General features: G+C 46.5%; 58 protein-coding genes and 1 tRNA gene. 48 read left to right on the top strand and 11 right to left on the bottom strand.

Annotated elements, in window-relative coordinates; genetic code table 11:
- Window positions 1-111 precede the first annotated feature (111 nt).
- Complete coding sequence (gene trpC / locus AB1552_11040) at window positions 112-909, top strand: indole-3-glycerol phosphate synthase TrpC (protein MEW6054304.1); 798 nt, start codon at window positions 112-114, stop codon at window positions 907-909.
- 12 nt (window positions 910-921) lie between these two features.
- Window positions 922-1,539 carry a phosphoribosylanthranilate isomerase gene (locus tag AB1552_11035; protein ID MEW6054303.1) on the top strand — a complete coding sequence of 206 codons (618 nt, stop codon included), beginning with the start codon at window positions 922-924 and terminating at the stop codon, window positions 1,537-1,539.
- Window positions 1,540-1,548: 9 nt separating this feature from the next.
- On the opposite strand, the gene queF is transcribed toward AB1552_11035, so the two are convergent.
- Window positions 1,549-1,932, bottom strand: a complete 384-nt coding sequence (queF, locus tag AB1552_11030; protein ID MEW6054302.1) for a preQ(1) synthase — start codon at window positions 1,930-1,932, stop codon at window positions 1,549-1,551.
- A 117-nt stretch (window positions 1,933-2,049) separates the two neighbouring features.
- On the opposite strand from queF, the gene rpmH reads away from it, so the two are divergent.
- From rpmH to AB1552_10835, 39 genes are all read left to right on the top strand, one after another.
- Window positions 2,050-2,190: a 50S ribosomal protein L34 gene (rpmH, locus tag AB1552_11025; protein MEW6054301.1), complete on the top strand. Its 141-nt coding sequence runs from the start codon at window positions 2,050-2,052 to the stop codon at window positions 2,188-2,190.
- Window positions 2,190-2,558: a ribonuclease P protein component gene (rnpA, locus tag AB1552_11020; protein MEW6054300.1), complete on the top strand. Its 369-nt coding sequence runs from the start codon at window positions 2,190-2,192 to the stop codon at window positions 2,556-2,558. The genes rpmH and rnpA overlap by 1 nt, the downstream gene beginning before the upstream one ends.
- Window positions 2,521-2,730, top strand: a complete 210-nt coding sequence (yidD, locus tag AB1552_11015; GenBank protein MEW6054299.1) for a membrane protein insertion efficiency factor YidD — start codon at window positions 2,521-2,523, stop codon at window positions 2,728-2,730. The genes rnpA and yidD overlap by 38 nt, the downstream gene beginning before the upstream one ends.
- 2 nt (window positions 2,731-2,732) lie before the next feature.
- A complete protein-coding gene (yidC, locus tag AB1552_11010; GenBank protein MEW6054298.1) occupies window positions 2,733-4,325 on the top strand; it encodes a membrane protein insertase YidC in 1,593 nt (530 codons plus the stop codon).
- A gap of 44 nt (window positions 4,326-4,369) precedes the next feature.
- Window positions 4,370-5,764 (top strand): tRNA uridine-5-carboxymethylaminomethyl(34) synthesis GTPase MnmE, encoded by a 1,395-nt coding sequence (gene mnmE, locus AB1552_11005; GenBank protein MEW6054297.1) that lies wholly within the window; start codon window positions 4,370-4,372, stop codon window positions 5,762-5,764.
- A 47-nt stretch (window positions 5,765-5,811) separates the two neighbouring features.
- Window positions 5,812-6,006 carry a DUF6485 family protein gene (locus AB1552_11000; GenBank protein MEW6054296.1) on the top strand — a complete coding sequence of 65 codons (195 nt, stop codon included), beginning with the start codon at window positions 5,812-5,814 and terminating at the stop codon, window positions 6,004-6,006.
- Window positions 6,007-6,411: 405 nt separating this feature from the next.
- On the top strand, window positions 6,412-7,746 hold the full coding sequence (locus tag AB1552_10995) for a DNA methyltransferase (GenBank protein MEW6054295.1): 1,335 nt from the start codon (window positions 6,412-6,414) through the stop codon (window positions 7,744-7,746).
- 8 nt (window positions 7,747-7,754) lie between these two features.
- Window positions 7,755-8,549, top strand: a complete 795-nt coding sequence (locus tag AB1552_10990) for an endonuclease (protein ID MEW6054294.1) — start codon at window positions 7,755-7,757, stop codon at window positions 8,547-8,549.
- A 22-nt stretch (window positions 8,550-8,571) separates the two neighbouring features.
- On the top strand, window positions 8,572-9,378 hold the full coding sequence (locus AB1552_10985) for a restriction endonuclease (GenBank protein MEW6054293.1): 807 nt from the start codon (window positions 8,572-8,574) through the stop codon (window positions 9,376-9,378).
- A 54-nt stretch (window positions 9,379-9,432) separates the two neighbouring features.
- Complete coding sequence (locus AB1552_10980; protein ID MEW6054292.1) at window positions 9,433-9,972, top strand: hypothetical protein; 540 nt, start codon at window positions 9,433-9,435, stop codon at window positions 9,970-9,972.
- A 28-nt stretch (window positions 9,973-10,000) separates the two neighbouring features.
- Window positions 10,001-10,993 (top strand): hypothetical protein, encoded by a 993-nt coding sequence (locus tag AB1552_10975; protein ID MEW6054291.1) that lies wholly within the window; start codon window positions 10,001-10,003, stop codon window positions 10,991-10,993.
- A 261-nt stretch (window positions 10,994-11,254) separates the two neighbouring features.
- The gene (locus tag AB1552_10970) at window positions 11,255-12,397 is read left to right on the top strand and encodes a penicillin-binding protein activator (protein MEW6054290.1); all 1,143 of its coding nucleotides are present in this window, start codon (window positions 11,255-11,257) and stop codon (window positions 12,395-12,397) included.
- Between the two features lie 12 nt (window positions 12,398-12,409).
- The gene (locus AB1552_10965) at window positions 12,410-14,017 is read left to right on the top strand and encodes a hypothetical protein (GenBank protein MEW6054289.1); all 1,608 of its coding nucleotides are present in this window, start codon (window positions 12,410-12,412) and stop codon (window positions 14,015-14,017) included.
- Complete coding sequence (locus AB1552_10960) at window positions 14,014-14,802, top strand: class I SAM-dependent methyltransferase (protein ID MEW6054288.1); 789 nt, start codon at window positions 14,014-14,016, stop codon at window positions 14,800-14,802. Before AB1552_10965 ends, AB1552_10960 begins: the two co-directional genes overlap by 4 nt.
- A 48-nt stretch (window positions 14,803-14,850) precedes the next feature.
- Window positions 14,851-16,011, top strand: a complete 1,161-nt coding sequence (locus tag AB1552_10955) for a radical SAM protein (GenBank protein ID MEW6054287.1) — start codon at window positions 14,851-14,853, stop codon at window positions 16,009-16,011.
- 4 nt (window positions 16,012-16,015) lie between these two features.
- The gene (locus AB1552_10950; GenBank protein ID MEW6054286.1) at window positions 16,016-16,240 is read left to right on the top strand and encodes a hypothetical protein; all 225 of its coding nucleotides are present in this window, start codon (window positions 16,016-16,018) and stop codon (window positions 16,238-16,240) included.
- Entirely contained in the window at window positions 16,237-16,893 is a 657-nt protein-coding gene (locus AB1552_10945) for a branched-chain amino acid ABC transporter permease (GenBank protein ID MEW6054285.1), read from the top strand. Before AB1552_10950 ends, AB1552_10945 begins: the two co-directional genes overlap by 4 nt.
- Window positions 16,894-17,763, top strand: coding sequence for a branched-chain amino acid ABC transporter permease (locus AB1552_10940; GenBank protein MEW6054284.1), 870 nt, complete (start codon window positions 16,894-16,896; stop codon window positions 17,761-17,763).
- Window positions 17,764-18,534 carry an ABC transporter ATP-binding protein gene (locus AB1552_10935; GenBank protein ID MEW6054283.1) on the top strand — a complete coding sequence of 257 codons (771 nt, stop codon included), beginning with the start codon at window positions 17,764-17,766 and terminating at the stop codon, window positions 18,532-18,534.
- Window positions 18,527-19,228, top strand: coding sequence for an ABC transporter ATP-binding protein (locus tag AB1552_10930; GenBank protein ID MEW6054282.1), 702 nt, complete (start codon window positions 18,527-18,529; stop codon window positions 19,226-19,228). The genes AB1552_10935 and AB1552_10930 overlap by 8 nt, the downstream gene beginning before the upstream one ends.
- A gap of 2 nt (window positions 19,229-19,230) precedes the next feature.
- Window positions 19,231-20,244, top strand: a complete 1,014-nt coding sequence (locus tag AB1552_10925; GenBank protein MEW6054281.1) for a DUF3883 domain-containing protein — start codon at window positions 19,231-19,233, stop codon at window positions 20,242-20,244.
- 885 nt (window positions 20,245-21,129) lie between these two features.
- Window positions 21,130-22,233 (top strand): hypothetical protein, encoded by a 1,104-nt coding sequence (locus tag AB1552_10920; protein ID MEW6054280.1) that lies wholly within the window; start codon window positions 21,130-21,132, stop codon window positions 22,231-22,233.
- On the top strand, window positions 22,223-22,636 hold the full coding sequence (locus AB1552_10915) for a hypothetical protein (GenBank protein ID MEW6054279.1): 414 nt from the start codon (window positions 22,223-22,225) through the stop codon (window positions 22,634-22,636). The genes AB1552_10920 and AB1552_10915 overlap by 11 nt, the downstream gene beginning before the upstream one ends.
- A complete protein-coding gene (locus AB1552_10910) occupies window positions 22,620-23,153 on the top strand; it encodes a hypothetical protein (protein MEW6054278.1) in 534 nt (177 codons plus the stop codon). The genes AB1552_10915 and AB1552_10910 overlap by 17 nt, the downstream gene beginning before the upstream one ends.
- A gap of 188 nt (window positions 23,154-23,341) precedes the next feature.
- Window positions 23,342-24,895: a type IV secretion system DNA-binding domain-containing protein gene (locus tag AB1552_10905; protein MEW6054277.1), complete on the top strand. Its 1,554-nt coding sequence runs from the start codon at window positions 23,342-23,344 to the stop codon at window positions 24,893-24,895.
- Window positions 24,879-25,061: a hypothetical protein gene (locus tag AB1552_10900; GenBank protein ID MEW6054276.1), complete on the top strand. Its 183-nt coding sequence runs from the start codon at window positions 24,879-24,881 to the stop codon at window positions 25,059-25,061. Before AB1552_10905 ends, AB1552_10900 begins: the two co-directional genes overlap by 17 nt.
- A 136-nt stretch (window positions 25,062-25,197) precedes the next feature.
- Window positions 25,198-26,112, top strand: a complete 915-nt coding sequence (locus tag AB1552_10895) for a hypothetical protein (GenBank protein MEW6054275.1) — start codon at window positions 25,198-25,200, stop codon at window positions 26,110-26,112.
- The gene (locus AB1552_10890; protein ID MEW6054274.1) at window positions 26,109-26,381 is read left to right on the top strand and encodes a helix-turn-helix domain-containing protein; all 273 of its coding nucleotides are present in this window, start codon (window positions 26,109-26,111) and stop codon (window positions 26,379-26,381) included. Before AB1552_10895 ends, AB1552_10890 begins: the two co-directional genes overlap by 4 nt.
- 5 nt (window positions 26,382-26,386) lie before the next feature.
- A complete protein-coding gene (locus AB1552_10885) occupies window positions 26,387-27,397 on the top strand; it encodes a tyrosine-type recombinase/integrase (protein ID MEW6054273.1) in 1,011 nt (336 codons plus the stop codon).
- A gap of 34 nt (window positions 27,398-27,431) precedes the next feature.
- Window positions 27,432-27,518 (top strand) — tRNA-Leu (locus AB1552_10880).
- 166 nt (window positions 27,519-27,684) lie between these two features.
- Window positions 27,685-28,962 (top strand): ATP-binding protein, encoded by a 1,278-nt coding sequence (locus AB1552_10875; GenBank protein MEW6054272.1) that lies wholly within the window; start codon window positions 27,685-27,687, stop codon window positions 28,960-28,962.
- Window positions 28,963-28,983: 21 nt separating this feature from the next.
- On the top strand, window positions 28,984-29,232 hold the full coding sequence (locus tag AB1552_10870) for a DUF2007 domain-containing protein (protein ID MEW6054271.1): 249 nt from the start codon (window positions 28,984-28,986) through the stop codon (window positions 29,230-29,232).
- A gap of 218 nt (window positions 29,233-29,450) precedes the next feature.
- Window positions 29,451-30,518 (top strand): 4Fe-4S dicluster domain-containing protein, encoded by a 1,068-nt coding sequence (locus AB1552_10865; protein MEW6054270.1) that lies wholly within the window; start codon window positions 29,451-29,453, stop codon window positions 30,516-30,518.
- The gene (locus tag AB1552_10860) at window positions 30,500-31,336 is read left to right on the top strand and encodes an FAD/NAD(P)-binding protein (GenBank protein ID MEW6054269.1); all 837 of its coding nucleotides are present in this window, start codon (window positions 30,500-30,502) and stop codon (window positions 31,334-31,336) included. The genes AB1552_10865 and AB1552_10860 overlap by 19 nt, the downstream gene beginning before the upstream one ends.
- A gap of 1 nt (window position 31,337) precedes the next feature.
- Window positions 31,338-32,078, top strand: a complete 741-nt coding sequence (locus AB1552_10855; GenBank protein ID MEW6054268.1) for a cytochrome B — start codon at window positions 31,338-31,340, stop codon at window positions 32,076-32,078.
- Between the two features lies 1 nt (window position 32,079).
- Complete coding sequence (locus AB1552_10850; protein ID MEW6054267.1) at window positions 32,080-33,405, top strand: Ni/Fe hydrogenase subunit alpha; 1,326 nt, start codon at window positions 32,080-32,082, stop codon at window positions 33,403-33,405.
- A 195-nt stretch (window positions 33,406-33,600) separates the two neighbouring features.
- Complete coding sequence (locus tag AB1552_10845) at window positions 33,601-34,278, top strand: hypothetical protein (GenBank protein ID MEW6054266.1); 678 nt, start codon at window positions 33,601-33,603, stop codon at window positions 34,276-34,278.
- Entirely contained in the window at window positions 34,275-34,631 is a 357-nt protein-coding gene (locus AB1552_10840; protein ID MEW6054265.1) for a cupin domain-containing protein, read from the top strand. Before AB1552_10845 ends, AB1552_10840 begins: the two co-directional genes overlap by 4 nt.
- 41 nt (window positions 34,632-34,672) lie before the next feature.
- Window positions 34,673-35,164, top strand: a complete 492-nt coding sequence (locus AB1552_10835; GenBank protein MEW6054264.1) for a hypothetical protein — start codon at window positions 34,673-34,675, stop codon at window positions 35,162-35,164.
- Between the two features lie 81 nt (window positions 35,165-35,245).
- On the opposite strand, the gene AB1552_10830 is transcribed toward AB1552_10835, so the two are convergent.
- The 8 genes from AB1552_10830 to AB1552_10795 all read right to left on the bottom strand — a co-directional run bounded on the left by AB1552_10830 (window position 35,246) and on the right by AB1552_10795 (window position 45,587).
- Complete coding sequence (locus tag AB1552_10830) at window positions 35,246-36,397, bottom strand: PQQ-dependent sugar dehydrogenase (GenBank protein ID MEW6054263.1); 1,152 nt, start codon at window positions 36,395-36,397, stop codon at window positions 35,246-35,248.
- A 166-nt stretch (window positions 36,398-36,563) separates the two neighbouring features.
- A complete protein-coding gene (locus AB1552_10825) occupies window positions 36,564-39,794 on the bottom strand; it encodes a CusA/CzcA family heavy metal efflux RND transporter (GenBank protein MEW6054262.1) in 3,231 nt (1,076 codons plus the stop codon).
- Window positions 39,791-41,008 carry an efflux RND transporter periplasmic adaptor subunit gene (locus AB1552_10820; protein ID MEW6054261.1) on the bottom strand — a complete coding sequence of 406 codons (1,218 nt, stop codon included), beginning with the start codon at window positions 41,006-41,008 and terminating at the stop codon, window positions 39,791-39,793. Before AB1552_10820 ends, AB1552_10825 begins: the two co-directional genes overlap by 4 nt.
- 57 nt (window positions 41,009-41,065) lie before the next feature.
- Complete coding sequence (locus AB1552_10815) at window positions 41,066-42,394, bottom strand: TolC family protein (protein MEW6054260.1); 1,329 nt, start codon at window positions 42,392-42,394, stop codon at window positions 41,066-41,068.
- Between the two features lie 13 nt (window positions 42,395-42,407).
- On the bottom strand, window positions 42,408-42,797 hold the full coding sequence (locus AB1552_10810) for a FixH family protein (GenBank protein ID MEW6054259.1): 390 nt from the start codon (window positions 42,795-42,797) through the stop codon (window positions 42,408-42,410).
- Between the two features lie 313 nt (window positions 42,798-43,110).
- Window positions 43,111-43,377, bottom strand: a complete 267-nt coding sequence (locus AB1552_10805) for a PilZ domain-containing protein (protein MEW6054258.1) — start codon at window positions 43,375-43,377, stop codon at window positions 43,111-43,113.
- A 171-nt stretch (window positions 43,378-43,548) separates the two neighbouring features.
- On the bottom strand, window positions 43,549-44,892 hold the full coding sequence (locus AB1552_10800) for a HAMP domain-containing sensor histidine kinase (GenBank protein MEW6054257.1): 1,344 nt from the start codon (window positions 44,890-44,892) through the stop codon (window positions 43,549-43,551).
- The gene (locus AB1552_10795; protein ID MEW6054256.1) at window positions 44,889-45,587 is read right to left on the bottom strand and encodes a response regulator transcription factor; all 699 of its coding nucleotides are present in this window, start codon (window positions 45,585-45,587) and stop codon (window positions 44,889-44,891) included. Before AB1552_10795 ends, AB1552_10800 begins: the two co-directional genes overlap by 4 nt.
- Before the next feature lie 220 nt (window positions 45,588-45,807).
- Between AB1552_10795 and AB1552_10790 the strand changes: the two genes are divergently transcribed.
- Complete coding sequence (locus AB1552_10790; protein MEW6054255.1) at window positions 45,808-46,488, top strand: pentapeptide repeat-containing protein; 681 nt, start codon at window positions 45,808-45,810, stop codon at window positions 46,486-46,488.
- Between the two features lie 73 nt (window positions 46,489-46,561).
- On the opposite strand, the gene AB1552_10785 is transcribed toward AB1552_10790, so the two are convergent.
- Window positions 46,562-47,395 carry a PilZ domain-containing protein gene (locus tag AB1552_10785; protein ID MEW6054254.1) on the bottom strand — a complete coding sequence of 278 codons (834 nt, stop codon included), beginning with the start codon at window positions 47,393-47,395 and terminating at the stop codon, window positions 46,562-46,564.
- A 301-nt stretch (window positions 47,396-47,696) separates the two neighbouring features.
- Between AB1552_10785 and AB1552_10780 the strand changes: the two genes are divergently transcribed.
- The 6 genes from AB1552_10780 (at window position 47,697) to AB1552_10755 (ending at window position 56,760) form a co-directional block, all read left to right on the top strand.
- The gene (locus AB1552_10780; protein ID MEW6054253.1) at window positions 47,697-48,281 is read left to right on the top strand and encodes a protoglobin domain-containing protein; all 585 of its coding nucleotides are present in this window, start codon (window positions 47,697-47,699) and stop codon (window positions 48,279-48,281) included.
- Between the two features lie 55 nt (window positions 48,282-48,336).
- Window positions 48,337-48,852 carry an ATP-binding protein gene (locus tag AB1552_10775; GenBank protein ID MEW6054252.1) on the top strand — a complete coding sequence of 172 codons (516 nt, stop codon included), beginning with the start codon at window positions 48,337-48,339 and terminating at the stop codon, window positions 48,850-48,852.
- Window positions 48,853-49,616: 764 nt separating this feature from the next.
- A complete protein-coding gene (locus AB1552_10770; GenBank protein MEW6054251.1) occupies window positions 49,617-52,217 on the top strand; it encodes a site-specific DNA-methyltransferase in 2,601 nt (866 codons plus the stop codon).
- Window positions 52,214-55,006: a BPTD_3080 family restriction endonuclease gene (locus tag AB1552_10765; protein ID MEW6054250.1), complete on the top strand. Its 2,793-nt coding sequence runs from the start codon at window positions 52,214-52,216 to the stop codon at window positions 55,004-55,006. The genes AB1552_10770 and AB1552_10765 overlap by 4 nt, the downstream gene beginning before the upstream one ends.
- Before the next feature lie 22 nt (window positions 55,007-55,028).
- Complete coding sequence (locus AB1552_10760) at window positions 55,029-55,631, top strand: DUF4433 domain-containing protein (GenBank protein ID MEW6054249.1); 603 nt, start codon at window positions 55,029-55,031, stop codon at window positions 55,629-55,631.
- A 4-nt stretch (window positions 55,632-55,635) separates the two neighbouring features.
- Window positions 55,636-56,760, top strand: coding sequence for a macro domain-containing protein (locus AB1552_10755; protein MEW6054248.1), 1,125 nt, complete (start codon window positions 55,636-55,638; stop codon window positions 56,758-56,760).
- A 145-nt stretch (window positions 56,761-56,905) separates the two neighbouring features.
- On the opposite strand, the gene AB1552_10750 is transcribed toward AB1552_10755, so the two are convergent.
- A complete protein-coding gene (locus AB1552_10750; protein ID MEW6054247.1) occupies window positions 56,906-57,334 on the bottom strand; it encodes a hypothetical protein in 429 nt (142 codons plus the stop codon).
- Window positions 57,335-57,671: the final 337 nt, after the last annotated feature.

Raw genomic sequence — 57,671 nt, 5'->3', positions numbered from 1 at the left:
GAACGGACGCTGCAGGGAGTGGCGCCATTCGATCCCGTATCGTTGTGAGGATTATAGCAAAAATGAAGCGGAGAATTTACAAAATATGCAGCAGTTGGATAAAATGCCTGCATGGGAATTCTTGATGACATTGTCTTCAGAAAAAAGGAAGCACTGAACAAAGTGAGATCCCGCCAGCCCGTTTCCGAGCTGAAACACAGGATCCGTGAGAATGAAAAACCGAGGGATTTCATGTCAGCGGTAATGCGTTCCCCCGGGGGGCCGGTAAAACTCATCGCGGAGATCAAGAAGGCTTCTCCGTCGAAAGGGGTCATACGAAGGGATTTCGACCATCTTTCAATAGCCGGGATATATGAAAAAAAGGCGGTAGATGCGGTTTCTGTGCTTACTGAGGAGCACTTCTTTCAGGGAAACCTTTCTTTCCTTTCTGATACCAGGAAAGTCTACTCCGGACCTGTCCTGAGAAAGGATTTCCTTTTTAATGAATACCAGATCTATGAGTCAAGGGCTCACGGTGCGGATGCAATATTGCTGATCGCGGCAATTCTCGATAAGAACCAGGCGAAGGAATACCTTCATCTTGCGGCAGAACTCGGGCTTTCAGTCCTTTTCGAGATTCATGATTACCGGGAACTCGAAACCGCGCTTTCCACAGACTGCAAAATCATCGGCATCAATAACAGAAACCTGAAAACACTGGCGATTGACATCAACACCACCTTCATGCTGAAAAAAGAAATCCCTTCCCATAAGATTGTGGTGGCGGAGAGCGGGATAAAAACAAGGGAGGATGTCAGAACACTCGGGGAAGCAGGAATTGATGCGATGCTTGTCGGCACGTCTTTCATGGAATCCCGTGACATAGCGGGCATGATTGACTTGCTGACAGGGAAAACAGCGCAGATATGATACAATGATGCTATGCAGGTCAGAATTAAAATCTGCGGCATCACGAATCTCGACGATGCCATGGCAGCAGTCGATCTCGGAGCTGATGCCGTCGGATTCGTTTTTTTCCGGGGCAGCCCGCGATATATCAGACCTGACGATGCAGCGGAAATCATCAGAAGACTCCCCTCATTCGTTACCACAATCGGGGTTTTTGTCGACGAACCATTTGATCAGATAGAAAAAACCATATCCGCAGCAGGCATAGACGTTGTGCAGCTCCATGGCAATGAACCGCCAGAAGCATGCAATTTTTCAAGGCGGCTGATAAAAGCAATAAGGGTTAAGTCCCTTGAAAGCCTTGACCCTCTTGTGCACTTCAGGGACAGGGTTTCCGCCTTCCTTCTTGATACTTATACTCCCAACGTATATGGCGGCACGGGCCAGATCTTCAACTGGGACATTGCAATGTACGCAAAGCAGTTCGGCAGGATTATTCTTGCGGGAGGGCTCACGCCGGACAATATTCATCAGGCCATACAGCGCGTCAGGCCGTATGGTGTAGATGTCAGCAGCGGCATTGAAGCAGAAAAAGGGAAAAAGGACCACCATAAAATGCAGCTGTTTATCGAAAAGGCAAGGGGAGCCTGAAAGCAGAACCTAGCGTTTTGCCTTCGGCTGCTGATCAGAGCAGACCTTTACGAGCGTCTTTACATTCCCCCGCGGGTTAAAATCCCCTGTTACTTCAAGGAATTTCGGCTTCAGTCTCTTTTCAAGTTCTTCGTAAATCCTGTTTGTAGCTGCCTCATGCGAGATGTGTGTATCACGGAATGCATTCAGATACAGTTTCAGCGATTTCAGTTCCACAATGCGCTTTCCCGGCTTATAGCGTATGTGAATGGCGGCGAAATCAGGATATCCTGAACGCGGGCAGAGGCAGGTAAATTCCGGAAAACTGATATGTATTTCATAATCCCTCTCAGGACTCGGATTATCCCATATCTCCAGTGAGGCTTGCCTGATCTTTTTCTCCCCGTATTTCATGCAAAAATGTAACATCTGACAGAGACAATTGTAAAGCGACGGAGGGATGTTCGGTTCCGGCATCTTTCCGGACTTGACATTAGTTTTCGCGAAAAACTATAATTTAGGTTCAAAATTATGGGTACTTACACTACATATCATCCACACACAAAAAAGCGGAAAAAGACTCACGGCTTTCTCGAAAGGATGAGTTCTCCAGGCGGACAGAAGGTTATCAAGAGAAGAAGGGCCAAAGGGCGCAAAAAACTCTCTGTTTAATGCGTGAAGCCCTTTTACGCTCCTTAACGAAACGACGGGATTTTGATTTGGTATTCAGGGAAGGGAAACACCTGGCTTCACGATATCTCGTCATCTATGCCAGACCGAACGGTCTCGCTTTCAACCGCCTCGGACTGTCTGTTGGGAAAAAACTCGGCACAGCGGTTACCAGGAACAGGATAAAACGACTTCTGAGAGAGGCCATAAGAAAAGCACTCGGTGGGACTGCATGCCGCTGCGACTTTGTGATTGTTGCGAAGAGGTCCTCTGTTGAGGGAAGACTAGACGATTTCATTATTGAAATAAAAAATTATTTGTCAAGGTTCATGCATGAAAAAAGCATTGCTGTCAGTTTTAAAGCTGTATAAATATCTTCTGTCGCCGCTTTTCCCCACGAGCTGCAGGTTTTCTCCCTCATGTTCACAGTATTCGATGGATGCAATCAGCAGATATGGCTGCATAAAAGGATCATATCTTTCATTCAGGAGGTTATTGCGGTGTCATCCGTTTCACCCAGGCGGACATGACCCTGTAAAATAGACATGGAAAACAGAGCACTTATTGCAGTAGCGCTGGCATTTTTAATTCTCCTTGCATATCAGTTTTTCGTAATGCCGCCTGAACCACAGAAACCTCAGACGCCTGCAACTGGAAATGAGCAGACGGTTCCGGCAGAACGCCAGCAAACTGCTGCACAGCCTCCCTCGCTTCCCCTGACCGGTGACATACAGCTATCGCAGCATGAAAAAGAGATAAAAGTCGAAAACGATCTGTATTCAGCCGTCTATACAAGCATGGGGGGAACAATAAAATACTATGAACTGAAAAATTTCAAGGACAAGGAAGGCAAGAATGTGGTGCTGCTCGGAAAGCCCGGCACAGAACCGCCTCTCGGAATAGGCTCAAAGGACGATTTTGCATTCGCGGAAAAAAATTTCCAGGTAACCGGTCGCGACATGCTCCTTACCAGCAACAACAAGACCGGCACGCTGGTTTTCGAATATGCAGAACAGGGCATTGCAGTCAGAAGGTCGTATACGTTTTATCATGACACGTACCGGGTTGACATCAAGGACGAAGTTTCCGGAATGCCTGATTACTGGATAACCATAGGAACGGACATCGGCATACATGACAAGCATGATACCTCTACACATGTCGGACCTGTTCTTCTCAAAGAAAGCGACAGGATTGAATTCGACTCCGGGGGGTTGAGCGAAGCCAAAAGCTATCGTGAAGGTCTGAGATGGATAGCCCAGGAAGACAAGTACTTCTTTGCTTCTCTGGTTCCTCTCGCTCCCGTTGAACAGGCGAAGGTATGGAAAATGAATGACTCCCCGGTTATCGCATTGCAGGGAAAGTCCGGGACAAACAGTTTTATCCTTTATGTCGGGCCTAAAGATTATGATTACCTCAAAACACTGAATGTCGGGCTGGAACATATCATCGATTTCGGATTCTTCTCAATACTTGCCGTCCCTCTCTTTTGGGTATTGAAGTTCTTCTACCAGGTAAGCGGCAACTATGGGTGGGCGATTGTGCTCCTTACCACCGTTGTGCGGATACCTTTTATTCCGCTGATTAACAAGAGCCAGAAATCCATGAAGAAAATGCAGGAAATTCAGCCTAAAATGGCCGAACTCAGGGAAAAATACAAGAAAGACCCTCAGCGGATGCAGAAGGAAACAATGGAGCTTTATAAAACGCACAAGGTCAATCCGATAGGCGGATGCCTTCCCATCCTTCTGCAGATACCGGTATTCTTTGCCCTTTATAAAATCCTTCTGATCGCGATCGAACTCAGAGGTGCGCCTTTCATGCTCTGGATAAAAGATCTTGCCGCACCTGATTCGCTTTTCGGACATATACCGGCAGCAATTCCCCTCATCGGCGGATTTGCAGTCGGCCCGCTGCCCATACTCATGGGAGCCACGATGGTCATTCAGCAGAAAATGACCCCCACGACCCTGGATCCCACGCAAAACAAAATTATGATGCTCATGCCGGTCGTTTTCACGTTCCTGTTCCTGAATTTTGCATCAGGCCTTGTCCTCTACTGGCTCATGAACAACATATTCAGTATCGCCCAGCAGTTCTACGTGAACAGGAAAATGGCGAAAGAACAGGCGTCGTAATATCGGCTGCTTTCCTGTCTGCCCGAACAGAAGGACATGAGGATATGCGCTCACCTGAAGATACCATAGCAGCAATCTCCACACCGCTCGGCGAAGGAGGCATCGGCATCGTGAGGCTGAGCGGAAAACATTCGGTCCGGACTGCGGAGAAACTCTTCTCCTCGCCAAAAAATTGCACTCTCGGCAGTGTGAAACCGTACAGCATGGTCTACGGTCACATCAGAGACCCGTTCACCGGCGAAAAGGTGGATGAAGTACTGGTGACTGTCATGAAATCCCCGCATTCCTATACAAAAGAGGATGTGGTCGAGATAAACTGCCACGGTGGCATGATCACTGTCCGGAAAACCCTTGACCTTGTCCTGAAACAGGGGGTGCGGCTTGCAGAACCCGGGGAGTTTACGAAAAGGGCCTTCATAAACGGCAGGATAGATCTGAGCCAGGCAGAGGCAGTGCTCGATCTCATCCGGGCAAAAACAGACGAAAGCAGAAGGATCGCCGTTGAGCAGTTGCAGGGAGGCCTTTCTGAAAAGATAACCGGACTGAGGGACCGGCTGACGGAGATATGCGTCCAAGTCGAAGCCTGTATCGATTTCCCCGAGGATGAGATCGAAACCGCAGCAGCACAGGACCTGCTCAGGGAAATATGCATAATCCGCGATGAACTCGAGAAGCTGCTGAAGACATACGATGAAGCCCGCTTTTTCAGGGAAGGGCTTTCAACGGCGATTATCGGAAGGCCCAATGTCGGAAAATCTTCTCTCCTGAATGCACTGCTCAGGAAAGACCGGGCGATTGTTACAGACACCCCCGGCACAACGCGTGACATAATCGAGGAATATCTGAATATCAACGGACTTCCCCTGAGGATCATGGATACGGCAGGAATCAGGGAAGTCAGGGAGACCGCCGAACAGGAAGGAGTGAAAAGGAGCCTGCAGAGCATCGAGAACGCTGATCTTGTAATCGCTGTCTTTGACCGGAGTGAACCCCTTACTGATGAAGATATTGAGGTGATTGAAAAGATAAAGCCAAAGCGCACGATCATCGTCTTCAATAAGTGCGACCTTCCTTCATTGGCTGACATGAATTTTCTCATTTCACGACTCATCGCTACCGCTCCCCGTGCGCTGGATGTTTCTGCCACAAGGGGAGACGGTCTCGAGGAACTGAAAGACGCAATCTTCACCACCTGTCTGAGTGACTGGAAAGAGGAAAGGGAGGGTGTCGTGGTCACAAATCTCAGACATAAAACGGCGATAGAACAAGCAGTCGCATCTCTCGGCAGGGCAGCACAGACCTTGACGGAAAATCAGCCCCTTGAGATACATGCCCTTGAGCTCAGGACGGCCCTGGACAATCTCGGCACCGTCGTCGGAGCAATCACAACAGAGGATATACTGGACAGGATATTCAGCGAATTCTGTATCGGCAAATAGCCCTTTTCGTTGCAAAAAACAAAATGTAAAATGTACAATTGAAAGTCATGGAATGCATTCAGGAAAAATTCAGGAAATTCTGCACATGCACGTATGAGCCGTGCGAGAGGAAAAGCAAATGCTGTGAATGCCTTCACTATCACAGGAGGAACGGCGAACTTCCCGCGTGCTTCTTTACGAAAGAAGCTGAACGCACCTATGACCGTTCAATCGCACATTTCATTCGCACGCAGAAAAAGTAGCGGTATCGGTCGTTTTTTTTGTTCTTCTGATCACTGTAGCTGACTTCTGATCATGCCGGTGTGGTGGAATTGGCAGACGCGCCGGACTCAAAATGTGGCCAGAACAAAAAACAGCAATCGGCTACTGGCAATGGTTTCAGCGTAACACTTTGATTAGTAAGCAGAAAAAGCATTTCTATATATTCCGGCTATTGCCGTCAAATCTGCATAAAACGCATAAAACTACTACAATTTTACTACAGTAAGAAAATGTCCCTATTGTCCCCATTGTGTCCCTTTTAATTACAACTAAATTCATGTCCCCGTTGTCCCCATATGGGATTTGAAATCATAATTTCTGTTTTGTTTTTCGCTAAAAATGTAGTAGTATTAACAAAAAGTTAAACGCATAGAAAGAAGAGAGAATTGCAATTACAAATTGAAATCCCTGGAATAAAAGTACCTGACGATACTAAGCTTAAGAACGGAAAGAAGAACAAGCTTGACCCTAATGACAGCATGTTTCATGACTGGTATCGTTTTGTCCTTTCTTTCCCACCCCATTTAGTCCGGCATTACATCCGTAAATTCAATATCGATGAAAGCAAAGTTATCCTTGACCCCTTCTGCGGGACCGGCACGACCGTAGTAGAGTCGAAGCTCAACAGAATACCCGCAATCGGCATTGAAGCAAACCCGTTTGCACATTTTGCAACCTCTGTAAAGACTGACTGGAGCATTAAGGGAGAAGAACTTGAAGCAATGGCGCATGAAGTTGCATCTGAAGCAGTCGAGGAACTCAAATCCGAAGGCATTGCAGACGCTCCGACTCTTGGGGGGAATATCCCGGAACTCAATCTGAACACGCTCGACGCGCACGCCCGAAAACTGCTTATTACGAACTCAATAAGCCCCCTTCCATTGCATAAGACACTAAGACTGTTGAACACCCTAAGACGATACAAAGATCATCCATGCTTTAACCATGCCTTGTTAGCTCTGGCAAACGCGCTCGTTTTTAAAATAAGCAACCTCAAATTTGGGCCGGAGGTTGGAGTTGGAAAATCGAAATTGGATTATCCGGTTATTAGCTCCTGGTTAGGGGAAATCGATAAAATTGCGAGAGACGTTGCCTCGATCGAAGGAAACACGTACCCACCATGCAAAGCAATTCTGGGCGATTCTCGTCAAATCAGCAAAATGCTTGACCATGACAGTGTTGATTTTGTGATAACATCCCCGCCCTATCCAAATGAAAAAGACTATACCAGAACAACGAGGCTGGAATCAGTCTTATTAGGATTTATAAATAATCTGGAGGAGCTGAGAAAATTCAAAAAGACCCTGATTCGTTCAAATACCCGTGGAATCTATAAAGACGATGAAGACGATAAATGGGTTGCAAACAACGAAAATGTCCTGAACCTTGCTGAAATGATCGAAAGAAAAAGAATTCAACTGAAAAAAACTTCCGGTTTCGAGAAACTCTACAGTCGGGTTACTGTTCAGTATTTCGGGGGAATGGCTAAACATTTCGCCGATCTACGTCATGTCTTAAAGAAAGGTGCGCTTTTGGCTTACGTTGTAGGCGATCAGGCTTCTTATTTTAAGGTGATGATTCGCACTGGTGAACTGTTAGCAGAGATCGCTCAATCATTAGGATATGAGTTAGCAGAAATCGAGTTGTTCCGCACGAGATTTGCTACTGCAACTTCAGCTCAATTAAGAGAAGAGGTTGTTATCCTGCGTTGGCCCGGATAGGAGACTGCATGAAGAAGAACCGTTATGTTCAGATTATTGAAGCAATATTTTTCAAACATTACTCTGAAGGTGCGTCAAGGGTACCTTTCCAGAGATCAGATATAATCGAGGCAGCGAAAAAACTCGGAATAAAACTGCCAAAAAACATAGGCGATCTCATTTATTCTTTCCGGTATCGTTCAGACTTGCCTCAATCGATTCTGGCAAAAGCTCCGGAGAATGCATCATGGGTAATCAGACCGGCAGGAACCGCCAAGTATGTCTTTGAATTGGCGGCCATTGCCAGCATTACCCCAAATCCAAAACTTGCTGAAATTAAGATACCGGACGCTACACCTGGAGTCATAGAAAAATATGCTTTGAACGATGAACAGGCATTGTTGGCAAAGATCCGCTACAATCGATTAGTTGATATCTTCACCGGCCTGACCTGTTATTCTTTGCAGAACCACCTAAGAACAACAGCTCCCCAGATAGGCCAGGTGGAAACAGATGAAATTTATATCGGGATTGATAAGAGAGGAGCACACTACGTTCTCCCGGTTCAAGCTAAAGGCGGGACAGACAAGCTTGGAATTGTGCAATTTGAACAGGACTTGGCAGTCTGCCTCGCAAAATTTCCTAATCTGATATGTAAGTTAATTGCTGCACAATTCATGCGGGACAACATCATAGCTATTTTTGAACTGGAAGATTCCGAAGCCGGAATCGTCATAGTCTCAGAGAAGCACTATAGGCTTGTGCCACCTGAAGAGCTTTCCCCTGAAGATTTAAAGAAATACAGTCTGCGTTCTGCTGATTAAGTTCGGCAATACAGACAAATTAATGGCAAGAAAAAATGATTCAATTCTCGACCTGTTGGCTCTCTTTCCGTGGTGGGTTAGTGTTGCGTTATCCGGCATTTCATATCTTATTCTCAAATACTTCATTCCCTCAATAGAACTTCAGCAAAAGGGGCCTACAGACACGACATATATGCTTTTCAAAGGACTGGCTAACGCCGCGCCCTCACTTGCTCCGATAATTGCACTGGTTTTATTAATCCCTGCTCCCATTTCGGCAATTAATTCCTGGCGCAAGCGTAAGCTCCTGGACAGGCAGGAATCTATTGATACTGTTCGTAATTTAAACTGGAAGGAATTTGAAGAATTGGTTGGGGAAGCTTACCGGAGACAAGGATATACTGTATATGAAAATGCCATTGCTGGTCCTGATGGTGGCATCGATTTGACGTTGAAAAAGAACGGCGAATTGATCCTTGTTCAATGCAAACAATGGCGGAATATTAAAGTCGGCGTTGACAAAGTTCGAGAATTATATGGCGTTCAGACTTCACAAAATGCAAATAAGTCAATTTTAATGACTTCTGGTTTCTTTACTCAGGAAGCAAGGAATTTCGCAGCAAACAAACCCATCGATCTGGTCGAAGGTTCTCAACTATTGGAATTCATTAAAAACGTTCAGCCTGATCACAAAGCAGCGCTGCCTGTCTCAAAGGCATCTCTTGTTTGTCCACAATGCGGCAGTGAAATGGTGCTGAGAACCGCAGGAAAAGGCTCGAATATCGGTCAAAAGTTTTGGGGCTGTTCAAGATATCCCAAGTGCCGGACTACAAAACCTTATGAGGGCTAAGAAATTATTCAAGGCGAAGGGAATAACCCTATCGTATTTAAAAATGGTGACAAGATGATTGGAAGTTGGCAGATTCAACATCTTGATGCACCGTCTCTATGTCTTGAGCTTGGGTTGGCGCATCTTGACGCAAGCATAAATCTATGCAAGGACATGAAGGCGGGTGCACTCCCTGATACCTTTCATCACGCAAAGGTTATCATGTCACTTGCTTATCACGGCGTTGAACTCTTTTTGAAATTCGGGATAGGCAGAAGGAACGGCGGAATATGCCCTAAAGGTCATTCTCTAAGACCACTCCAAACTAAGTACGAAAGCCTCAACCCAGACCCTAACTTACACTTCGTTATTCCATTTATTCCAGCCTACCTTGGTTTTTCAGCAGCTGATATTGAACAAAAGATTCAAGATGAACAACCATTTGACCAGCATCTACGATACCATCTCAACTTGAAAGGGCAATCTTGGCCGGACATTCACGGATTTGACGTGGAGACATACGTTTCCGAAGTGACTTCACTTTGCGACACCTTACGGGCAATCAGCAAGAAGATTGAGGCCAGCGAGCCCGTCAGGCGACACCCCGGTGTCTGATGACTGAGGGAAGCAGGATTAACAAATAATGACGCTGATTGCAGCATACAGGCATAAAGGTATTCCAGTTCTGATAGGAGACATGGCGCTTTCAAAAGGCGGGCTTCGATCACTTAGGAAGAAAGTATATGTCATTAATAACAATTTCGCTGTTGGCTGGACAGGTTACAGTGTCGTCGCAAAAGAGGTGATTACTGCGTTAAAAAAGGCTTATTCCAACAAAAGAGTTACCAAAGAATCTGTAGAACATTTTTTCAAGATGCATGAAGTTGGTGATTTCGGAAGCCTGCATACGAATTTCATTGGATGGGTTATCGACAAAGAGCCCTATTGTTTTCTCTGGAATTGCTTATACCCAAAAGAAATCTTCTATAATGACCATTTCTTCGAAGGCTCTGGCGAAGAATACTTTGAAAGTCTACGAAAACGAGAATGGAATAGTGGCGGTTCAGCGCTTCCAGTTGAAGAGGAAGCTGTCCTTTCCGTTATAAATGAAGTCGCGCATGCGCGATTTGAAGAAAGCCTATACCGTAAGAGTTGGGATCTTAGTTTCGGTGCGTCGTATGATATATTGATTTTTTTAAAAGGGCGGTTTAGATATGTCAGGTCAATAGCTTATATTGGTTGGGATTATTTTTGGGATTCTCATAAAGGTACTGGTTGCTTAGAGCAGACACCGATTATTATTAAACACAACTGCATGGGTGAATACTCAATTATCCAAGAGGCATTGCACGGAAGGTATCATGACGGAAGAACGATAAATTATCTGTCGCGTCCAGTTTATGATGATATGCCTACAGCAAATTTTTCTGACTTTCCCCTAACTTTGCAGTCGGATTATTACGCGAATTATTTCTTATTTCGAGAAAGTGGAAAAACTATTTTCAAGATTCTACTAACCGTCCAGAAGATTACAAGTGAAGGCCCTCTGAGAGTTAAGAAACATGGTGGCGCATATCTTCTTGACTATGATACCGATGAACTAGATCAAATATACCGAAAGCATACTACGCAATGACTAATCTGTCCTCAAAGGGTTCCAACCACTCAGGAGGAATTTAGCGGTATTGCTTGGAAATTCTGTGGCTGCATAGTTGCCAGTCGGTTAGCTCTTTGTTATGCCTATAATGGTACATTTCATTTAAACTGGTGCACCTCCTAATCGCAAGTCATAAAGTTTTTGTTTATTTTCAAAACCTTCCCTTATAATTTCATTGTTGCACAACTATAGTGAAAATCTATATAATTTTGCTAACAATTCATATGTTGGAGGAAATCCATGAATAGAATTAATCATAAACCGGCCTCAGCAGTCATTGTAATAATTTCAATCATCATAACATCGGCAATGTTCTTTTCTTTCGGGTGTACAAAGAAAGAGGAGAAGGAGATAAAAATAGGGGCGATTTTACCTTTGACGGGCGATGCTGGTGTTTACGGGCAGGCCATAAAGAAGGGAATGGATTTAGCACTTGAAGAGATTATGAAGCAAGTAAGAATGACAAAATTACATGTCATTTATGAAGATGACCAAGGGAATCCAGCTACATCAGTCTCTGCCCTCAACAAGTTAACCAGTACGGATAAAGTGAGAATTATTATTGGCGGTGCTATGAGTTCTACTGCTGAACCAATTATCCCTATTACAGAAAAGGAAAAGATTATCTTACTTTCACCTACAGCAACAAAAGCGACCTTAACAAATAATACGAAGTATTTCTTTAGGCTCTGGCCTTCAGATAATTATGACGGACAAGTAATGGCAAATGTTGCCTACAAGAATCTCGGTCTTAGACGGGTAGCAATTCTATTTGTAGATGCCGCGTATGGTCAAGGAATCGCGGACGTGTTTAAGCGCGAATTTGAGAAACTTGGCGGTTCAATCGTAGGATATGAAAGTTATGCGCAAGGGGCAACCGACTTGCGCTCTCAACTTGTGAAAATAAGAGGCACTAGGCCTGAAGCTGTTTACATACCAGGTTACGTGAAGGAGGTTTCAATTCTTCTCAGACAAGCTCGCGAGTTGGGATTCAAGACTCGATTTCTCGGAGTTAATAGCCTCAACGATCCAGCCCTCTTGGAGTTGGCTGGTCAAGGGGCTGAGGGTGCGGTTTTTACATATCCAACATATGATAAAAGCAGTAGTGACCGTGTAATCCAAGAATTCGTTCAGGCTTTTAAATCTAAATATGGCACCGAACCTGATGTCTTTGCAGCCCAAGGTTATGACTCGCTGCATGTTTTAGTGAGAGCCATTGAACTCGGGGGTGGTTCATCGGTGGATCAAATTCGAAATGGTTTTTTCATGGTTAAAGATTATGAAGGACCTGGAGGGAAAGTGACTTTCGAACATAATGGCGATGTCGTTAAGCCACTTCGCCTTTTAACCGTTCATGATGGGAGATTTGTAGATTTTAAATAAGCTGGAATTTTAATGGATAGAATTAATCCGATTAGAATAGATGTTGTAATCTTTACTGTAAACAAAGCGGAAGCTTTCAGTACGCTCGTTAAGTTTGGATTAAACAAAATTGGGAAAGAAAAAGATTTCGAATATAGATGGGGAGTAGTCGAAGGAGAGAGTGATAATGAAAGAATTTACGTTGCACATGTTAGCTTTGATGATAAGTCAGGAATTCAACAAGCTATCCTAACAGCTACAAAGATTTGCGACACCCTATATCCATCATATATTCTGATCCTTGGCATAGCAGGAGGGCGGCGAGGAGATAAGGATTCCGAAGAAAGCATCAAACTTGGCGATCTAATAGTTAGTAAAATTGTAAAGCACGGGCCAATAAGTAATGATCACCTCCGTGAAAATCCTGTTCTTCAACCTGATACTGGTTTATTCCACGCTGCTTCTGAGTTGGACAAGAACGATACATGGAGGGGATTGATAGCAGAAGAAAGTCGCGGTCAGAGAATTGATTCTTGGAAGTCCCTTATCGCCAAGAATCCACCTGGCAATGCAAAATCAACAGTGTATTTTGAAGAACTCGTTTCTACTGACCAAATAATTGACGATTTAAAAAACAATCCCAAACTGGACGAAGTCTTAAAGAAATTTCCTCGAATGGTTGCAGCCGATATGGAAGCTGGCGCCGTTGCTGGTCTACTTCTTGATCGTTATTCAGCGGGTAAATGGACGCCTCGTTTTTTTGTTATAAAGGGTATATCAGACCTCATAGATGCTGAAGATAGTGAAAAACAGGAATCCACTCGGCATCTTTGGAGGGAGTATGCTGCTGATGCTGCGGCTTCGTTTGCACGCGCCTTGATTCAATCTTTTACAAAAAAAATCCCGACATGTGCGATGCGTCTATTGCCGGCTCATATGGAAAATCACAGGCCTAATACTGACTGCTCAGGTATTTTATATTCCATTCAACCTGAGCACTATTCGGCAATTGCTGAGCACATTTTGGACAAGATTGTGACTTCTAAAGATTTCGGGGGATGTTTATTCTTTACTGTTTGTGCGTATGACCCAATAATGCTCTATGAAATGACAAGAAAAAGATTTATATATGAAAAAAATAACGAGCCAAAAACTAACAAAAGACTTAAAGATTGGACACTCGATCACTTCGGACACTTTAGGACGTTTGGTAATGTGGCAAGAGAATATTATGATAAGTGTTTTAGGATTTTGCTGTTGGACGGTTCAACAGAGGAAGAAGATGAGGAGAATAATTGGGCTAAGAAGTTGGAACCTCACTATTGGGAGCTCTTTACTGAAGTCAATCGTGGTGTTCGCTGTTGGGGCATTGGTCGCCGCGATCTTGAGTCAGTCAAGAAAGAAGGCCTTTTCTTGACCGACTACGTGATTATAGGCGATAGAATTCTTCTTGACTACTATGATGAATCGCACACATTGATTATGAGCGACCTTAACGATCCAGTCATAAAAAGTCAATTATTGGGGTTGCGCGATTTGTTCTTTAGAAAGATGGGGGACGGAAATCTTGTCCCCTTTAAGGAATTGCCTTTATTAGAGTCGGAAGCGAAACGAGTTTTTGAAAAACGAGGGTATGTATGATAGGCAAGTCATTGTTATATCCAGGCTTTCGTTACGCGGGAGTTTTAGAATCAATTACATCTCAGCGAGGCCTTCAGAGTTCCATCATAAGACACGCTGTCTCTGCTTATAATCTATATGGGGCATGTCTTTCTATCGGGACAGCCTATGGTGATGAATTGGCTTTTTTTGCACGTGAAGGCGTCCTTGATCACTGGTCCCAAATAGTCGGCATCGATATTGTTGGAGAAGTTGGAATCGATGTTTTATCTCAACCTGACTTAGCAAGATTTCACGATAGATTATTTTTTAGACAACTTGACCTTCAACAACTACCACCACCTTTTGGTGAGAATTATTGGGACTGTATCCAATGCGGCTTCGTCCTTGAAGACATAGAATATGCTGATAAACAGTATGTTTACGATAAGTTGTTTCAGTCGCTGAATCACCGAGGGATGCTCATTATTTCTGAAATGTTCGTTGATAATCAGAAAAGATCAAATGGTACGGATGAGTTGCGCAGGCAACAGATATCAGAATTGTACGAATACTTTCTTGCTGAGGCCAGAGAAAGCCTAAAACGCAAAATATTAACGCAAGATCAATATGACTTGCTTTGTGGCAATGGTCAAGATCCTGGTCTTGTGTCGACTATGAAAATGGCGATTAACGGAGCAAGGGACTATTTTGAAACACTTGAGCAAACAGAAGCACATCTTCTAACCGCAGGTTTTAGTGATATTAGTTATTATCCTAATCCTGTTTTCTCACTGATAGGTGTTATTGTTGCTCGTAAGGAGTAATGAGTCATCCTTATGTTTTCAGACAGTCATAGGATTGAATGGTCTCGAATGCTGGAGGTTCTCACGAAGCCGATTTCAGAACCTTTCGGTATTACAGACGAGTGCCGCAGATATAGCGCTGAAGAAGCGGCTACCCTGTTGACACTTGATCCTTCACTCTCGGTTGGTCAATTTCAATCTATCGTGGGAAAAGCAAAATTGCTTAAAGCATCCTTATTTAGCAATGCCATTTTTGCTGTTGTTCCCCTCTATGTGACGAGCATTTGTACTGAGCAGTGCCTATATTGCAATTATAGGTTAGGAAATCATATACAAGTAGATCGTCATCGACTTAGTGACGAGGAACTTCTTAAAGAAACTCTGTTTCTTATGGAGGAGAAAGGTTTCCGAACAATTGAATTGGTCTATTCTGCAGACCACAGTTTCGGGATTGATACTATATGCAGGCATATCGAGTTAGTAAGAAAAACTTTAGAAACTTCTGGGGGTGGTCTCATTGGGCTGAATGCCGAGCCATTTACGGTTGATGAATATCGTTTGCTGAAGTCTGCGGGAATAGATTTCATAGTGCTTTGGCAAGAAACTTATGATGTCGATACTTATCGACAGATGCATCCTGGAACTTCTAAGAAAAGTAATTTTGAATTTCGAATCGATGCCTACGAACGAATGTTAACGGCTGGAGTGGAGCATATTGGCCTCGGAGTATTATCGGGTCTTGCCGATTGGCGGAAAGATTGGGCTATGTTGCTTTTCCATCAAGAATATCTCAGGAATCATTATGATATGAAATCCCCAATCATTGGCATCCCACGCTTAAAAGCATCGGAAGGTGCTGTCATACGAGAAACTTGTCATATCCCCACGGATGATGAATTTTTGTTTTGCACTGCTATTCAATGCTTATTTGACCCTCTTTCACTCCCTTTTGTTAATACGCGCGAGTCATGGGACTTATGTGTCAGACTAAGTGCAGGTGGTGGGGCTTTGTTCACATTTAATTGTTCGACGATACCTGGTGGCTATTCTCTTGGCCGAAAAGGGTATCAATTTCCTACTTTCGACTTCGATATTGGGTTGCATCGTGAGAGAGCTGAGAAAACTGGTCTACACACTAGAATGAAGTGGGCATTTGGAGACATAGATGCCAAGAAAGCTGACGCGCTGCGTCTTTGCAGAGACAATCACTTAGCTATTGGTAAGCGATAAGGGCATGATTAGGCAACTATTATTAAACGGCATTATTTCTGGAAGCATTTACGCCCTGCTTGCTCTTGGCTTTTCAATCATCTATAAGACAGTCCGTTTCTTTCACTTCGCCCACGGCGTAGTCTATACAGCCGGAGCTTATTTCGCCTACAGCTTATCGATATCTTTGGGGATTAATCCAATCCTCTCTTTTTTTTTGCCTCGACCCTTGCCGCCGTTCTCGGCATAGCCATTGACAGGCTCGTTTATTTCCCTTTAAGAAATAATAACGCTCCCGGCCTTGTCTTTCTCATAGCCTCTTTCGGTGTATTCATCTTCATTCAGAATCTCCTTCAGCTTCTCTACGGTGCACAGATACTTACCCTAAGAACCGGGCCTGTTGTTGAAGGCTATCAGATATTCTCAGCGGTTATCACGCCGACACAAATACTGATACTCGCTTCCTCAATAATCTTTTTCGGGGTACTCTGGCTTATCGTGGACAAAACGAAAATGGGAAAGGCAATCAAGGCGGTGGCGGATGATCATATTGGTGCGAGCGTATCAGGCATTTATCCCGAAAAGGTCATCCTCTATGCCTTCGGTATCGGCTCTGCCCTTGCGGGAATGGCGGGCGGCCTAATCTCTCTTGAGACGAACATTGAACCAACTATGGGCCTGAACGCAATACTCAAAGGGATTATCGCCTCAATCATAGGAGGTATCGGGAGTATCCCAGGAGCGTTGCTCGGAGGCTTCTTCCTCGGCATTATTGAGAATCTTGGAATCTGGAAGATCCAAGCGGGCTGGAAAGACACAATCGCATTTGCAGTACTCATACTTTTTCTTCTATTCAGGCCTGAAGGGATTTTGGGGAAGAAAAATAACAGGGAAAAGCTTTAGATGGAATATTTTATTCATATACTGATTATCTCAGGGATTTATATAATACTGGCCCTCAGCCTTAACCTGATTGTCGGTTATACCGGCCTTCCTGCGTTGGGGCATATTGCTTTTGCATGCGTTGGCGCATATACATCAAGCCTTCTCGCTTTAAATTACGGCGTATCTCCCTGGCTCGGCCTCGTAATCGGTGCCTGCTTTGCATCCATCATCGGACTAATCATAGGCATTCCATCAATTAGGCTTAAAGGCGATTACCTTGCCCTTGCCACATTCGGTTTTGGTGTAATCGTTTATTCAGTCTCAAAGAATTGGGTCGATCTCACGAGGGGGCCGATGGGTTTGCCGGGCATTCCAAAGTTCTCAGTGTTCGGATTCGAGCTTCAGCCACTCTGGACTTATCTTATCCTTGTAATATTTTTCGTTGGTCTAACAGGAGTCGTCATTAACCGGATCGTGCATTCTCCCTTCGGAAGGATTCTCAGAAGCATCCGGGACGATGAGATTGCAAGTCTCTCAATAGGAACAAACGTCAATAGGTATAAACTTACTGTCTTTGTGATCGGGGCTTTCCTTGCCGGAATTGCAGGGAGTCTTTACGCTCACTACATAACGTTTATCGATCCTTCAAGTTTTACAGTTATGGAGTCTATCGCGGTTCTACTCATGGTCGTTTTCGGTGGGATGGGAAGCGTAAAGGGTTCCTTTATCGGCGCTCTGGTCCTTGTGATCTTTCCGGAGATGCTGCGTTTTCTGGGCATGCCGAGTTCTGTTGCGGCTCCCCTCAGGCAGATGATATATGGCCTTCTTTTGATTGTATTAATGCTCAAGAGACCGCAGGGGATAATCGGAGAATACAAGTTCAAGTAGATGGAAATACTCCAGGTACAAAACGTATCGAAGAGCTTTGACGGAATAAAAGCTGTTGATGATCTTTCCTTCGAGGTCGAGAAGGGAACTGTCACGGCCTTGATTGGGCCGAACGGTTCCGGCAAGACGGTCACTTTCAATCTCGTCACCGGCTTCTATCGCCCGACTTCCGGCAGCATCCATTTCAAATCCAAAGAGATCACTCGTATCGCCCCTCACAAAATATTTAACCTGGGAATCGGCAGGACATTCCAGAACATCAGGCTTTTTCCGCAGATGACCGTTCTTGAAAATGTTCTCCTTGGAATCAAATATCACAGAGGGGAAACTCTTTGGGATGCTCTATTCAAAACCTCGGCCATGTTTGAATCAGATAGGGAATACACTGAGAGGGCGATGGACCTACTGAGGCTTGTTGGGTTGGAAGCAAAGAAAGATGATCTCGCTGAAGGTCTCTCCCACGGGCAAAGAAGGCTCCTGGAATTTGCACGCACCCTCGGAACAGAATCAGAATGCTATCTCTTTGATGAACCCACAGCAGGGGTATTTCCCAATACGATCCCGAAAATACGTGAAATCATCAAGGACCTCAAGAGCAAAGGCAAGACAATTCTCTTTATCGAGCACAACATGAAGGTCGTCATGGACATCTCTGATAAGGTCATAGTGCTTAATCACGGGAAGAAGATAGCCGAAGGCACACCTGCAGAGATCCAAAATAATGAGGCTGTGCTTGATGCATATATGGGAAAGAGGAGAAGAAGTGCTTGAAGCAAAGAACATAAGCGTATATTACGGATCTGTGAAAGCTATAGAAAATGTGTCTTTCGCAGTCAATGCCGGTGAGATCGTGGCAATGATCGGGCCGAATGGCGCTGGCAAATCAACAGCGCTTAAAGCTGTATTTGGAATGGTTGAATGGAAAACTGGAGAAATCTTTTTTAACGGTGAGAATATCAAGGGATTGAGACCCGATGAACATGTTGCTAAAGGAATCTCCCTTGTCCCGGAAGGCAGAAGGCTATTTCAGTCCATGACTGTAATCGAAAACCTTGAGATGGGAGCCTTTCAGCAAAATAATAGTACGACTAAAGCTGAAATAGAGAAGATCCTTGACCTATTTCCTTCGTTGAAGGACAAAAGGAATCAAAAGGCTGGAGTGCTTTCTACCGGTGAACAGCAGCTCCTTGCCCTAGGCCGTGCATTGATGCAGAAACCAAAGCTGCTTCTTGCCGATGAACCGTCGATAGGGCTTTCACCATCATATGTAGATATAATCTTCGACAAGCTGATTGAGATTAATAAATCGGGCACAAGTGTATTACTCGTCGAGCAGAACGCACGCATGGCCCTCGAAATTGCTCATAGGGGATATGTATTTAAGATCGGCAGCATATTCATGGAAGACACAGGAGAGAACCTTCTAAAGAGTGAGGAAGTGAAGAAAGCATTTCTTGGGGGATGAATATGGAAAGAATACTCATGGTCAGAATCGGATGGATGAAATATTACACTGGCTCAAAGCCAGGAGATGAACGCCCCATCGGTGGCGGAAAATATAACCTGCGAAAGATAGGCGGAGAGTTTAATAATTTCAAAATCTGCTCAGGGACAGTCTATGGATCATTTGCAATTGCAATGAACGCGGAAGAACTAACTTTGAGCCGCATAGACCCGTCAGCCTCCGGCGAGTCACTAAAGAAGGTTTTATTGATTTTCTTCGCCAGAGATCCACGCCATGATTCAAAAGGACAGGTAGTCGTGGGTTGGTACAGAAACGCGACAGTGTATTCACAGTGGGCAAAAAGACCATGGTGGCATTATGCAGAGACGCAGAGTAAAAATGCTGTCTTGCTGCCTACATATCGAAGAACATGTGTTATTCCCCGTGGGCAAAACGCGCCCGGTCAGTCAAATGTTTTTTTTGCTCTAGATACTTTTGGTGAGCCCAGACAATCGAAATGGTTGCTCAAAGTGCTCGATTTTATAAACACATATTCAGGTCCTAACTTGGTTTTAAATCCTGAAGCAGAGGCTCAGCCTGAAATCGAGGAAATCTTCGAGAAGGAAATGGCTCTTGCCTTAGCTCAGGGTGTACAATCCGACTCAAAAGCAAGGAAAATGATCGAGAATCATGCAATGCTCTCAGCGATGAATTATTTTAAGAATGAGGGTTATATCGTTACTGATGTTTCGTCAACAAAATCCTATGACCTCTATTGCTGTAAGAATAAAAGAGAACTTTTTGTGGAAGTCAAAGGCTCCCAGCTTCCAGCTTCAAGAATAATCCTTACACCGAACGAAGTTGCCTTTGCTCGCAAGAATTCGAGTAATATGGCGCTTTATCTCTTGCACTCGATAAACCTGACACGCCGAAAGAAGAACTACGTCGTACAAGGTGGCACGCGTAGAGTGATTATGCCATGGAAGATTAAAAGTAATCTTCTGAGCCCTTTGCAATTCTTTTATGACATTGAATAATCCCCCGCCGCCTGTTGCTTAATCTCTGGGATTTGCGGTCGCGGATATGCCTGGTTCCTTTGTCAACCGGCTGAAACTTTTCCGGACTGCTCTCATGATCATCCTGTCGTCTATCGAACAGATCTCCCCGGATAAGAACCTGAACTTTCCAATCAAAAATGACTCACTATGGAGTATGACAGCCCTCCCCCGCCGATCCTTCCCCCCTCTGGACACCCCCCTTCCGGGCTCCCCCTCCATTTAAGGAACTCCCAAAGGGGGGAAGAACCTCAAGGGGGAGGATGCTGCTCGTGTCCGTCCCTCCACAGCCTCACTTAACTCATGTTACTACTCGCAATTTTATATGCTGCGTTTTGCTCGTAGACATGAGTAAAGCTCGGTCATAATCTATCGTATCCCATCCTCTCCCGCACATTGTCTCCGCTCACTCCGACAAAGTGCATCCCTCTCCTTCCCCGGAAGGAAAGGGAAAAAACCTCTATAAGGAGTCTGGCAATGTCTTTTCATAATCTGCTCACTGATCTTGCTGAAATGGCAAGTTCGCGCCAGATTATCAAAAGCCACCGCCAGGTTATTCCGCTATCGCTCAAACACCCCGCCCACCACACAACATAATACTGCGCTTGCGCACAGAATTATGTTGTTCCCGTCCGCCCCTCCAGGGACTCCCTGACAAAAAAAGGTTTTTTCTACCGGTTAGGTCTATCGGTAGTATAAAGGGCAAGTTAAAGAACGTAGCGTATTTTGCTTTAAAAATATATTTAACTAACTGATTTATAATACTTTTATGGGAGTGTTAATAAAAAAATGGGTACGCTACCATTTTTTTCTTGATAATTATGTATTAAAACACTTACAATTTATTAAAAAGAAAGGCTATGTAATGTGGACAAGAAAAAAGTAATAAGTTCCAGGATTGACGAAGAGCTGTCTGCTTCAACAAACAGTATTTCAAATAGATTTCGCATTTCGGTAGCAGAGTTATTAAATCGTTCTCTAAACTTTCTCAGGCACAATCCGGAGCTTGTCATTGAATTTCAGCCTCCGACTCCTACTCAGCAGGAATATTTGCAGCTTCAAAACAGTCCGGAACGTTCCCTGGCGAAATTGAAAGAACAGGGGATATCCACAAGAGCGCATCTGCTTTTTATCCTCTATTATGTCCAGAAGGCTTATTATCTGGCCGAAGACGAAAAAGCAACGGCGCCGTGGGTGAGAAAACTCGTTCATCTTCTTGATCTGCTCTTGGAGCTTGACATTAAAAATAGAGACGAATTGACAACTCTCCTTGTTTCGAACTTCCCGGTCAGGGACGGAAACCTATATGAAAAAATTAAAACCCTGCTCTCTTCTCTCGAAAAGCAAAGCTTTGTTAGCTCTTACACAGCAGATTATATTGCCCAGTGTCTGTTTACGCTCGTCGAGAAAGCTGATTTTGATCTGAGCGCGGCGACTATAGGAGAGATCAACAGCCTTCTCAATCCATGGGTATTTTGGGTAGCACGAAGAGGAATTCCCTCCGAAGGTCGTATCAGGGATATCGATACGACTGTTCTTGACAAGGTGACAGCAGTGCCCGGAGAAAAATCGTTTAAGGAACCAGGGGAAAAAGTCACGGCACATGTTTTTCTCTCGGACGAAGGTACCGGTCCTTTCAGGGTTGGAAAGCGAACTTTTAATTGCGGTCTTATTTTTGGGCAAGGGCAGAGAAAAGAGACAATTATTAATTGCGATGCTCGCGCTCTCTATGAACTTATCAAGGCTGTAAACATCCTTGAATCAGGAAAGAACATGGCTGAATATGGCACGTGGTCCATATTAAGAGATCGTAAACAAGGCTACTACACCCTCCATAGAGCGTTCCTGTCGTACTCTCTAATGGAAGAAGAAATGGAAGACTTCGTTAGTCTCGTAAAAAAACTTGCGGACAGAGAAAATGTGCAGAGAGAATTGGTCAAAGAGTTTGTGGAGGTGTACGGTGCCGTATAAGAACCATAAACATCAAAGCATCTACCTCGATGAAAAGCTTGACAAGCGCATAACCGACGCTGCTGTCTCAGAAAAGAAAAGCAAGAACAAGATGATAAATGAACTGATACGCATAGGACTTTCCAAAAGGGACGAGGACATATTTGGCCTGGAAGCAATAGCCAAGACAATGAAAGCAGATCTCCAGTTAACCAGAGACGAGATCAAAAGACAATCAAACCGCATGGCAACACTGCTCTTAAAGGTCGGCATGCATACAATAGCAGGCCGCTACCAGACTACTCATACCTATGCCAAACTAACCGATAGCGAAACAGCAAAAAAGGTTTTTGATCAAGGGTGGAACTATGCGATAGGAAAAATAAAAGAGAAAGCGAATATAGAGGATGATAGTAAAGAGTAGTTTTTCCAAAGGCACAGGAAAAGGCGCTGGAACACTCAACTACATCAGCCGGGAAGGGGCTTTTGGATGCGGGCATGCACCGGTCTACGATAGAGAAGGAAATATTTTACCGCGAGATACTTTCAAGGAATTGAAACAAGAAATCAAAGAGGCAGAGATGGAACGGAGGTTGATTTTTTCTCCGGAAGAACCAGATCTGTCCAAGGAAGAAATCGGAATAATGGTAAGGGACGTAATCGAGAGATACCAGGTGGAAGAAGACAAAAGCTTTGATTATGTTTATGCGATACATGATCACAACGAAAGAACACATGTTCATGTTCTGGCATGGGGAGATAAAGAAGATTTGCGGATGGACAGAGACGACCTGGCATCCATAACAGAAAAAGCGCTTGACCTTGAAATCGAGCAGGAACAAATTATTGAGCTTGCGACAGGTAAAGAGGAAGTCATGGAGAAAGATAACTCTTCTGAGCTTGAGATCGATTCCGAAATTCCGCTGGAGGACCACGCCTGAGAAGTTTCGAAGAACTGGCAACAAGGCTGAAGTTCCTGAAGAAACACGCCCAGATAATTCTTATCTGGTTTTTTGTCCTTGCCTGCATAGCCTTTGTCGGTCTCACCTGGGCAGGCATAAGATCAGACAACGGGTTACAGCCTTACAATGTATTCTCACACCAGAGATTTTATATTTACCGCGCTGTCATGAAACAATATCCCCCAAGTCTTTTCATTAAGGACTCATTCCATAAGACATTTACCGGCGTCCCGGAAAACCCGGAGGAAGAGCTTTTAAAAGATCAATGGATTGCCATAGTAAAACATAAGGCTGTTTTTGATATGTTGTTCTCATCTGCCGTTTCTGCTTTTTTCATGGGGTTGGTTTTAACAATACTCTTTAAAAAGGACATTTCCCGGAAAGACGAGAAGTTCCTGAGAGGGGCATCATTGGTATCGCCTCAAAGGATAAATTCGGCTATCAAGAACTCCCGAATTATATTCGGGAAGGAGAGAGTCAGATTCCCGATATCTTTTGAGAATATGGGCATGTTTCTTTTCGGCTCTCCTGGGTCCGGGAAATCAACATTCCTGAAGCACCTTATTCCGCAAATCACCGGCGATCCGGCTGTCATCTATGACCGAAAGCCCGAATTCTACCCGCTCTTTTTTGAACAGGGAAAGGATTTATTGCTTGATCCCAAGGATGAAAGGACAATCAGGTGGAATATCTTTCAGGAGATCGGGGAAAAGGAAGACATCGACAATATAGTCAATTCAATGATTCCTCTCCCTCCAGACCCCAAGGCCGCATTCTGGTATCAGGCGGCACGAGATATATTCCATGCGATTTTCACTCTTTTATGGGAAACCGGCAAGGCATCGAATAAGGCGCTTATAGACTTCCTCTTTGTGAACGGATGCAACAGGGAAAAGCTCTATAACCTCCTTAAGCACGATCCAAGGGTTGAAGGGTACATAGCGAAGGATAACAATACCGCCAACTCGATAATGTCGGTTGTCTCACAGTTTTCCAATGCCCTTGTGCAAAGGCATTTCTACCACGACGGCGATTTTTCGATAAAGGAATTTATCAGAACTGGTACCGGCAGACTTTTCATAGTGAACAGAACCGCCACTGAGGAAGCCTTTAAGACATACTATACCCTTTTCTTTGACCTTGCATTCAGAGAATTCTTAACCAGACAGATCAACAGGAGTTTCAGGTTCTGGTTCATCATTGATGAATTTCCCTCTTTGATGAAACTTGAGACGCTTCAGCGGCTTTTGGCTGAAGGACGGGACAGGGGAAGTTGTCCCGTCATTGGAGCGCAGGACTTTGAACAGGTCAAAAAAACCTATGGCCCTGATGCCTATTCGATTTTCAATCAGACGAATACAAAAGTCATATTCAGGATCAATGACCCAAACACAACAGAATATCTTAGCCGGGCATTTGGGGAACAAGAGCACGTACAACAGGTAAGGACACTATCAGCAGGCGCAAGAAGCATCAGAGACGGATATAATTTCAGCGAACAACAGAAGATAAGCAGGATCATACTCCCATCAGAACTCAAGGGAATGGAAGCCCTCAAGGGGTATGTCTCCATAGGGGAATATCCGGTCACTCAGATTTCCCTGAATATCTTTACCCAGCCCGACAGAAATTCAATGATACCGAGAAACATTCCGGAGATTGCCATCGAGAAAAAACAGGACACAGAAGAGGAACTGGTACTGGATGAATTACTCAGATAATACTGATAAAAGAACATCAAAGCTAAGAATTGATCATAATGTCATCGAGATAGACATTGATCTCAGCAGACCGAGACTCATCCCGATAAAAGGGAAGGACAATAAAGGTAAGGAGATTATCTGGCATCTTAAAGTCACAGAAAAAGGCAGATTAGTCTTACTCTAAGAAAATACCCGTAAGTTAGCGATTAACCAAAAGCAAAGCGCAGGGTTAAAGTAGCGAAGCCAGGGTAGAGAATTGAGGCAGTGCCTCACTCTATCCTGGCTTTTTTATTTCGGACGGAACTTTTGAGAGATACGGAATGAAATATACCATATACATCAACCAGCTCGCATATCACAGAATGGGACTTTGCGGAAAGCTCGACATAACCGATCTTGCCATTCTGGATTATATTCACGGATGGTGTGTCGCACCCAGGGCCGACCGGATTATTATCGACCATCAGGAGTACACCCGTATCAACTATACGCATCTGATCGAAGAGATGCCGATCCTGCGCATCAGAGAGAAAGACACCATATCCGCCAGGATCAAGAAACTCCGGGCGCATGATCTTATCAGGACCTTTCAGAGGAAAGACAAGACCCTCTATGTGAGGCAGACGCAGAAATGTTATTCCATTTTCTTTTCTGACGATAATAGCTATTATCCCGGTAGAAAGCGTCCGACCTATCCGAAAAAACCGGACAGGGTATCCGAATTATCTGGACAGGCCCTATCCGAAAAATTCGGACAGCAACAAACATATAACTATAACAATCCTAAAATTACAACAACAGAGTCTGTTGTTGTTTCTGAAATAGAGACAAAAAAAGTCAGAGACATCCTGTCTACTATCAACATTTCTTACGAAGGCATAACCGACAGGTTGATCTCTGACCTGATTACTGAAAAAGGATTCTCTCATGTATTTGAGACTGCAAGGAAAATAGCAAAACAGTATCATCCGGGATCTCAGCCTATTTCAAATCCTGCAGGTCATTTCAAATTCCTTGTCATGGAAGGCATGGAGGCCCCTAAGGGGTACACTTCGAAGGAGGAAGAGGAGGATCAGAGGAAACACGAAAAGGCAAAACGCAAAGAGAAAAATCATACTCAGGAAGATGGTCCCAGCCTTGAGGAGGTACGAAATTTTGTAAATCAACTGCGCATAGGCGGGACAAAGGACATACCAAAAATCGGGAGCAAGACCCCGCCAAGGGGGGAAAGTTGAATAATTCTATTCGCCCCCAGGAGCGCACCACTGGAAAACTTCTCACAGCCGAGCAGGTTGCAAAAATCATCTGCTGCTCACCGAAGACCATTTATAGCTGGGCTGAACTCGGACATATCCCATCCATAAAAATTGGAACAGGGCGGAAAGCCCTTCTTCGCTTCGATTCAGATGAAGTTCATGCCTGGCTGCAGTTCTGGAAAGAGGAAACGGCAAAAAGGTATAATTCGGGTGCTGGAACTGTTGCCGGTGCCCGGAAGGGAGGATAGAGTTTATGGGCATCTACAAAAAAGGCAAAGTCTACTGGATGATTAAGCAATACAGGGGAAAACGGATTGAGAGGAGCCTTGAAACAAGTGTCAAGAGGGTTGCCGAGGAAAGATTTGCAAAGATCGTCAGTGAGATTATTGACGGTAGTTATTTTGAAGGGCAAAGGGCAAAGACCTTAACGCTGGCTGATATGGTAGAAAAGTACAAACAAAAATACCAAAGGCTAAGAGATGAAACCACATTCAAAAGGCTACTGCCTGCATTTGGACATTTCACGCTTGCTGATATCACTACAGAGATGATTTCTGATTACAGAGAGAGCCGCCTGAAGGTTGTTAAGCCTGCAACCATATATCAGGAACTTTCATTGCTAAGGCGAATGTTCAACGTTGCACGTCGCGAATGGAAGTGGATTAAGGAGAACCCCGCCGCAGACTTGTCTTTCTCCATTGGTAACAGTAATGCAAGAGACCGCTGGTTATCTCTTGCTGAGGAACAAAAACTTTTGTCTGCTGCGACTAATCCGAATTGGTTAAGATCATTGCTCGTTACAGCCCTCCATACTGGCATGAGAAGAGGAGAGATACTAAATCTGCAATGGCAGGATATAGACTTTCAGCGAAAACTGCTGACCGTCCATAAATCGAAGAATGGAGAGAAAAGGTCTATCCCTCTATCAAGTACCCTTTGTGACGTCCTCAAGGGCATCAAGGTTCTGAACATCTCAGGGAAGGTTTTCCCCATTTCTGTAAGAAGTCTTCGGGCCGCATTCGATATGACCCTTGAAAAAGCAGGCATTAAGGACTTCCATTTCCACGATCTCCGCCATACCTTTGCAACCCGGTTAGTTCAGGCAGGTGTGGACTTTTACAGAATAAAGGAGCTCCTCGGTCATAAGACCATTAACATGACAATGAGATATGCTCATCATTACCCTGAAAGTTTGAGGTCGAGCATAGACGTTCTGGACAGAAACTACGACAATTCTACTACAGTCAGCTCAGGTGCTATTTGACCAAACGTCCGGAAATCCTTTAATATCAATAGTTGCCGGTGTGGTGGAATTGGCAGACGCGCCGGACTCAAAATCCGGTGGGGGCAACTCCGTGTGGGTTCAACTCCCACCACCGGCACCATACAAATCAAGGGGTTATGCTTCACCGTCTTTTGACTCCTTCGCGTCATTTTGAGAAATTATCCCCGTTTTGTATACACTGACCTGCATATCCGATCGCCTTGCAATTGTCTAACAATAACACTATAATGTAATTGAAATTTAATATCAGTGGTATTGGAGAGTAGATGGAATTACAGGATTTTAACCCGTGGTGGAAGACAGGGGAAGTATCCCCGGATCTTACCGGAAGAAAAAGAAAAATATTCGAGGAGATCGCAAGGCATATAGACAAGCGACAAATCGTGCTTTTCACCGGGGTGAGAAGAGTGGGAAAGACAACCCTCATGTATCAGATTATCCAAGCGCTTATTGAAAAGCACACGAATCCCTACACTATCTTATATTTTTCATTCGATGAGATGAGGTATGACCTTGAAGATATCATCAAACAGTATGAAGCAGAGGTGCTCCAAGACGATATCTCAAAAAAGAAGGCATATATATTCCTCGACGAGATACAGAAACTCAATGGATGGTCATCGAAGGTTAAACTCCTCTACGATGCAAATCCAAAACTGAAGATCTTTCTGACAGGCTCGGCACAGATAACTATGTGGCAGGGCACAAGGGAAAGCCTGGCGGGAAGGTTCTTTGATTTTATGATCAGCCCTTTGGATTTTGAGGAGTACCTTGATTTTCAAGAAGTTTCGATAGATAGGCACAGGGAAAAGATATTCGAGAAGGACCTGAAGAAGCATATGGCTGTATTCCTGAAGACCGGCGGGTTTATTGAGGCTCTTGATATGGATGAGCCTGTGCGCAGAAAGTATCTGAAAGAAAGCCTTCTTGAGAGGGTCATCTTTGTGGATATTCCACAGACATTCAAACTTGACCTGTCCGAACTGCTCATGAAATTGCTAATTCTTACTGCATCGCGGCCTGGTTTTTATCTTGATTACAAGAACCTGGGCAATGACCTTAACGTTGACCAGCGGACGATTGCAAACTATATTTCATACCTGGAATATGCCCTTTTCCTGCAGAAGCTTTACAATTACTCACGGAACCTCCTTACCAGCGAGAAGAAGATAAAGAGACTCTATCCCTCCAACACGGCGTTTACCCTGGCGATGAATCCTCAGGCCGAATTGTCATCGGTCATAGAGCAATATTTCGTAAACAGCCTTAATGCACGATTCTTTCTGAAGACTCCCCAGAAGGAGCAGATCGATATCATCTATGCCGGTAAAAAGACGCTGCTGCCTGTAGAAATCAAAATCAAGGCAAAAATAGACAGAGGCGACATTAAAACTCTTTTCAAATTTCTTGAAAAAAATAAGCTCGATAAAGCTCTGCTTATCACCCTGGACACTGAAACGAGATTCAGGAACGGTAACTTTTTTATTGAGGCGATACCCTACTGGAAACATTGGAGCATCAGAGAAAATACTTATAATCCATGATGTTTTCGGTTAAACTATAATATGCCAAAGAATGAACAATGGGTTGAGATCTTCGTTACCTACGATCACCTTGAAGCGGAAATGATACGGGATCTTCTTGAGAGCGGCGGCATCCCTGTGATACTGAGGTCTGCAAAGGTCTCCCCGTATCCGGTAAATATCGGAAAAATGGGAGAAATAAAGGTACTGGTAAGAGAAAGCGATGAAGAAACCGCGCAGAGTGTAATAGGGCAGAACTATGATGACAATGCGGATAATGTCAGACTCTGACCGCATATTTGCAGAGAAATTGTGCGGTTTTTTGCTGCCGCGCCCTTAAATTGTAGTTTTACGATTGCTGAAAATTACGGCTTTCGGTTGACACGGACACCGTAAAATCCTTAAATTAAACGTATACGGCAATCGATTGCCGTATACGTCTGGCGACAAAAAAACCAGAACGCCAGATCCGGAAGCAGAACACATTTCAATATTATGAAGAGGATGCCATGGAAGATCTGCACTATCTGATACTGAAAAAGGAGCGGTTTCATGATTTTGTCCGGTCCGTATCTGAAGTGGGGAAACTGGTAGCCCCGGTTCCGAAAGGCTTCAACAACTTTGCCTTTGAAGCAGTAACCTCGGCCGGCGAAATCGCACTCCGTTATATCCCCACAATCCTCCCGCTGAAGAAATTCTTCATGCCGCAGCGTGAGACGCTCCTGGAATTCAGCACAGGCAGAAAGGGAGTGGTAAATGCGGTGGTCGAATGCGAGCCGGTGACAATATTCGGAGCCCATACCTGCGACCTTGCCGGAATCCAGTGCCTGAATATGGTTTTTTCAGAGCGTCCCAGAGACCAGAACTACCTTACACGGAAAAACCAGATCGCCCTTATCGGACTGGAATGCAATGAATACTGCGACCAGTACGCAAACTGCCACCTTGTGAACGCAAGCTTTCCGGGAGGGGGATACGATATTTTTTTCACGGACCTTGGAGAATTTTTTATCGTTCATGTGAAGACCCAGGCAGGAGACATGATCGTCGGGGCCGCCGGAACTTTCGAAAAGGCGGACAGCTCACATATCAATGAGCTGAAAAAGATGAGAACGCAGAAAAGAAAGATATTCAACAATGAAGTCCCTGTTGACAGCAGGCAGATCCCGGAGATGTTCGACAGATCGTTCAGGGCGCGTGTATGGAAAGAGCTTGATGAGCGGTGTCTTGCGTGCGGCAACTGCACGAACGTCTGCCCGACCTGCTACTGTTTCGACATCAGGGATGAACTTGACCTCAGCCTGAAACACGGTATCAGATATCGCGTGTGGGATTCCTGCCAGCTTGAGCCGTTCGCACGGGTAGCCGGAGGCATGAATTTCCGGAAAGAACGCGCTGCACGGCAGAGGCACAGGTATTACCGCAAGTTCAGGTATCCTGTTGACCGCTTTGCACGGTTCTTCTGCACCGGGTGCGGGAGATGTACGCGTACCTGCATGGCGGACATCAGCCTTAAGGAGACCCTCAACGAACTGATAAAGGAGAGCGAGGACAGAGTATGGAAAAAGTGGTTATAAAAGATTCCGCCTACAGGCTGCGAAAGGCAAAAATCCTTCATACGAAAAAGCTGACGGCGAACGAAAAGTTCTTCGAGATAGCCCTCGCTGATGGTGAACTGCTTGACCATGAGCCGGGCCAGTTCGTCATGATCTCGCTTCTCGGTATCGGGGAAGTTCCCATATCCGTCAGTTCATCTCCGACCAAGCGCGAATCTTTTGATATCTGTGTCAGAGCGGTCGGGAAAGTCACCAGATCCCTTCACAAGCTGAAGGCAGGGAGTGAAATAGGGATACGGGGACCGTACGGACAGGGCTTCCCGATTCAGATACTCGAGGGAAACGACCTGCTGATCGTCGCAGGAGGACTGGGGATCGCCCCGCTCAGGTCTCTGATCAAGTATGTCATCGACAACCGCCGCGACTTCGGAAAGATCCACATCCTTCTCGGGTGCAAAGAGCCGAAGGAACTGCTTTTCAGCGATGAGCTCGACGAGTGGAACAGCCGTGCGGACCTTTACTATGCCTGCACTGTCGATCGCGCAGACCCTGACTGGGCCGGAAATGTCGGGCTTATCACAACCCTAATACCCGGCGTTGACCTTGACCCGCAGAGAACCTTTGCAGCGGTAGTCGGTCCTCCGGTTATGTACAACTTTGTAATCAAGGAGCTTCTGGCAAAGGGAATTCCCGAACGTCAGATTCTCCTGTCATTCGAACGCAACATGAAATGCGGGAACGGAAAATGCGGGAGGTGCCAGATTCAGAACCTTTATGTCTGTCAGAATGGACCGGTTTTCAACTATGAACGTATTAAAAACCTGAGCGAGGCTTTTTAGCATGAAGAAACCAAAAGTCGGGATTTTCGATTTTGCCTGTTGCGAGGGCTGTCAGCTCCAGATCGCAAACATGGGAGAATCTGTACTGGATGTGCTCGGAGCGGTCGATGTGCTCGAATGGAGAGAGGTGATGTCGGAACAATGGGGCAAGGCACTGGACATCGCCATCATAGAAGGCAGCATTACCAATTCTCACGCAACGGAACGGATACAGCAGATACGGAAGAAGGCGAAGATTCTCATCGCCTACGGATCCTGCGCGACAATCGGCGGGGTAAACGGCATGAAGAACAACTTCAGCCTGAACGACATCCAGAAATACGTCTACGGGGACAGCGCCCGGTTCTTTCCGACAGAACTGACGAGGGCGGTCCACCAGGTCGTGAAGGTCGATTATTTCGTCAACGGCTGCCCGGTCTACATCCCTGAATTTGTCACGGTGCTGAAGGCAGTTCTGCAGGGCATTCCGTATTACGTGCCTGATTACCCTGTCTGTGTCGAATGCAAACTGAACGAGAATGTCTGCATGTATGAAAGGAACGTCACCTGTCTCGGCCCTGTCACAAAGGCAGGGTGCAATTCATGGTGCATCAACAACGGCAATATCTGCTATGGTTGCCGGGGCATGGTCAGCAATCCGAACGAAAAAGGCGCAAGGGACGTAATCGAAAAGTATAAAATCCCGGTGGATATGATTGTGAACAAAATGCACATGTACAACAAATGCAGGGAGCTTGAGTAATATGGGCAAGAATATCAATGTCAGCGTCGAATACCTCACAAGAGTGGAGGGGCACGGAAATATCGTCATCAATGTAAAGGAAGGCAGGCTCGAGACCTGCCGGCTTGATATTGTCGAAGCTCCGCGGTTTTTCGAGGGGATGCTTCGCGGACGTTCGATCTTCGAAGCCCAGCACATCACCAGCAGGATCTGCGGCATCTGCGCGTGCGGGCACTCCCTCGCCTCGATCCAGGCAGCAGAAGACGCCCTCGGCGTCACACCGACCCCGCAGACAATCACCCTGAGGAAACTGCTTCTGCATCTCGAAATGCTCGACAGCCACATCCTTCACATCTATCTGCTGGTCGCGCCTGACCTTCTGGGAGTGAAAAGTTTTGTCCCGCTTATCAGCAGCCACAATGAGGTCGTGCGGAGGGCTTTGCGGATGAAGAAGACCTGCAACGACTTCTGCGATATCCTCGTCGGCCGGCACGTGCATCCCATCTCTGCAATCGTTGGTGGCTTCACAAAGCTTCCGCGGCAAAAGGATCTGGACGCAATGCTCGGAATGCTCAGGGGGATGAGACCTGACATGGATGCTACCGTAGCACTCGCAGCAACCCTGAAATTCCCTGCATTTGAACGTGATACCGAATACGTTGCCCTTGTGAGCGACGATGACGAATATCCGCTGCTGATGGGCGATATCGGTTCAACAGACGGCGTGAGAATGCCGAAGCAGGAATACAGGAAAATCACGAATGAATTCATCGTTCCCCCTTCCTCCGCAAAACACGCAAAACTCAGCAGGGATTCCTATGCGGTCGGAGCCCTCGCCAGATTCAACCTGAACTCGGAAAAACTCCATCCAAAGGCAAAGGAAGTCGCGCATGCGATCGGGCTGAAGCCGAAATGCATTAACCCCTATCTCAACACCACCGCGCAGCTCGTTGAGAGCGTTCACTGCCTTGAGGAGGCGATTGCGATCGTCGAAGGGCTGCAGCAGACCTCCCTCAGGTATGATGAGGAGATCGTGGTCGGCCTGAACGAGCAGCACAGAATACCCGTCCGCGCTGGAAGCGGAGTAGGCGCGGTCGAAGTCCCGAGGGGAATCCTGTTCCACCATTACCAGACAGATGCACAGGGGACGATTACCGATGCCAACTGCATCATCCCGACAAACCAGAACACCGGCAATATCGAACATGACATGATGAAGCTGGTCCCGGAGATCCTTAACAGGAGCGAAGAGGAGATTACCCTCGCGGTCGAGATGCTGGTGCGCTCGTATGATCCCTGCATCTCCTGCTCGACGCATTTACTGAACGTTGAATTTAAGGACAAATAAGCACACGTCCTCAGCCATCACATTTTTTCATTCACAGCTCGTCACTGGCATGTATGCCTGTCCGGAGGCTGCCTTAATCCAGACCATTCATGACTCCGAATTTTTCGCACAGAGCAAGCAAAAGTCCCGTATAATAATATGCCTGCTATTCAATTCAAAAGGGTTTTGTGATATCCTTTTTGCATACGTGATGCCATGACCATAGAGACCATACTGTTCATCCTCGAATCCCTGCTGCTCGGGTTCACGATCATTCTCCTTCTGTTCAGCATCAGGGAAGGAAGGGGACGGAGGAACCTCCTGCTCGAAGTCGAAAGGACCACAAAGGTACTGACGCGGCAGGAATACTTCCTTGCGGTCATGGACGCAATGCTCGATGCAAAAGACGAAGTGGTCGGATTTATTACCGGCAGAAGGCCGACAGGTGAAGATACGAAGAGGACGCGCGCCATCGTGAACAATATCGAACGGCTTTCCAAGGACGGGATTCGCGTAAAGTACATCATCCCCAAATTCCACGACCGGATCAGCTGCGGCCATACATACCGTAAGGCGGGGGCGGAGATACGGTACAGCACGTGCGCCATTGTGCATGACTTCCGATATATTGTCGTCGACGACAGGATCGTGGTAATCGGCATGCCGGAAAGCACCGGAGAAAAAGAGGCCACGAGAAAGGGCTACCGCATACCATCCGAAGGACTCGCCGCAATACTGAAAGAATATTTCGATCGTTGCTGGCAGGATAATATCGGCCACGAAGACTATATCAGGGAAGTTATACAGCATTCCGGGGCGTCGCGGAAAGTCCTTGCGCAGGAACTCCAGATCAGCGAAGAAGAGCTCGAGAAAATCGCCGCGGAAACCAAATGAAACTCTTCTCCCTCAATGAAACCCTTTTTGAGCCGGTAAGCCATGACCCGCAGCTGAAAAAGAGGGTTATCACGCGCGGGACATTGCCCTGTGTCACGCATGTCAGCCACATCATTCTCCAGCCGGGATTTACTGTGTCGGCACATACCCATCACCAGGAGTACGAGGTCATGTATTGCATCCGCGGCAAGGCGTCCATGACAGTAAACGGCGAAGAAGTCATTATTGCAAAAGGGAATCTGATGTATGCCGAACCCGGCGATTCCCATTCCTTCGACGAAATACTCGAAGAGACAGAACTGCTTTATTTTGTCGTGAAAAATGATCCGCACAAGAAAAAAAATAGTCCCTGATCCGGCCCATGAACCGGAATAAGATATGCCCTGAGTGCGAAATGGAATACATGCCGCATATCGAGAAATGCGCGGATTGCGGCCGAGCGCTCCTTTTGCACGAGGAGCACAGAATCGCACAGGAGGAAAGGAAGCGGCTGACAGCAAAGGCCATTGAACACGCAGTCGTGGTCAGGGAGGGTGACCTGAAATGGTTAGGTGAACTGTACAACGTGCTCATCAAATCCGGCATCGCATGCGCGATCATTTCCGATGCCAACTGCAAGAGGGGCTGCAGTCCGAAATGCCGTCTGATAGTATCAGAGGAGGACTTCCACATGGCACAGGAGTGCGTGACAGAATACTACATGGAAATCCATCCGGAACTCCGCGCTTCCCATGAACTGGCCAAACAGGGCAAGTGCCCGGCCTGTGGTTCCCCGGTGGATGCCGGTGACAATGAGTGTGCGGATTGCGGACTGACGCTCGTAATTGTTGAGGGAGAGAACCCTGAAGAGGAAGGCGGCGAAGGCAGAACCGAGTATGAGTATTGATCGGAGAAATATGTCGGTGAGCGATATTCTCATATCGTCTCAAGAAGCCAAAACCTGAACTATTTGTGAAACAGACCGTTCCTATTCTTTCGGAACGATGCGGTATATTTTATCATCACCTTTTCGCGGACTCCCTCTGCCGTCTCTGTTGTTCGTCATGAAGTAGAGTGCTCCGTCCGGCCCTTCCACCACATCCCGTATTCTTCCGAACTTTTCCGTGAACCATCTCTCTATCGCATGCACACTCCGGCCGTTATCAAAAAGGATTCTGATGAGAGATTCGCTCCTCAGAGTCGCTACAAAAAGATTCCCCCGGAGATGCGGCAGAAGGGAAGCACGGTAAAAGGTCATTCCCGAAGGAGGCGTGGTATCCTTCCAGACCACAACCGGATCGACAAACGGCTTTTCACCGGGCGCACCGATAACATCGGGCCATCCGTAATTGCCACCTTTTACAATAACATTGATCTCGTCATGCGCGAAACGTCCTGACTCACCCGAAGGTCCGTGCTCTGACTCGAACAGCCAGTCTGTTCCGGGCTGCCATGCGAGACCCTGCGGATTTCTGTGGCCGTAGGAGTAAACCGGTGAATTCGCAAAAGGGTTGTCGCCCGGGATACCTCCCTCCGGTGTAATCCGGAGAATCTTCCCCCCGAGTGAGTTGAGGTCCTGCGCGAGTTCTCCCTGAAAAATCTCTCCGGTGGTGACATACAGCATGCCGTCAGGACCGAACGCGATCCTTCCGCCATCGTGGAACTTGCCGCCGGGTATGCCATCGAATATCACCCTGTCAAATATCGCCCTGTCTCCCTTGTCCCGCAGTCTCACCACCCGATTACGACGGTCGCTGTCTTGTTCATATGTGTGATATGCATAGACATACGGCTGTCCCGGAAATTTGGGATGGAGCGCAAGCCCCAGCAGCCCCGCCTCTCCGGTATGGACAACCGCGATCTTCGCATACGCCCTTTCCTGCATCTTCCCGTTTTTTATGAGCCTTATCCTTCCCGGCCTCTCACTGACCAGCGCTCTTCCGTCAGGGAGGAATATGAGGGACCAGGGTATCTCGAGGTGCTCTACCCAGACTTCCACATTCACGCGGTCGCCGTCAGGCAAGAATGTGTCTTTGACGGTCTGCGGTTTTCCTCCCACAATCTGAGAGCAGGCTGCCAGCAGTATCGGGAACAAGAGAATGAACAGCACGAGGAACAGCAATTCAGCAGGCTTTTTCATACGGCAGCATTTCTGGAAGAATTACTCTTCATGAATTTTCTCATATGTTTCACTCCCCTCATGTACCTCAATTCCAACTGATTTCGATGGCATTGTGGCATATGCCATCCCGCAAAAAAATTATAGCAAAACCACTGCATCCCGTGAAGAATGAGGAAGACCGCGGTTATGCAGCAGTCACTGACCGGCTTTCAGATGCCCTGCGCATCTGCCGTTCCTTCCAGATGATGAAAATGACAGGATAGATGATCAGCTCAAGGACCGTTGATGAGACAACTCCGCCGACCATGGGGGCTGCGATCCTCTTCATTACGTCTGCACCCGTCCCGTGGCTGAACATTATCGGGACAAGCCCTGCAAGGATAACGCTGACCGTCATGATCTTCGGCCTGATCCTCTTCACTGCGCCATGCATGACCGCGTCTTTCAGGTCGTGAAGGCTGTTCAGTCTCCCCCCTTTGCGCCATTTCTCATAGGCGAGTTCAAGGTAGAGGAGCATGACAACGCCCGTTTCCGCATCGAGCCCCGCAAGGGCGATGATCCCGACCCACACCGCGATGCTCATGTTGTATCCGAGAAGATACAGAAGCCAGAACGATCCGACGAGAGAGAACGGCACCGCAAGGAGGACGATGAACGTTTTCGTGACCGATTTTGTATTGAAATAGATAAGCACGAAAATAATGAATATCGTGAGGGGGATCACGATTTTGAGCCGCTCATGGGTTTTCATGAGGTATTCGTATTCACCGCTCCATTCGAGACGGTATCCTTCAGGCATTTCAAGGGAAGAAACCTTCTGTTTTGCCTCTTCGACATAGCTGCCGATATCCCTGTCAGAAAAATCGATATACACATATGATGCGAGAAGCCCCTCTTCGCTCTTGATCATGGTAGGGCCCCGCACAATGCTGATATCCACAAGTTCGCCGAGAGGCACCTGAATCACCCTGCCGGTAAAGGGCCGCGGCTGAACCGACATGCTGGACAGGCCGAACGGGGTGTCCTCCATGCCGGAAGACGCCATGCCGGGAGGCATCGCCGGGACAAGGATCCTCCGGATGCCCTGCACATTGTCCCTGAGGTCCCTGAAGTACCTTATATTGACGGGATACCGCTCGCGCGCCTCAACAGTGGTGGTGATATTCATCCCTCCCATTGCAGACTGGACCACCTCCTGCACATCGCTGACAGTCAGCCCGTACCGTGCCGCTTCCTCTCTTTTCACGGTGATATCGAAGAAATATCCTGTAGTGACCCGCTCTGCGTAAACGCTCCGTGTTCCCGGCACATCCCTGACCGCATTCTCTATCTCGATACCGAGCCGCTCAAGTTCCTTCAGGTCCGGCCCCATTACCTTCACCCCTGCCGGCGTCCTGATGCCGGTGGACAGCATGTCAATGCGTGCCTTAATCGGCATGGTAAAGGAATTTGCGACACCCGGAATCGTAAGTGCTTCGTTCATTTCGAACTTCAGCTTTTCCACGGTCATGCCCGGCCTCCATTCTGACTCAGGCTTGAGGTTGATGACAGTCTCGAACATCTCTAGGGGGGCGGGGTCTGTTGCGGTCTCTGCCCTTCCGGCCTTGCCGAACACCTGGGCAACCTCAGGGATGTCTTTCAGTATCCTGTCCTGGAGCTGCAGGAGGCGTGATACCTCTGTAATGGACGCACCGGGGACAGTCACCGGCATGTAGAAAAGAGACCCTTCGTACAGGGGAGGCATGAACTCCGACCCGAGTTTCAGAAAAGGATATGCGGTGATCGCCATGACGCATAACGCAGCGATAATGACGGTCTTCCTGAACTTCAGCGACAGCAGGGCAACCGGCTCATAGATCTTCTGAAGGAAATGACTGATGGGGTTCTTCTCCTCCGGCCTTATCCTTCCCCTAATAAAGAGCGTCATCAATACAGGGGTAAGCGTGATCGCAAGCAGGGAGGAAAAGAGCATCGCGAATGTCTTGGTGTAGGCCAACGGTTTGAAGAGCCTTCCTGCTTGTGCCTGAAGCGTGAAGACCGGGAGGAATGCGATGGTAATCACCAGCAGGGAAAAAAACAGCGAGGGGCCGACCTCCTTGGCCGCTTCGATAATCACATTGACCCTGCTTCCCTCCCTGCCGTGCGCTTCCCACTCCTCGAGTTTTTTATGCGCATTCTCGACCATGATGATAGATGCATCGACCATCGCGCCGATCGCGATCGCGATACCGCTCAGGCTCATGATGTTCGAGGTAACCCCGAGATAGTACATGCAGATGAACGAGATGATGATCGCAGCCGGAAGCGTAAGGATGACAACCAGGGCGCTCGGCAGATGGAAGAGGAACACCGCACAGACCACGCTGACCGCAAGAGAGAGTTTCAGTATCTCGTCCCTGAGCGTGTCGATCGACCGGTGGATGAGATCAGAGCGGTCGTAGGTGGTGATGATCTTGACTCCTTCGGGCAGTCCCGGCTCTATGTCCTTTTTGATCTTCGCCTTCACCCTCTCGAGAACGTTCAGGACGTTCTCTCCGAATCGGACTACCACGATGCCGCCTGCTACCTCTCCCTTTCCGTCAAGATCTGCCAGCCCCCTCCGTATCTCGGGTCCGAGCTGGATGCGGGCGACATTTTTCAGATATACCGGGGTACCGGATACGGTTGACCCGACCGGGATGTTCTTCAGGTCATCAAGGTTTTTAATATACCCCTTACCGCGCACCATATATTCGACGCCTGAGAATTCCAGGACCCTTCCTTCCACATCCTGATTGCTCTTCCGTACCGCCTCAATGATGCGGGGCAAGGGAATGTTGTATGCCAGCAGCTTGTTCGGGTCAAGCACGACCTGGTATTGCCTGACAAAGCCGCCTACGCTTGCGACCTGTGAAACTCCCGGCACGCTCTCGAGCGCAAGTTTTATGTGATAATCCTGGATCGAACGCAGGTCTGCCAGCGTATGTCCGCCTGTCTCATCCGTAACCGCATAGGTAAACCCCCACCCTACACTCGTTGCATCGGGTCCGAGCACGGGATTGACATCACCCGGGATCTTGTTTTTCACCGACTGGAGGTATTCGAGAATCCTGCTCCTCGCCCAGTAGATGTCGGTGCCTTCCCTGAATATGACATAGATGAATGAGCTTCCGAAAAATGAAAATCCCCGGACAACCTGGACTTCGGGCGCGGCAAGGAGTGTTGAGGTAATCGGATAGGTTATCTGGTCTTCGATGAGGTCAGGGCTCCTGCCGGGCCATTCAGCAAATATGATGACCTGGGTGTCGCTCAGGTCAGGAATGGCGTCGAGCGGCGTCTTTTTGAGGGACCAGTATCCCCACCCGATCAGAAAGAATACCAGGAGGAAGACGACGAATTTGTTCCTCGCGCTGAATTCGATGATCTTTGTGATCATTCCTGGACAACACCTTTCAGCTTTGCTTCCGAATCGATCAGGAACGCAGCGGACGTGGCAACCTTTTCACCGGCCTCCAGTCCCTTCAGAACCTCTGCCATGCCACCTGCCCTTATTCCGGTGGAAATCACGCGCGGTTCGAAATAGCCTTCCCCCTTATCCACATATACGACCTGCTTCGTACCTGTATCAATGATCGCGTCTTCGGGAATCGAAAGCCTCATGCCGAGAGGAATCTTTACCGCTACATTGGTGAACATCTGTGGCTTGAGCCGTCCCCCGGGATTCGGGACCGTGAACCGTACCTTTGCGGACTTGGTCTCCCCCGCGATTGTAGGATAGATATACTCTATCTTCGAGGAAAACTCCCTGTCAGGGAAATAGCTCAGACTGATTTTTGCGACTTGTCCCACCCTGACAAGCGGCAGTTCATATTCAAAAATATCTGAAAGTATCCATACCGTCGAAAGGTCGGCGATCTCAAACAGCCTTTCTCCCGGCATGACACGCATTCCCATGAGTGCGGTTTTCTGGACAACGTATCCGCTTACCGGGCTCTGGATGATGAGTGTTCTCATGGGTTCCCCCGTCTGTTCTATTGTGCGGATCTGCTCCTCAGAGATGTCCCACAGCCTGAGCCGCTGCCGGGCTGCTTCGACGATTGTCCGGGCATCCCTCTCAAGCATATCGCTCACAGTCTTGTCCTGTATTTCCCTTCCCTGCCGCGACCACCTGAGGAGATTGAGAAATTCCTGTTGCGTGGAGAAGAGTTCGGGGCTGTAGATCCCTGCAAGAGGATCTCCTTTTTTCACATATTTTCCGGTATAGTCCACATAAAGCCTTTCGATCCAGCCCTCGAACTTCGTGCTGACCGTTGCAAGTTTTCTCTCATCGTACTCGACGATGCCGACAGTGCGTATGGTTTCCTCGAGCGGCTTTCTGGAGACCTCGATGGTTCTGACGCCGATAAGCTGCTGCTTCTCGGGGGGTATCTCGATCTCCGGGGGTTCTTCTTCCTCTGTCTGAGGTTCCGTCGCCGGCTCTCCGGCTCCCGTACCGTGCACATGCGTTTCCGGCGCAGCCTGTGAGCCGGCAACAGCGCCTGCAGGAACCCCGGGCTGTCCGGTTGTCTTCATCCAGGTATCACGTGAAAAGAACAGGACAGCGAGAACAATACCTCCCACAACAGCAAGGAAAGCGATCTTCTTGTTCATTTCTTTCCCCTTTTTGGTTGTCTGCACATACCTGCTTGACATGCACACGGCATAGGGCTACTCCTTGCGCGACGCTGAAAGCTCCGGAATATCGGTAATTCCTGCCAGTGCCTCAAGCCGTGCGATTGCCCTTTCCCTGCCGATGAACTGTTCCCAGTAGGATGTTTCGAAGTCGATCACGGACTTCAGTCTTGAAATAACGGTGAGGGTATCGGTTTTCCCTGTACGGTACCCGGCAAGTGCAAGCTCGAAATCCTGATAGGCTTTCGGGAGCAGGCCGTTCCGGTACAGATCCATGAGCTTTTGCGCTGTCTTCAGCATGGAGTGATTGTCCCTGATCTCCGAGGATATTTCCAGCTTCATGGAGTCCAGCGCGCTCCTTGCCTCCGCAAGGAAAGCCTCTGATTCATGCACCGCCTGTTTCTGTTTCGTCCGGTAGAATACCGGGATGCTGACCGCAGTGGTCAGGCTCCACATATCATCAAGATGTCTTCGTTCGGACAGGTTTGCGGTCAGGGTGAAATCCGGATAGTACTCCTTTTCTGCGATCAGCACTTTTGTCTCTGCAGCGGCAACCATTCTTTCTCTCATCCGTATATCGGGAGATTTTTCCTGCGCCATGGCAAGAAGCTCTTCAATGCTGAACACGAATTCTGTCAGAGACGGTTCCGAAGGCCTTCCGAGTGGGAGGCCGGTCGTCCGGCCTGTTTCCCTGTTCAGCATCGCCTCGAGCGCCTGTATCTTCTGATGCAGCATCTCTTCCCGTTCAAGAAGCATGAATTTCTCCGTCTGCGCCATCAGCACCTCCTGCTGGGACCCCATCCCGGTCGCATACCGGGAAACCGCAGCTTCCTCAATCCGCAAAAACAGGGTGCTTTTCTCTTCTACCAGGTCTGTCAGTTTATACGCAAGAAACAGCTGGAAAAACAGTTCCTTTATCCGCGCAATCGTCTTCAGCCTGATTGAACCGCTCGACGCGCGCAGCGCCTCTGACTCCCTTGTGGTCATGGTCTCCCTGAGCGGCAGTTTTCCGGGAAACGGGAACATCTGCGAAAGTGAGAACATCCACTGTGCATCCGGTGATTTGCCGTACATGTATCGTTCGAACCCTTCGTTCTGATAACCGAGCATGAACATCGGGTCAGGAAGGCTTGCGGACTGCGGTATCCTGTAGTACGCGGCCGCGGCATGAGCCTCCGCAGAAAGTATCTGAGGGCTGTGTTCCAGCGCCTCCCGCAATAGGTCATCCAGCCTCACCTCCCCGGCAGAGAGAGTCCGGGGAGCGCAGAGGATAACACTAAGCAGAATGAGCAGGGGTATCAGGGCATGGGAAACCCGCATGTTTCCGGCAGCCATTGCTGAACCACGCAGCGCCCTAACACGCATTATCCCCCCTTTTTTAGCGCACATCAATATTGAACTTCACCGTTGCTCTCTTGCTGCCGCGGGTAATCTTCACCGCAATGTTCCATGGTCCGGACATCGAAAGTTTCATGGTCGCACGGTATTCATTGCCCTGTACTGCTGCATCGGTCTTATAGTTCATCGGCGGCATTCCCGGCATCGCGGGCATCGAGTAATCAACGCGGACCTTTGCATCGGTCACTACTTTGCCGGCTGCATCTTTGATCGTTACGGTTATCTGGTTGTCACCGATAACCGGAGGATCTTTCTCGAGATACACCCTGACATCATAGCCTCCTGTTTTCTTGTTGATCTCCATGCCTTTTGCATAGGCAATGCTTCCGATGAGCAAAAAAATGATAGCGCACAAAATCAAACGTTTCATCTGTACCTCCTCGCGTATGCTGACTGTTTTCTGAAAAGCTCCCCGGCTGTCCCGGGATATGTTCCTTGTCCCCTGTACACACTCTATCTCCTTTCCTGTATTTCTGCAACCTTTCCACTACGATAGCAGGGAATTGTGAATAAAATATGAAAGGAGAAACATTCCGGATGTGGTTACGTCATAACGCAGAAGGCGCAAAACGGCAGGGGTGAAGCGTCTTCCGGGAAATTACATGCAGGGTGTACAAAACTCCGGAAGAGTGTTTTTCAGTGTTTCCTCATCAATGGACGCAGGGAATCTGTTGAAAATCAGGCTACCGGGAGAACTCCAGTCCTGCCCTGTAATAGGCATCCCTGTATCTTTCGGCCCATCGCACGTTTGCCTTCCGCGATGCTACAAGGGCGCCGTTTCTGATGATTATTTCCTGTCCCTGAGAGAGGAAGGTCGTGGTAAGAAGACATAACCCGGATTCGCTGATATTGACGATGATACCGTCAAAGACATCCCCGTGATGCTGATGCGTGAAGGAGTATTCCGCTATCGTAGTGGTAAAATCGCGCCTGTGTCTTCTTTTATCCATGAATACCATTCACACTATTCATTTTCTGCTGCAGTGGAATTGCATCCTCCTGAATCACTATACACGATTGCCATAAAAATCTTCAATATCATCCATATCTTCAGAGCCATAAAAAACGCAGATACCGGAAATACAGCATACCCGACAGAGAGGCAGATTCACATCCCTTCTTTACCCTGGTAAAAAGACCGTGAATTCCGCGCCCTCATTCACCCTGCTGGCAACGGTGATCTCCCCTCCCATGATATCGGCCAGCTCTTTTACGATGGCAAGACCCAGTCCAAGCCCACGGGTCCCCGGTTGCTCGGACTTGTAAAAACGGGTGAAGATGCGCGGCAGTTCCTTCTCCGGTATCCCTCTGCCCGTATCCTTTATCGAAATATACCGTTTGACCCCGCGCACGCCATACCTGATTGTTACTCCACCCTCTCCGGTAAACTTGAGCGCATTTGAGAGAATGTTCCTGACTATCCTCTCAAGTTTCTCGGGGTCGGTTGTGACATGCACCGCTTCGGCGTCCACGATCTGGAGAAAAAGGCTCTTCTCCCGGAACACAGGCAGCAGCTCATCTGCAATTCCGTGAAGGAATTCTTTCAGATTGATCTCTATCTCCTGTGCCCTCCTGAAGAAACTCGCCTCGGCAGAGGTGATGTCCTCGATTCCTTCCACAAGCTTCGTCAGTTTTTCAATTTCACCGGCAACAGTATCAAGCCCCTTTGCCTTGTCTTCCACGACTCCGTCTGCCATCGCCTCAACCTGGGTTTTCATGATCGTGAGCGGGGTCCTCAGTTCATGCGCAATATTGGACATCAGCTTTTGCCGTATCTTCTCCTCACGGTCGAGTGACTCAGCCATGGTATTGAAAACCTCCGCAAGTCTTCCGACTTCGTCCTTTGATCTGACCGCGGTCCTTGCCCCGAAATCTCCCCGCGCTATTTTCTCTGCAACTCCCCTCAGTTCTGTAACCGGGTGTGACAGATACCTGCTGAGGTACACCGCGATAACCAGGGCACCGACCCCTGCGATCAGAAAAGAAATGACGAGGAAATATTGCGTTCTCCGTTTGAACACCGCTTCCTTTTCCGCCAGCTCCTGCTTCTGAAACGGTCTCCATGCAAGCACTCCGATTACTTTTTCATCCTGATACAGCGGCTTTTCCCTGAACGGTTCATTTGTCCTGTGGATATGAAAAAGCTCCTCCATACGGTGTTTCATGATATCGTGGAGCGAATCGATAATGTGGTGGGACGCGATGATCTCCCTGCCCGAACTGTCAAGAACCTTTGCATCCAAACCCATCATCATTGCCCAGTGGATCGTCTCGGACAGCATGGCGTGATTCCAATGACCGTCATAGCTGCTTTCAGCAGATGTCTTGATCCAGTAAACCTGGTCTTCGGTCACCTTGCTGACATAATTTTCAAAATCCCTGATGATGAGCCATTCGAAAATGAAGTTCGAAATCAGCGCGGTGAAGATGATGAGGAGAAATGCCGAAAAGATCTTCGTCTTCATGGTTGTGCATCAGGGATGCCGATGAACTTGTATCCGCTTCCGTAAATGGTCCTGATGAAGAGGGGCCTGCGGGGATTATCCTCTAACTTCTGCCGTATGTTTTTTATATGTGCGTCCACCACACGGTCGAATCCTTCAAAGTCAAATCCCTGGACAATAGTGATGAGCTGAAGCCTGTTGAACACTACCTGCGGTTTCTCGGCGATACTGAGAAGTATTTTGAATTCGGTATTCGTCAGCGGCACCGGAATGTGCTGCTTTCTCACTTCCCGTGACGCAACATCGATGGTAAGCGCGCCGTTATTGAATGAAAGCATCCTGGTCTGGGTACCCGCAGACCTTCTCAGATGCGCCTTAACCCTCGCTACCAGTTCTTTCGGACTGAACGGTTTTACTACATAGTCATCCGCACCGATGCCGAGTCCCTTTACCCTGTCGTCCTCTGTACTCTTTGCGGTGAGCATGATAATGGGGACATCGGACATTTCCCGTATCGAGGCGCAGATCTCCTCGCCATCCATATCGGGAAGCATGAGATCGAGAATCACCAGGTCGTATCCATCCTTAATCCTGCTGATCGCAGACGCTCCCGTATCAGCGACTGTTGCACGAAACCCCTCCCGCTCAAGATACGAAAGCACAATATCGGAAATCTTTTTTTCGTCCTCAACGATCAGGATTCTCTCATCCGGCACCGCGTCTCTCCTGAATCATTGCATGCACAATACTCACGTCTTCCTTACGCCACCTTTTCTATTTAATTATAATGGACTGCCCCGGGATAGGGAAGAAGAGATTCGGTTTCATGCCGGACATTTGATAGACTATTATCATCCGTACATAAAAACACAGGAGCCTGTTCGGGGCAACCGCAGCCGGCAGGGACCAGGCCGAATACACAACAGGAGGGAAAACATGGAAAAACTTTCCAGGCAGCAGGTAATAGAGTTGTCGAAAACAAAGGGCAATGCTTCGGGATATGATCTGTCAGGGGTCAACCTGAGCAAGCTTGACCTGATCGCCATGCGGTTTAAGGGATCAGTCCTGAAGGGTGCGAACCTGAGCGGGGTAAATGCGAGCATGTCGGATTTTGATGATACGGATATGTCCGGCAGCAATCTGAGCAGTGCGAATTTCATCGGTGCACGCTTCAGCAGGGCAAATCTGGAGAAGTCTGACCTCACCTTCTCCTCATTCCTCGGAGCTGATTTTTCAGGAGCGAACCTGAAGGACGCGGACTTTACCAATTCAAGAATCTCATCCGCAAACTTTGAAAAGGCGGACCTTTCAGGGGCGAATATCCAGATGACGGAAGCGGTGCTGGCAAGGATGGTGCATGCCGTGATCCGGAACACGAATGCCCGCGCTTCAAGCATGATAGGCGCTGACCTTTCCCATGCGGACCTGCGCGGGGCAATGCTGCACGGTACAGACATGAATGGCGCGACTCTTGTCTCGGCTGACCTGAGAGAAGCAAGTCTTCTGGAAACTGCGCTCATCGCTGCCGACCTGTCGAATGCGGATCTGAGACAGGCAACACTCAGGGGAGCGGACATGACAAGGGCAAAACGCGAAGGAATGAAATCAGATTCCTGATGGGGAACCCTGTCCTGACATCATCCGGGACAGTCTTCTGTTCCTTCCCGGAGACAAGGTCGACATCAGCAGATCACCTGGCAAACTCCTCGAAGAGTTCACTGAAATGTTCGTTCAAATCAATAAATTCATCGTGCGGGAAAGGCATGGCACTCCGTGATCTGCCTGCCTCTTCCTGGTCTTCGATAAGCTTTATCAGCTCCTGCATTTGCTCAACGGACACCCCATTGAACTGCATGCCTGCAGAATACACCGGGACAATGTTGTCAGTGTGGTCTTTCCTCAGGTCAACGATAAGAGACCATATAACCGATGCCCTCACTGATAACTCTTTTTCCTTGTACGCTATTTTAAGAAGATAGTTATTCCCGATATTCAGCCTCATGTCTGCTTTTGCAGAAAGGCCGTCCGGACAGATATTGAGAATGTCAATCTTCCGGGCATTCGGGATTTCCCCGCTGATCTGCAAATGCCCGACCGCTACCCTTCTGTGCCGCCTTCTCTCCGTGTCTGTTGCCTTCCGGCTGTGATCCCCTGCCTCAGGGGACATTGGCATTCCCGGCTCCGGAGGAGTGCCGGCTGCGCTCAGTGCTGATGCGGTGTTAAGTGATTGCACGAGATTCATGAATAGCGTGTCTTTCTCCATGATCTCGATACCCATTCCGTTTTTCATCGATGCAATCGGCGTACGCGTTGTCCTTCTGACAATGCCCTTGAGCACGGAGACACGGTTGTCCGGCATCAACAGCATGATATCAACCGGGGTGTTGACAGGACAACCGCGCGTCGTCCGGATAAAAATACCATTTTCTGAAATATCGCTCGAAATTCCGGTAAAGGTTTCATTCCTGATCACGAACCTCGCCGTAAGCCTTTTGATGAACCTCTGATGCCTTCTTTTGTCCACTGTCGTACACCTTTCACGCAGATTTATTCCTTTTTTCGCAATATGCGTGCCATTCATGAAGATACGCCGAAACCGGCCCGGGACAGGGGTTTTCTGCCCGAACAGATGCATCCCCGTTCTCATTTCATGCAAAACCATTCTCACAGGTGAGAATATACAGGAAATCCCCAGTGCGTGCCTGAGATTTTTCAGGGGAAACAGCACATTTGCTGCTTTTGCCCGGTTCGGCATTTGACATGCGTTTTCAGAAGAGGTAGATTTATCATAACTTCACTCAGTGGAGTACAGGAGAAGATCTGCGATGCTTTCTGTGCCATATCAGAAGCTGCATTTTTTCAGGGAGAAGCTCGGTCTGGACGAGAGCGACTTGCGGGCAATTGCACCGTTCAGGGAAATCTTTGTCCGTGCAAAAGAGGCCTTCGCTGATTACCTATACGATTTCTTTGTGCATATCCCTGAAACGGGAATATTTCTGACGCACTATGAAGTCCCCGGTTCTCTCAAGAAAGCATGGGCAGACTGGTTCGAAATCCTCTTTCAGGGCAAACTTGATGATGAATTCCTGAGCTATCTCTGGAAAATCGGCATACGGCATGTCGAAGTCAACCTTGACCAGAGGTTTTCGAACCTCGGGTTCTCGATAACCCGGCAGTTCTGCGAACGGGTCATCCTGTCCGGAATACCCCTTGAGAAGATGGAGGGAGTCTCCCGGGCCGTCGGCAGGCTCCTGGACTTCTGCATCCTGATCGAGACGGACGCATATATCGAAGCGCACGCGCGGTGCGATATGGAAATCATTAAGGGCGTTGCCGACCGTGTGAGGAACAAGATTACGACCATCGGAGGGAATGTCCGGCGGCTGAAAAAAAAAGATTCACCCTCATGACCCTTCATACGATATCTACGAGACCCTGATCTCGGATAGCGCTGTCTGTGAGGGGATGGTCGCGGATACAAAGACGTTCATCGAAATGTCCCGGAGGGCAATGCACCTTGAACCGATTCTGCTTGAAGAACTCATCCAGAAGACTGTGGGACGCCTCAACATGAAAAAAAGCGCCGGGGATATCAGGATCGACACTGCACTTGAGAAAACCGCTCCTTTCATTCTTGGTGATCCCGCGGATATGGACGCCCTGTTTTTTCATCTTCTGCAGAACAGCCTCGAAGCGGTCGATCCGGCCAACCCGCATATAAGAATCTCATCTGCAACAAATCCCCTCCTTCCCAACCGCATGCAGATCGAGATATTCAATACCGGTATCCCGATAACACTCGCAGATCCGGAAAAGCTCTTTTCCCCTTTCTATTCGACCAAGTATTTTGGAAGCGGGTTCGGGCTCGCAATTGCACACCTCGCAGTCAAGAGAAATTACGGCAGACTCGATATCCAGCCTGTCCTCGGAAAAGGGACAAAAGTCCTCATGACGCTTCCTTCTCCCGGGCAGAACGACTAGGGGTCAGGTCTCAACATTAGACATAAGACCGTGTCATTCCCATTTCAACCGAGATTTTCTCTCTATTCTCATGTATTCTGTGTCAACTGTATCAAAATTGATTCCACTTAGAATCTACGGTCGCAGAAGTATATTCGGGGATTAAAAAAAGACGAGAAAAATTAAGTCCTTGAAAAATATGGTACCCCCTGAGGGATTGAATCCCGAAGGCATTCGGGATTAAGGAACCCATCTGTAACTTATTGATTTAAAAGGAAGAAGGATGGTACCCCCTGCAGGAATCGAACCTGCGGCACCAGGTTTAGGTACACTTAAGAGGCAATTTTTGCAAAGTGGCTACTGGCAATGGTTTCAGCGTAACACTTTGATTAGTAAGCATAAAAAGCATTTCTCTATATTCCGGCTATTGCCGACAAATCTGCATAAAACGCAGAAGACTACTACAATTTTACTACAGCAATGAAGAGTTGCTTTTTGAAGAACGACCAATTTGCGCTACTACCCCTTTGGTGGCCCTGTTGTGACGGGTTTGACGGGTTTATGACGGGTAATCTGATAAATCATCAGGGCATTTCTTGGTGCATTTGGCGTATTCCTTGAGTGTTCAAAAATGTCCCTATTGTCCCCATTATGTCCCTTTGCGCTGTAATTTGTAATAAGCACCGCGAGCCTCGGCCAAGCCCCTGAATATTCGCGCTTTTTTGTACATATTGAAATAAGTTGATTAAAATAATATTATTTAGAGAAATTTGGGGAGATTAATAATGGCAAGGGGAAAAAAGAAGTCAGATAAGAAGCCAATTGAGCAATATGATCATAAGGGAAAAGAGAGGCTGAATAATCCTCCGGTTGGACTTGTCACTCCTGAGACTGATAAAGAAGCCGGGAAAAAGAAATATGCCTATGATCCGCATTTAGACCCTTCTTTACAATGGGCTGGCAAGGCTGAACATGCATCTTTTGAAGTACAGACAGTTTCCCTTCATGTCCATGAAAGGATTGATCCACGAACAATCATTCAGGCAGTAAGAAAGAAAAAAAATGGAAATGGGTTTGTTCAGGGCTCTCTTTTCGAGTCTCCCGAAGAGAATCCTCCCCTGCGGGATGCGATAGAATTTTACAAGCATAAACATAACTGGTCTAACCGTCTGATTGCTGGTGATTCCCTGCTTGTTATGAATTCCCTTATCGAAAAGGAAGGGCTTGCAGGACAGGTGCAGATGATCTACTTTGACCCGCCTTACGGTATCAAATACGGTAGCAATTTTCAGCCTTTTGTAAATAAGCGTGATGTTAAGGACGGCAAGGATGAAGATTTGACACAGGAACCTGAGATGATAAAGGCATTCAGGGATACATGGGAGCTTGGCATTCATTCATATTTAACATACCTGAGAGACAGATTACTTCTTGCAAGAGAACTTCTCCACGAAAGCGGAAGTGTCTTCGTGCAAATTTCGGACGAAAATGTGCACCATGTTAAAGAATTGATGGATGAGGTTTTTGGGATGAAAAACTTCTTTTCAATCATTCCTTTCAAGACTAAAATTCCGCTTGGTACATCTGGATTAGCAGGTATTTGTGATTATTTAATTTGGTACGCCAAAGATAAAAAGCATGTCAAGTTTAGGAAACTTTATGAACCACGACAACTTAGCGACAACACCGAATTCATTTTTATTGAATTATCAGATGGCACAAGAAGAAAAATGTCAAGTGAAGAAAAAAACAATCCAGCGAATTTGCCAAAGGGTTGTCGCATATTTAGAAGACTTGATTTATCGTCCACGGGTCGTACTGCTACCTGTGTATTTCCATTTGAGTTTAACGGAAAAACATTTATGCCAACCGAAGGCAAAAGTTGGAAAACCAATGAGTCTGGCATGAAACGGCTTGCAGAAAAGCGCCGCCTTATTGTGTTAGGAGATAAATTGTACTATGTGCTCTTTTTTGATGATTACCCTGTTACGGAAATGGCAAACCTTTGGCCGTATACTGCAGGTGGTTTTACAGAAACAAAACGGTATGCAGTGGAAACAAATCCTATTGTTGTTCAGAGATGCATGCTTATGTCTACAGATCCGGGCGATTTAGTTCTTGATCCCACTTGTGGTTCAGGCACGACTGCTTATGTTGCCGAGCAGTGGGGAAGACGTTGGGTAACATGTGATACATCCCGTGTTTCAACTACGCTTGCAAAACAGAGGTTGATGACTGCGCTTTTTGATTATTATGAGCTTGCACATCCTGCTGAGGGTGTGGGGAGTGGTTTTAGGTATAAAACTGTACCTCATATTACTCTTGGTTCGATTGCACAAAATGAGCCAGCTGGACAGGAGACGCTTTATGACCAGCCTTTTGTGGATAATTCGCTGGCAAGAGTTACGGGGCCATTTACCGTAGAGGCTGTGCCTGCGCCGATTGTAACGCCACTATCTGAAATTGAAGAGATTCCAGCATCTGACGAATCAGTTGTCCGCTCTGGCGAAACCTTGCGACAGAATGAATGGAGAGATGAATTATTAAAATGCGGAATTCGAGGGAAAAACAATCAATACATCTTTTTCTCACGTGTTGAACCTCTACCGGGCACTCGCTGGCTTCATGCAGATGCGGAAACAAAGCCGAATGATTTGGGCGCGGATAGAGTAGGTGAAAAGCGGGCATCGTACGGGCAGCCGGAGCGAGCAGTTATTTCTTTTGGCCCTGAACATGCGCCGTTAGAGCAGCGACAGGTTGCGCTTGCGATTGAAGAAGCACAGAAACTTGTGCCAAAACCAAAAATTATTGTCTTCGCATCCTTCCAATTCGATCCTGAGGCTGCAAAAGACATTGATGAGACAAACTGGCCGGGTGTGACTTTGCTTAAAGTCCAGATGAACACGGATTTGCTAACTGATGACCTCAAAAAGAAGCGAGCAAGTAATGAAAGCTTCTGGCTTATGGGACAGCCCGATGTGAAACTGGTCGAAGTCGTGCCTAAGAAGGAAAGCAAAACTAAGAAATCCAAAGAGGACAAGACTATTTTATATAAAATTGAAGTTCTTGGTTTTGATTATTACAACACAAAGACAGGGAACATCGAATCAGGCGGTACTGACAGGATCGCCATGTGGATGCTGGACACTGATTACGACGGCAGAAGCCTTTTCCCAAGGCAGGTATTTTTCCCGATGGCAGGAGAGAAGGACGGATGGTCAAGGCTTGCAAAAAACCTTAAGGCAGAAATTGACGAAGAATTGATTGAAGCATATCGGGGAAATGTTTCATTGCCCTTTGAGCCAGGAGATCATCAGCGCATTGCAGTAAAGATTGTGGATGATAGAGGGATCGAGAGTCTGAAGATTATAGAAATTGATAAATGAAGACCACAATTGATCAGCTTATTATCAATTCTCCTTATGAAGAACCAAAACATTACTGGAGTTATGATAGGGAGACCCGCACATTTTCTCTCAAAGAAGGCAGACGTCCTGCCGGATATGTAATCGCATCTGAAAGTTCTAGAGCATTTGATGATCCCGGCATATTCATAGAAATCCCCATTGTAAATAAAATCCGTCCACGCGTCAAAGCATGGCGCGAATCAGGATATGCAGGCGTAACGGGCATCACAAAACGGCTTCTTGAACACTGGCATAATTCAGAAGAAAGGGAATTCAAACGATTTTTCTTCTGTCAGTTAGAAGCAATCGAAACCATCATATGGCTTAATGAAGCGCCTGATTCTGAAAAAGTAGGCATAGAAATTCCTTCAGACGGAGGAGAATTTAGAAGACTTTGTTCAAAGATGGCAACAGGGTCCGGCAAAACCATTGTTATGGCCATGCTGATAGCATGGCAGGTATTAAACAAAATAACCTATCCGCAGGATACGAGATTTTCAAAAAATATCTTTGTTGTAGCTCCCGGATTAACTGTTAAAAGTCGCCTTCAGGTTTTACTGCCTTCAGGTAAAAACAATTATTATGAGGAATTCAATATAATCCCTGTGGCATTGCTGGACAAACTTCGTCAGGGAAAGGTGCTTATCAGAAACTGGCATGCACTAAACTGGGAAACAGAAGAGAAATTAGCAAAGAAAAAGAGCGTTGATAAAAGAGGTGTAAAAAGCAATGAGGCATATGTCTGTGAAGTATTGGGAGAAATAGCCAGAGCACAAAATATTGTTGTTATAAATGACGAAGCCCATCACGCATGGCGCATTCCTGCTGAATCAAAGATTAAAGGAGTCAGTAAAGAAGATATCGAGGAAGCAACAAAATGGATAGGTGGGCTGGATAGAATTCATAAAACAAGAGGAATATTAAACTGTTATGATTTTTCAGCAACTCCCTTTGCGCCTTCAGGAAAAAAGAGTTCTGAAGAGGCTTTGTTTGATTGGATTATAAGCGATTTTGGTCTCAATGATGCAATAGAATCAGGTCTGGTAAAAACACCGCGTGTTGTTGTCAGAGACGATGGAAAGCTAACAAAGGATTACAAATCGCGCCTTTATCATATTTACAATGACCCTGATGTCAAAGATGACTTAAGCAGAAAGGCTGAGGAACATGAAACACTACCGGATCTTGTCATAAATGGTTATTACCTTCTCGGCAAGGACTGGCTTGAAACAGCAAAAAAATGGGAGAATTCTGAATTCCCTACACCACCTGTAATGATAACCGTCGCTAACAGGACTGAGACCGCTGCAAGAGTACACTATGCATTTGAACATAAAAAGATTCGAATTGATGAACTGTGCATTCCTGAACAAATACTGCACATAGATTCAAAGGTTCTCGAAATAGCTGAATCACAAGAAGAGGTTAGCCCTATCGAACAAATTACTGACGAGGAAGATCAAAACGAGGAGCCTGTAAAAAAGCTTTCCAAGAAAGAGCAAGCAGAAATTTTAAGAAGAACTGTTGATACAGTCGGACAGACTGGAAAAGAAGGAGAGCGCATCCAGAAAGTGATTTCTGTTGGTATGCTTTCTGAGGGATGGGATGCAAAGACGGTTACACATATAATGGGTCTTCGTGCATTTTCAAGCCAATTGCTTTGTGAACAGGTTGTGGGCAGGGGGTTGAGGAGAACCTCTTATGAAGTTAATCCAAAAACCGGTTTATTCGATGCAGAATATGTAAACATATTTGGAGTGCCTTTTACGTTTCTGCCTCATGAATCTACAGATGGCCCACCGCCGCCTCCGCCATCACCAAAGACTAAGATAGAGCCTGTCAAAGAAAAACAGCAATATGAAATTAAATGGCCCAATATTATCCGCATTAACCATTCATATAAACCTGTGCTAAAGCTGGACATTGACAAGGTGAAACCAATTGAATTGAATGCGTATGACACTGCAAGACTAGTTGAAATGGCTCCTATTATAGATGGGAAGCCCGATATTACAAAAATATCCGAAATAGACCTTGAGGACTTAGGTAAGGAGTTCAGAATGCAAAAAATCATCTTTGAGACCGCAAGGGACATATATGACCAGATGAAGCCGACCTGGAGTGGAAACAAAGAATTTCTTCTTGCACAGCTCATCAGGATTGTTGAGCAATTTATCGCATCTGATAAAATCAGGATCAATCCACCTCTTTTTTATCAGGAGGAGATTAGACATAGGATTTTAATACTTTTAAATATGTCTAAAACAGTTCAACATATCTGGGAAGAAATCAGATGCGAAAATACAGAGTCGCTTGAGCCTATATTTGACACAGACAATCCTATCCGCTCAACTGGAGACATGCGTACATGGTATACAGGTAAGCCTTGCGCACATACAAAAAGATCTCATATCAATTTCTGTGTATTTGATAGCACATGGGAAGCGAGCGAATCATTTGAACTTGACCGGAATTCAAATATCTCAGCATGGGTGAAGAACGATCACCTTGGCTTTGAAGTTCTTTATGTCTTTGAAGGTATAGTTCACAAGTACCGTCCCGATTTTATAATCCGCTTAAAAACAGGTGATTATCTTGTTCTTGAAACAAAAGGGAAGGATGCTCCAAAAGACAAAACAAAGCGAAATTTTTTGGATGAATGGGTTCGGGCAGTTAATGCTCACGGCGGGTTTGGTAAATGGCAATGGGCTGTATCCAAAGATCCTGCTGACGTAGCGGGGATTATTGAAAAGGCAGTAGAACGATAAAAAGGACGGGTAAAAATATTCAGTGACCTTTGAGGACTTAGAAGAACTTCACTACATTACCCCGCTTAGGAATATGGGATCTATTTGTACGATGGGCATCCTGTCTCACAAGAGGGCAGAGAAAATTCCTCATCAGTCTGTTGCTATGGATGAAATTCAGGAACGACGCAAAAAGGTGGTTGTTCCCGGTGGACGGCCATTACATCAATATGTAAATCTCTATTTTCATGCAAGAAACCCCATGATGTTTAAAAGAAAGGATTTTCATAGAGAATTATGTGTAGTTAAAGTGAACAAGGATATTTACAATTTACCTCAGGTGGTAATTACAGACGGAAATGCTTCGAGTGATTACGTCAGGTTTTATAGAGTATCAGAAGGTTTAAGGGTAATTGACAGAGAGCGTGTATTTGCAAGGTATTGGACTCACGATGATCCAATAGAAAAATTCCGTCATGCTTCGATAAAGTGCTCAGAAGTCTTAGTGCCTGATAAGGTGCCAACAGATTATATTCTTGGTGCATATGTTTCATGCGAAGAGAGCAAAATAAATCTTTATGATATAATCAATGAAATTAAACCGGAATTTATAATCACTGTTAATCCGGATTTGTTTTTCCAATGAGGATATGATGGTAAACGTTTTGGTTGGTGATTTATTCGAGTCTAAGTGTCAGACACTGGTAAATACAGTAAATACTGTCGGCATAATGGGCAAAGGGATTGCCCTTGAATTTAAAAAGCGTTTCCCTGATATGTTCGAAGACTATGTTAAGCGATGTGCTGAAGGCAAGGTAAAACTTGGTGAGCCCTATCTATACAAGAAACTTACCGCTCCATGGATATTAAATTTCCCTACAAAGGAACACTGGCGTTCGGTTTCTAACATATCAGATATAGTAAGAGGCTTAAATTTTTTTGAACAGCATTATAAAGAGTGGGGTATTACATCTATTGCTTTACCGCCACTTGGTTGTGGACATGGACAGCTTGAATGGAAAATTGTCGGCCCGACTTTATACAGGCATATGAAAAAACTTGATATTCCCGTGGAACTGTATGCTCCACTCGGAACTTCGCCTGAAGAACTTACGCCGGAGTTCCTTTCAAGAGATGTCGAACAGGCAGTCATATCAGGCAGATCAATCAACAACAAAATTGAGCCCGGATTGATAGCGATTGTTGAGGTTCTTGCGAGAATCGAAAATGAACCCTATCATTGGCCAATAGGCAGAACAATGTTCCAAAAGATCGCATATTTTGCAACTGAATTAGGATTGAAAACCGGATTGAGTTATTCCCGTGGTAGTTTCGGCCCTTTTGCAGCAGATCTGAAATTCAAGATAACCAAACTTGTTAATAATGGTCTGATTAAAGAGGAACAGCTTGGGAGAATGTTCAGTGTCCGGCCCGGGCCGACTTTTGATGATGCATTAAAGCTATATCGAGAAGAGATTCATCAAGCGCAACCTATCATTGAACGACTTACTGATCTATTCCTTAGAATAAATACAACACATCAAGCAGAACTTGCTTCAACAGTACATTTTGCAGCGAAATCGTATCAAAAAGATCATAAAGAAATGCCATCTGAAGGTGATGTTTTAAATGAGGTTATGGAATGGAAACAAAGAAGAAGACCTTCCTATGACAAATCTGAAGTGGCAAAAACAATCCGTAATCTGGCTTCTTTTGGATTAATCTCAGTCAGATCCAGCAAAGACTTGCCTGTTGCAGAAGAAGTGTTTGTTTAGAACACTCTGACACGTTGGACTTCATGGAATAACTTCTCACAGTACTAAACTCTTCTGTATAAGTTGAATATTCTGTGTGTTTCTTTTGGGAATTATCAGGGCTGAGCTGAGTATTCCGGCCGACCCCATACTTTCCCCAAAGGACTTATTTCCCTGAACTCCTAAATAATTTCCACCAAACATTTTTATAGTCCACGAATCTCAAGGTTCCACTCCTTTTTGATATGACGAATTCAAAATCCCCGACCATTGGGATAAAACGCGGAATTGAATAGCCGTCATACTCAACAGAAGAAATGGACTTAATAACGCCCCACATTATCTCTTTTATGTCATGATTGATATTTTCATTGTAAATCATTTTTCGAAAAGAATATGGGAAATGTTCTGCAAATTCAGCATGCCATGGCACAATTCGGCTATGCGATAACTTTTCCAAATCTACATCGGCAACCATTTCGATAATAAGTCGTTCCGGCCAAGAAATAATAACTCCAGCATATTGGGCTGGGTCATATTCATTGATTACCACATTGTAATAAGGCATAGCTTTATCTTCTATCTTTTTTGCCAATAGCCGATAACAATCTTCTAATGTTTTGTCAATTATGGTTAACCGTTGATATTGGCTATCGGTAGGGATTACCCTTATAACTACATGCCCATCATATTGTTGGTAGATCTTATGAACTGAATCTTTATTCCGCAAAAATGAGGAAAGTTCAAAGAAGTGGTAATCGAATGTCGGCAAGCCACTATGAATCAAATCCTTAAGCTCTAATAGTTGTGCACGCCATGAGTTAATGATACCGAAATCAGAAAAAACTGGGTAACACTTTTCCATTCAGGGTCACGGTTACAAAACCTTTCTTATTCAGCCAGGCCTCGACGGCAATACGCCAGGCCGCCTG

The sequence above is a fragment of the Nitrospirota bacterium genome (assembly GCA_040754395.1).
Taxonomy (GTDB): domain Bacteria; phylum Nitrospirota; class Thermodesulfovibrionia; order Thermodesulfovibrionales; family SM23-35; genus JBFMCL01.
This window is presented reverse-complemented; position numbering and strand designations above follow the sequence as displayed.

Bases quoted from the DNA above. Each gene is read 5' to 3' on its own strand.
- trpC (MEW6054304.1), top strand. From the start codon at position 112: ATGGGAATTCTTGATGACATTGTCTTCAGAAAAAAGGAAGCACTGAAC.
- AB1552_11035 (MEW6054303.1), top strand. From the start codon at position 922: ATGCAGGTCAGAATTAAAATCTGCGGCATCACGAATCTCGACGATGCC.
- queF (MEW6054302.1), bottom strand. From the start codon at position 1,932: ATGAAATACGGGGAGAAAAAGATCAGGCAAGCCTCACTGGAGATATGG.
- rpmH (MEW6054301.1), top strand. From the start codon at position 2,050: ATGGGTACTTACACTACATATCATCCACACACAAAAAAGCGGAAAAAG.
- rnpA (MEW6054300.1), top strand. From the start codon at position 2,190: ATGCGTGAAGCCCTTTTACGCTCCTTAACGAAACGACGGGATTTTGAT.
- yidD (MEW6054299.1), top strand. From the start codon at position 2,521: ATGAAAAAAGCATTGCTGTCAGTTTTAAAGCTGTATAAATATCTTCTG.
- yidC (MEW6054298.1), top strand. From the start codon at position 2,733: ATGGAAAACAGAGCACTTATTGCAGTAGCGCTGGCATTTTTAATTCTC.
- mnmE (MEW6054297.1), top strand. From the start codon at position 4,370: ATGCGCTCACCTGAAGATACCATAGCAGCAATCTCCACACCGCTCGGC.
- AB1552_11000 (MEW6054296.1), top strand. From the start codon at position 5,812: ATGGAATGCATTCAGGAAAAATTCAGGAAATTCTGCACATGCACGTAT.
- AB1552_10990 (MEW6054294.1), top strand. From the start codon at position 7,755: ATGAAGAAGAACCGTTATGTTCAGATTATTGAAGCAATATTTTTCAAA.
- AB1552_10985 (MEW6054293.1), top strand. From the start codon at position 8,572: ATGGCAAGAAAAAATGATTCAATTCTCGACCTGTTGGCTCTCTTTCCG.
- AB1552_10980 (MEW6054292.1), top strand. From the start codon at position 9,433: ATGATTGGAAGTTGGCAGATTCAACATCTTGATGCACCGTCTCTATGT.
- AB1552_10975 (MEW6054291.1), top strand. From the start codon at position 10,001: ATGACGCTGATTGCAGCATACAGGCATAAAGGTATTCCAGTTCTGATA.
- AB1552_10970 (MEW6054290.1), top strand. From the start codon at position 11,255: ATGAATAGAATTAATCATAAACCGGCCTCAGCAGTCATTGTAATAATT.
- AB1552_10965 (MEW6054289.1), top strand. From the start codon at position 12,410: ATGGATAGAATTAATCCGATTAGAATAGATGTTGTAATCTTTACTGTA.
- AB1552_10960 (MEW6054288.1), top strand. From the start codon at position 14,014: ATGATAGGCAAGTCATTGTTATATCCAGGCTTTCGTTACGCGGGAGTT.
- AB1552_10955 (MEW6054287.1), top strand. From the start codon at position 14,851: ATGCTGGAGGTTCTCACGAAGCCGATTTCAGAACCTTTCGGTATTACA.
- AB1552_10950 (MEW6054286.1), top strand. From the start codon at position 16,016: ATGATTAGGCAACTATTATTAAACGGCATTATTTCTGGAAGCATTTAC.
- AB1552_10940 (MEW6054284.1), top strand. From the start codon at position 16,894: ATGGAATATTTTATTCATATACTGATTATCTCAGGGATTTATATAATA.
- AB1552_10935 (MEW6054283.1), top strand. From the start codon at position 17,764: ATGGAAATACTCCAGGTACAAAACGTATCGAAGAGCTTTGACGGAATA.
- AB1552_10925 (MEW6054281.1), top strand. From the start codon at position 19,231: ATGGAAAGAATACTCATGGTCAGAATCGGATGGATGAAATATTACACT.
- AB1552_10910 (MEW6054278.1), top strand. From the start codon at position 22,620: ATGATAGTAAAGAGTAGTTTTTCCAAAGGCACAGGAAAAGGCGCTGGA.
- AB1552_10905 (MEW6054277.1), top strand. From the start codon at position 23,342: ATGAAACAATATCCCCCAAGTCTTTTCATTAAGGACTCATTCCATAAG.
- AB1552_10900 (MEW6054276.1), top strand. From the start codon at position 24,879: ATGAATTACTCAGATAATACTGATAAAAGAACATCAAAGCTAAGAATT.
- AB1552_10895 (MEW6054275.1), top strand. From the start codon at position 25,198: ATGAAATATACCATATACATCAACCAGCTCGCATATCACAGAATGGGA.
- AB1552_10885 (MEW6054273.1), top strand. From the start codon at position 26,387: ATGGGCATCTACAAAAAAGGCAAAGTCTACTGGATGATTAAGCAATAC.
- AB1552_10875 (MEW6054272.1), top strand. From the start codon at position 27,685: ATGGAATTACAGGATTTTAACCCGTGGTGGAAGACAGGGGAAGTATCC.
- AB1552_10870 (MEW6054271.1), top strand. From the start codon at position 28,984: ATGCCAAAGAATGAACAATGGGTTGAGATCTTCGTTACCTACGATCAC.
- AB1552_10865 (MEW6054270.1), top strand. From the start codon at position 29,451: ATGGAAGATCTGCACTATCTGATACTGAAAAAGGAGCGGTTTCATGAT.
- AB1552_10860 (MEW6054269.1), top strand. From the start codon at position 30,500: ATGGAAAAAGTGGTTATAAAAGATTCCGCCTACAGGCTGCGAAAGGCA.
- AB1552_10855 (MEW6054268.1), top strand. From the start codon at position 31,338: ATGAAGAAACCAAAAGTCGGGATTTTCGATTTTGCCTGTTGCGAGGGC.
- AB1552_10850 (MEW6054267.1), top strand. From the start codon at position 32,080: ATGGGCAAGAATATCAATGTCAGCGTCGAATACCTCACAAGAGTGGAG.
- AB1552_10845 (MEW6054266.1), top strand. From the start codon at position 33,601: ATGACCATAGAGACCATACTGTTCATCCTCGAATCCCTGCTGCTCGGG.
- AB1552_10840 (MEW6054265.1), top strand. From the start codon at position 34,275: ATGAAACTCTTCTCCCTCAATGAAACCCTTTTTGAGCCGGTAAGCCAT.
- AB1552_10835 (MEW6054264.1), top strand. From the start codon at position 34,673: ATGGAATACATGCCGCATATCGAGAAATGCGCGGATTGCGGCCGAGCG.
- AB1552_10830 (MEW6054263.1), bottom strand. From the start codon at position 36,397: ATGAAAAAGCCTGCTGAATTGCTGTTCCTCGTGCTGTTCATTCTCTTG.
- AB1552_10825 (MEW6054262.1), bottom strand. From the start codon at position 39,794: ATGATCACAAAGATCATCGAATTCAGCGCGAGGAACAAATTCGTCGTC.
- AB1552_10820 (MEW6054261.1), bottom strand. From the start codon at position 41,008: ATGAACAAGAAGATCGCTTTCCTTGCTGTTGTGGGAGGTATTGTTCTC.
- AB1552_10815 (MEW6054260.1), bottom strand. From the start codon at position 42,394: ATGCGTGTTAGGGCGCTGCGTGGTTCAGCAATGGCTGCCGGAAACATG.
- AB1552_10810 (MEW6054259.1), bottom strand. From the start codon at position 42,797: ATGAAACGTTTGATTTTGTGCGCTATCATTTTTTTGCTCATCGGAAGC.
- AB1552_10805 (MEW6054258.1), bottom strand. From the start codon at position 43,377: ATGGATAAAAGAAGACACAGGCGCGATTTTACCACTACGATAGCGGAA.
- AB1552_10800 (MEW6054257.1), bottom strand. From the start codon at position 44,892: ATGAAGACGAAGATCTTTTCGGCATTTCTCCTCATCATCTTCACCGCG.
- AB1552_10790 (MEW6054255.1), top strand. From the start codon at position 45,808: ATGGAAAAACTTTCCAGGCAGCAGGTAATAGAGTTGTCGAAAACAAAG.
- AB1552_10780 (MEW6054253.1), top strand. From the start codon at position 47,697: ATGCTTTCTGTGCCATATCAGAAGCTGCATTTTTTCAGGGAGAAGCTC.
- AB1552_10775 (MEW6054252.1), top strand. From the start codon at position 48,337: ATGGTCGCGGATACAAAGACGTTCATCGAAATGTCCCGGAGGGCAATG.
- AB1552_10770 (MEW6054251.1), top strand. From the start codon at position 49,617: ATGGCAAGGGGAAAAAAGAAGTCAGATAAGAAGCCAATTGAGCAATAT.
- AB1552_10765 (MEW6054250.1), top strand. From the start codon at position 52,214: ATGAAGACCACAATTGATCAGCTTATTATCAATTCTCCTTATGAAGAA.
- AB1552_10755 (MEW6054248.1), top strand. From the start codon at position 55,636: ATGATGGTAAACGTTTTGGTTGGTGATTTATTCGAGTCTAAGTGTCAG.